At 60.0% G+C, this 57,671-nt stretch carries 49 protein-coding genes, 1 other RNA gene, 1 pseudogene and 1 riboswitch (1 of these 52 only partly in view); of the genes and pseudogenes, 15 read left to right on the forward strand and 36 right to left on the reverse strand.

Going from position 1 to position 57,671, the window contains the following annotated elements:
• Window positions 1–25: 25 nt before the first annotated feature.
• From ftsA to rsmI, 16 genes are all read right to left on the reverse strand, one after another.
• Window positions 26–1,285, reverse strand: a complete 1,260-nt coding sequence (ftsA, locus tag PspCFBP13508_RS07770) for a cell division protein FtsA (RefSeq protein WP_016773282.1) — start codon at window positions 1,283–1,285, stop codon at window positions 26–28.
• A 15-nt stretch (window positions 1,286–1,300) separates the two neighbouring features.
• Window positions 1,301–2,167 (reverse strand): cell division protein FtsQ/DivIB, encoded by an 867-nt coding sequence (locus PspCFBP13508_RS07775; protein WP_073473459.1) that lies wholly within the window; start codon window positions 2,165–2,167, stop codon window positions 1,301–1,303.
• A 4-nt stretch (window positions 2,168–2,171) separates the two neighbouring features.
• Window positions 2,172–3,146, reverse strand: a complete 975-nt coding sequence (locus tag PspCFBP13508_RS07780) for a D-alanine--D-alanine ligase (protein ID WP_133338343.1) — start codon at window positions 3,144–3,146, stop codon at window positions 2,172–2,174.
• A complete protein-coding gene (murC, locus tag PspCFBP13508_RS07785) occupies window positions 3,143–4,603 on the reverse strand; it encodes a UDP-N-acetylmuramate--L-alanine ligase (RefSeq protein ID WP_039761387.1) in 1,461 nt (486 codons plus the stop codon). The genes PspCFBP13508_RS07780 and murC overlap by 4 nt, the downstream gene beginning before the upstream one ends.
• Entirely contained in the window at window positions 4,596–5,666 is a 1,071-nt protein-coding gene (murG, locus tag PspCFBP13508_RS07790) for an undecaprenyldiphospho-muramoylpentapeptide beta-N-acetylglucosaminyltransferase (RefSeq protein WP_016773277.1), read from the reverse strand. The genes murC and murG overlap by 8 nt, the downstream gene beginning before the upstream one ends.
• Window positions 5,656–6,867, reverse strand: coding sequence for a putative lipid II flippase FtsW (gene ftsW, locus PspCFBP13508_RS07795; protein ID WP_172667897.1), 1,212 nt, complete (start codon window positions 6,865–6,867; stop codon window positions 5,656–5,658). The genes murG and ftsW overlap by 11 nt, the downstream gene beginning before the upstream one ends.
• A gap of 2 nt (window positions 6,868–6,869) precedes the next feature.
• Window positions 6,870–8,216, reverse strand: a complete 1,347-nt coding sequence (gene murD, locus PspCFBP13508_RS07800) for a UDP-N-acetylmuramoyl-L-alanine--D-glutamate ligase (protein WP_137214131.1) — start codon at window positions 8,214–8,216, stop codon at window positions 6,870–6,872.
• A gap of 5 nt (window positions 8,217–8,221) precedes the next feature.
• Window positions 8,222–9,304, reverse strand: a complete 1,083-nt coding sequence (gene mraY, locus PspCFBP13508_RS07805; protein ID WP_016773275.1) for a phospho-N-acetylmuramoyl-pentapeptide-transferase — start codon at window positions 9,302–9,304, stop codon at window positions 8,222–8,224.
• A complete protein-coding gene (gene murF / locus PspCFBP13508_RS07810; protein WP_024014246.1) occupies window positions 9,304–10,671 on the reverse strand; it encodes a UDP-N-acetylmuramoyl-tripeptide--D-alanyl-D-alanine ligase in 1,368 nt (455 codons plus the stop codon). The genes mraY and murF overlap by 1 nt, the downstream gene beginning before the upstream one ends.
• On the reverse strand, window positions 10,664–12,127 hold the full coding sequence (locus PspCFBP13508_RS07815; RefSeq protein ID WP_137214132.1) for a UDP-N-acetylmuramoyl-L-alanyl-D-glutamate--2,6-diaminopimelate ligase: 1,464 nt from the start codon (window positions 12,125–12,127) through the stop codon (window positions 10,664–10,666). Before PspCFBP13508_RS07815 ends, murF begins: the two co-directional genes overlap by 8 nt.
• Entirely contained in the window at window positions 12,127–13,866 is a 1,740-nt protein-coding gene (locus PspCFBP13508_RS07820; protein ID WP_178084479.1) for a penicillin-binding protein 2, read from the reverse strand. Before PspCFBP13508_RS07820 ends, PspCFBP13508_RS07815 begins: the two co-directional genes overlap by 1 nt.
• The gene (ftsL, locus tag PspCFBP13508_RS07825) at window positions 13,866–14,159 is read right to left on the reverse strand and encodes a cell division protein FtsL (protein WP_016773269.1); all 294 of its coding nucleotides are present in this window, start codon (window positions 14,157–14,159) and stop codon (window positions 13,866–13,868) included. The genes PspCFBP13508_RS07820 and ftsL overlap by 1 nt, the downstream gene beginning before the upstream one ends.
• Window positions 14,156–15,097 carry a 16S rRNA (cytosine(1402)-N(4))-methyltransferase RsmH gene (gene rsmH, locus PspCFBP13508_RS07830; RefSeq protein WP_137214189.1) on the reverse strand — a complete coding sequence of 314 codons (942 nt, stop codon included), beginning with the start codon at window positions 15,095–15,097 and terminating at the stop codon, window positions 14,156–14,158. Before rsmH ends, ftsL begins: the two co-directional genes overlap by 4 nt.
• 2 nt (window positions 15,098–15,099) lie before the next feature.
• Window positions 15,100–15,555, reverse strand: coding sequence for a division/cell wall cluster transcriptional repressor MraZ (gene mraZ / locus PspCFBP13508_RS07835; RefSeq protein WP_007917012.1), 456 nt, complete (start codon window positions 15,553–15,555; stop codon window positions 15,100–15,102).
• A 402-nt stretch (window positions 15,556–15,957) separates the two neighbouring features.
• An RNA gene (gene rnpB / locus PspCFBP13508_RS07840) (RNase P RNA component class A) lies at window positions 15,958–16,311 on the reverse strand.
• A 73-nt stretch (window positions 16,312–16,384) separates the two neighbouring features.
• Window positions 16,385–17,290 (reverse strand): 16S rRNA (cytidine(1402)-2'-O)-methyltransferase, encoded by a 906-nt coding sequence (gene rsmI / locus PspCFBP13508_RS07845; protein WP_161984073.1) that lies wholly within the window; start codon window positions 17,288–17,290, stop codon window positions 16,385–16,387.
• A 177-nt stretch (window positions 17,291–17,467) separates the two neighbouring features.
• Here rsmI and PspCFBP13508_RS07850 point away from each other — a divergent pair, with 177 nt between their 5' ends.
• From PspCFBP13508_RS07850 to PspCFBP13508_RS07865, 4 genes are all read left to right on the forward strand, one after another.
• Window positions 17,468–19,279, forward strand: a complete 1,812-nt coding sequence (locus PspCFBP13508_RS07850; RefSeq protein ID WP_130909687.1) for a penicillin-binding protein activator — start codon at window positions 17,468–17,470, stop codon at window positions 19,277–19,279.
• Complete coding sequence (locus tag PspCFBP13508_RS07855) at window positions 19,279–19,641, forward strand: YraN family protein (RefSeq protein WP_016773265.1); 363 nt, start codon at window positions 19,279–19,281, stop codon at window positions 19,639–19,641. Before PspCFBP13508_RS07850 ends, PspCFBP13508_RS07855 begins: the two co-directional genes overlap by 1 nt.
• Window positions 19,642–19,742: 101 nt before the next feature.
• Window positions 19,743–20,336 (forward strand): phosphoheptose isomerase, encoded by a 594-nt coding sequence (locus tag PspCFBP13508_RS07860; protein WP_008082788.1) that lies wholly within the window; start codon window positions 19,743–19,745, stop codon window positions 20,334–20,336.
• Window positions 20,333–20,911, forward strand: a complete 579-nt coding sequence (locus PspCFBP13508_RS07865) for a BON domain-containing protein (RefSeq protein WP_024014250.1) — start codon at window positions 20,333–20,335, stop codon at window positions 20,909–20,911. Before PspCFBP13508_RS07860 ends, PspCFBP13508_RS07865 begins: the two co-directional genes overlap by 4 nt.
• A gap of 159 nt (window positions 20,912–21,070) precedes the next feature.
• On the opposite strand, the gene PspCFBP13508_RS07870 is transcribed toward PspCFBP13508_RS07865, so the two are convergent.
• From PspCFBP13508_RS07870 to rplM, 7 genes are all read right to left on the reverse strand, one after another.
• Window positions 21,071–21,484: a ClpXP protease specificity-enhancing factor gene (locus PspCFBP13508_RS07870; protein ID WP_016773263.1), complete on the reverse strand. Its 414-nt coding sequence runs from the start codon at window positions 21,482–21,484 to the stop codon at window positions 21,071–21,073.
• A 16-nt stretch (window positions 21,485–21,500) separates the two neighbouring features.
• Window positions 21,501–22,118, reverse strand: a complete 618-nt coding sequence (locus PspCFBP13508_RS07875) for a glutathione S-transferase N-terminal domain-containing protein (protein WP_007961620.1) — start codon at window positions 22,116–22,118, stop codon at window positions 21,501–21,503.
• Between the two features lie 146 nt (window positions 22,119–22,264).
• The gene (locus tag PspCFBP13508_RS07880) at window positions 22,265–23,047 is read right to left on the reverse strand and encodes a cytochrome c1 (protein ID WP_024014251.1); all 783 of its coding nucleotides are present in this window, start codon (window positions 23,045–23,047) and stop codon (window positions 22,265–22,267) included.
• Window positions 23,047–24,258 (reverse strand): cytochrome bc complex cytochrome b subunit, encoded by a 1,212-nt coding sequence (locus tag PspCFBP13508_RS07885; RefSeq protein WP_024014252.1) that lies wholly within the window; start codon window positions 24,256–24,258, stop codon window positions 23,047–23,049. The genes PspCFBP13508_RS07880 and PspCFBP13508_RS07885 overlap by 1 nt, the downstream gene beginning before the upstream one ends.
• Window positions 24,258–24,851, reverse strand: coding sequence for a ubiquinol-cytochrome c reductase iron-sulfur subunit (gene petA / locus PspCFBP13508_RS07890; RefSeq protein ID WP_007917031.1), 594 nt, complete (start codon window positions 24,849–24,851; stop codon window positions 24,258–24,260). Before petA ends, PspCFBP13508_RS07885 begins: the two co-directional genes overlap by 1 nt.
• Window positions 24,852–25,124: 273 nt before the next feature.
• The gene (gene rpsI / locus PspCFBP13508_RS07895) at window positions 25,125–25,517 is read right to left on the reverse strand and encodes a 30S ribosomal protein S9 (RefSeq protein WP_003228056.1); all 393 of its coding nucleotides are present in this window, start codon (window positions 25,515–25,517) and stop codon (window positions 25,125–25,127) included.
• A gap of 14 nt (window positions 25,518–25,531) precedes the next feature.
• On the reverse strand, window positions 25,532–25,960 hold the full coding sequence (rplM, locus tag PspCFBP13508_RS07900; protein ID WP_007917032.1) for a 50S ribosomal protein L13: 429 nt from the start codon (window positions 25,958–25,960) through the stop codon (window positions 25,532–25,534).
• A gap of 244 nt (window positions 25,961–26,204) precedes the next feature.
• Here rplM and PspCFBP13508_RS07905 point away from each other — a divergent pair, with 244 nt between their 5' ends.
• Window positions 26,205–27,245: an NADP(H)-dependent aldo-keto reductase gene (locus PspCFBP13508_RS07905; protein ID WP_024014253.1), complete on the forward strand. Its 1,041-nt coding sequence runs from the start codon at window positions 26,205–26,207 to the stop codon at window positions 27,243–27,245.
• A 156-nt stretch (window positions 27,246–27,401) separates the two neighbouring features.
• On the opposite strand, the gene PspCFBP13508_RS07910 is transcribed toward PspCFBP13508_RS07905, so the two are convergent.
• Window positions 27,402–28,538, reverse strand: coding sequence for an acyl-CoA dehydrogenase family protein (locus PspCFBP13508_RS07910; RefSeq protein ID WP_073473472.1), 1,137 nt, complete (start codon window positions 28,536–28,538; stop codon window positions 27,402–27,404).
• Window positions 28,539–28,788: 250 nt separating this feature from the next.
• Between PspCFBP13508_RS07910 and PspCFBP13508_RS07915 the strand changes: the two genes are divergently transcribed.
• The 5 genes from PspCFBP13508_RS07915 (at window position 28,789) to PspCFBP13508_RS07935 (ending at window position 35,155) form a co-directional block, all read left to right on the forward strand.
• Window positions 28,789–29,685 (forward strand): GlxA family transcriptional regulator, encoded by an 897-nt coding sequence (locus PspCFBP13508_RS07915; RefSeq protein WP_178084480.1) that lies wholly within the window; start codon window positions 28,789–28,791, stop codon window positions 29,683–29,685.
• Between the two features lie 183 nt (window positions 29,686–29,868).
• A complete protein-coding gene (locus PspCFBP13508_RS07920) occupies window positions 29,869–31,818 on the forward strand; it encodes an FAD-dependent oxidoreductase (protein ID WP_137214135.1) in 1,950 nt (649 codons plus the stop codon).
• A gap of 176 nt (window positions 31,819–31,994) precedes the next feature.
• A complete protein-coding gene (locus PspCFBP13508_RS07925; protein ID WP_130910253.1) occupies window positions 31,995–32,882 on the forward strand; it encodes a nitrilase family protein in 888 nt (295 codons plus the stop codon).
• A gap of 62 nt (window positions 32,883–32,944) precedes the next feature.
• Window positions 32,945–34,102, forward strand: coding sequence for a hypothetical protein (locus tag PspCFBP13508_RS07930; protein WP_241669499.1), 1,158 nt, complete (start codon window positions 32,945–32,947; stop codon window positions 34,100–34,102).
• 66 nt (window positions 34,103–34,168) lie between these two features.
• Window positions 34,169–35,155 (forward strand): asparaginase, encoded by a 987-nt coding sequence (locus PspCFBP13508_RS07935; RefSeq protein WP_137214137.1) that lies wholly within the window; start codon window positions 34,169–34,171, stop codon window positions 35,153–35,155.
• Between the two features lie 45 nt (window positions 35,156–35,200).
• On the opposite strand, the gene zapE is transcribed toward PspCFBP13508_RS07935, so the two are convergent.
• The 3 genes from zapE to PspCFBP13508_RS07950 form a co-directional block, all read right to left on the reverse strand.
• On the reverse strand, window positions 35,201–36,295 hold the full coding sequence (gene zapE, locus PspCFBP13508_RS07940) for a cell division protein ZapE (RefSeq protein ID WP_016773254.1): 1,095 nt from the start codon (window positions 36,293–36,295) through the stop codon (window positions 35,201–35,203).
• A gap of 90 nt (window positions 36,296–36,385) precedes the next feature.
• Entirely contained in the window at window positions 36,386–37,741 is a 1,356-nt protein-coding gene (locus PspCFBP13508_RS07945; protein WP_137214138.1) for a tryptophan--tRNA ligase, read from the reverse strand.
• A 24-nt stretch (window positions 37,742–37,765) separates the two neighbouring features.
• Window positions 37,766–38,395 (reverse strand): alpha/beta fold hydrolase, encoded by a 630-nt coding sequence (locus PspCFBP13508_RS07950; protein WP_130911281.1) that lies wholly within the window; start codon window positions 38,393–38,395, stop codon window positions 37,766–37,768.
• Window positions 38,396–38,539: 144 nt separating this feature from the next.
• Between PspCFBP13508_RS07950 and PspCFBP13508_RS07955 the strand changes: the two genes are divergently transcribed.
• Window positions 38,540–38,974 (forward strand): DUF1043 family protein, encoded by a 435-nt coding sequence (locus tag PspCFBP13508_RS07955; protein ID WP_016773251.1) that lies wholly within the window; start codon window positions 38,540–38,542, stop codon window positions 38,972–38,974.
• A 226-nt stretch (window positions 38,975–39,200) separates the two neighbouring features.
• Here PspCFBP13508_RS07955 and PspCFBP13508_RS07960 read toward each other — a convergent pair whose 3' ends face one another.
• From PspCFBP13508_RS07960 to PspCFBP13508_RS07995, 8 genes and pseudogenes are all read right to left on the reverse strand, one after another.
• Window positions 39,201–39,935 carry an OmpA family protein gene (locus tag PspCFBP13508_RS07960; RefSeq protein ID WP_016773250.1) on the reverse strand — a complete coding sequence of 245 codons (735 nt, stop codon included), beginning with the start codon at window positions 39,933–39,935 and terminating at the stop codon, window positions 39,201–39,203.
• Between the two features lie 120 nt (window positions 39,936–40,055).
• Window positions 40,056–40,689 (reverse strand): annotated as a pseudogene (locus tag PspCFBP13508_RS07965) (MBL fold metallo-hydrolase).
• Window positions 40,690–40,743: 54 nt separating this feature from the next.
• On the reverse strand, window positions 40,744–42,384 hold the full coding sequence (locus tag PspCFBP13508_RS07970) for a hypothetical protein (RefSeq protein ID WP_137214139.1): 1,641 nt from the start codon (window positions 42,382–42,384) through the stop codon (window positions 40,744–40,746).
• Window positions 42,385–42,525: 141 nt separating this feature from the next.
• A complete protein-coding gene (locus PspCFBP13508_RS07975) occupies window positions 42,526–45,261 on the reverse strand; it encodes a LuxR C-terminal-related transcriptional regulator (RefSeq protein WP_137214140.1) in 2,736 nt (911 codons plus the stop codon).
• Window positions 45,262–45,604: 343 nt separating this feature from the next.
• Window positions 45,605–46,969, reverse strand: a complete 1,365-nt coding sequence (locus PspCFBP13508_RS07980; protein WP_130912308.1) for a DUF1329 domain-containing protein — start codon at window positions 46,967–46,969, stop codon at window positions 45,605–45,607.
• Between the two features lie 27 nt (window positions 46,970–46,996).
• Window positions 46,997–48,886: a DUF1302 domain-containing protein gene (locus tag PspCFBP13508_RS07985; protein WP_137214141.1), complete on the reverse strand. Its 1,890-nt coding sequence runs from the start codon at window positions 48,884–48,886 to the stop codon at window positions 46,997–46,999.
• Between the two features lie 337 nt (window positions 48,887–49,223).
• The gene (locus PspCFBP13508_RS07990; RefSeq protein ID WP_137214142.1) at window positions 49,224–50,906 is read right to left on the reverse strand and encodes a fatty acid--CoA ligase; all 1,683 of its coding nucleotides are present in this window, start codon (window positions 50,904–50,906) and stop codon (window positions 49,224–49,226) included.
• 266 nt (window positions 50,907–51,172) lie between these two features.
• Window positions 51,173–51,802: a LysE family transporter gene (locus tag PspCFBP13508_RS07995; RefSeq protein WP_137214143.1), complete on the reverse strand. Its 630-nt coding sequence runs from the start codon at window positions 51,800–51,802 to the stop codon at window positions 51,173–51,175.
• A 241-nt stretch (window positions 51,803–52,043) separates the two neighbouring features.
• Here PspCFBP13508_RS07995 and PspCFBP13508_RS08005 point away from each other — a divergent pair, with 241 nt between their 5' ends.
• The 3 genes from PspCFBP13508_RS08005 (at window position 52,044) to PspCFBP13508_RS08015 (ending at window position 54,877) form a co-directional block, all read left to right on the forward strand.
• Window positions 52,044–53,009: a 2-hydroxyacid dehydrogenase gene (locus tag PspCFBP13508_RS08005; protein ID WP_137214144.1), complete on the forward strand. Its 966-nt coding sequence runs from the start codon at window positions 52,044–52,046 to the stop codon at window positions 53,007–53,009.
• A 32-nt stretch (window positions 53,010–53,041) separates the two neighbouring features.
• Window positions 53,042–54,040, forward strand: a complete 999-nt coding sequence (locus tag PspCFBP13508_RS08010; RefSeq protein WP_016773244.1) for a class I SAM-dependent methyltransferase — start codon at window positions 53,042–53,044, stop codon at window positions 54,038–54,040.
• Between the two features lie 40 nt (window positions 54,041–54,080).
• A riboswitch (yybP-ykoY riboswitch) is annotated at window positions 54,081–54,203 on the forward strand.
• Window positions 54,204–54,292: 89 nt separating this feature from the next.
• Window positions 54,293–54,877: a TMEM165/GDT1 family protein gene (locus PspCFBP13508_RS08015; RefSeq protein WP_133338294.1), complete on the forward strand. Its 585-nt coding sequence runs from the start codon at window positions 54,293–54,295 to the stop codon at window positions 54,875–54,877.
• A gap of 74 nt (window positions 54,878–54,951) precedes the next feature.
• Here PspCFBP13508_RS08015 and PspCFBP13508_RS08020 read toward each other — a convergent pair whose 3' ends face one another.
• A complete protein-coding gene (locus tag PspCFBP13508_RS08020; protein ID WP_122507852.1) occupies window positions 54,952–55,767 on the reverse strand; it encodes a M48 family metallopeptidase in 816 nt (271 codons plus the stop codon).
• 250 nt (window positions 55,768–56,017) lie between these two features.
• Here PspCFBP13508_RS08020 and PspCFBP13508_RS08025 point away from each other — a divergent pair, with 250 nt between their 5' ends.
• Window positions 56,018–57,671: the 5' portion of a methyl-accepting chemotaxis protein gene (locus tag PspCFBP13508_RS08025; protein ID WP_137214145.1), read on the forward strand. 488 nt of this gene lie beyond the right edge of the window; only the first 1,654 of its 2,142 coding nucleotides appear in the window; its start codon is at window positions 56,018–56,020; the stop codon falls past the right edge of the window.

Genomic DNA, 57,671 nt, shown 5'->3' on the forward strand with positions numbered 1-57,671 from the left:
TGAAGCTTGTCGCTCCAGGCTGCTTTTAAAAATTGCCCTGAACCCACTTTTTCAGTCGGTCCAGCAGCGGCGCCTGAGGCTCTTCGCTGCTGTAGCTGTCGCGGCTGCCGATGCCGGAGAACGAAACTCCATCGGACTGCTTCTGCAGGCCGTACATCAACAAACCGACGCCAGTGGAATAAATCGGGTTGCGCACCACGTCATCCAGACCTTTCACGCCATGCGGCACACCAAGGCGCACCGGCATGTGGAAGATCTCTTCGGCCAGTTCAGTGGCGCCTTCCATTTTCGACGTACCGCCGGTGAGCACGATGCCCGCCGGAATCAGGTCTTCGTAGCCGCTGCGACGCAGCTCGGCCTGGATCAGGGTGAACAGTTCGTCGTAACGCGGCTCGACCACTTCGGCCAGGGCCTGACGCGACAGCTCACGCGGTGGACGGTCGCCAACGCTCGGCACCTTGATGGTTTCACCGGCACCGGCCAGTTTGGCCAGGGCGCAGGCGTAACGGATCTTGATCTCTTCGGCGTACTGGGTCGGAGTGCGCAACGCCATGGCGATGTCGTTGGTCACTTGATCACCGGCAATCGGGATCACCGCGGTGTGACGGATCGCGCCTTCGGTGAAGATCGCGATGTCGGTGGTGCCGCCACCAATGTCGACCAGGCACACGCCCAGTTCTTTTTCGTCGTCGGTCAGCACCGAGTAGGCCGAGGCCAGTTGCTCGAGGATGATGTCGTCGATTTCCAGACCGCAGCGACGCACGCATTTTTCAATGTTCTGTGCAGCGTTGACCGCGCAGGTGACCACGTGAACCTTGGCTTCCAGACGCACGCCGGACATGCCCAGCGGCTCGCGCACGCCTTCCTGGTTATCGATCACGTAATCCTGCGGCAGGGTGTGCAGCACGCGCTGGTCAGCCGGGATCGCCACGGCCTGGGCGGCGTCGAGTACACGCTCAAGGTCCGCCGAGCTGACTTCGCGATCACGGATCGCGACGATGCCGTGGGAGTTCAGGCTGCGGATGTGATTGCCGGCCACGCCGACGAACGCCGAGTGAATGCGGCAGCCGGCCATCAGTTGGGCTTCTTCGATCGCGCGCTGGATCGACTGCACGGTGGATTCGATGTTGACCACCACGCCCTTCTTCAGGCCGCGGGACGGATGCGTGCCGATCCCGACGATTTCCAGCTGGCCGTCGTCCGCGACCTCGCCTACCAGCGCCACCACTTTGGAGGTGCCGATATCCAGACCGACGATCATTTTGCCGCTTTGCACGTTTGCCATGGGTCCTGCCTCTTCTTAATTCTTTGCGACAGCGGGTTGGGCTGTCGTCGGCGCTACGGGTTCCCGCCAGCCAACAGCGAGGCCGTTGGCGTAGCGCAGATCGATGCGCGCAATGTTCGTAATCTGCTCTTTCAGCGTCTTGTCATAGATGGCGATGAAGCGGCGCATCTTTTCCACCAGGTTGCCGCGTCCCAGCAGCAACTCGATGCCGGGGCCGGAACTGCCGGCACCGGTGGTCAGGAACCAGCTGCCGCGTTCACGCAATTCCAGGCGTGCAATCGAAAAACCCAGCGGCCGCAGCATCTGGCTCAGCACCTGATACTGCTGCATCACCTGCTGCTGAGCCCGTTGTGGGCCGAACAGCTGCGGCAGGTGTTCGTAGTTCGCCAGTTCCTTGGGCGTGAACGCCTGGCCCTGGTTGTTGAGCAACGACTCGTCGCCCCAACGCGCCACCGGCAATTGCTCTTCGAGGCGGATCACTACCTGATCCGGCCACACCCGACGCACTTCGGCGTGGGCGATCCAGGGCATCTGCTCGAGCTCGGTACGCATACCGGCGAGGTCGATGGTGAAGAAGCTCGACGCCACGAACGGCGCGATCCGCTGCTGCACCGCCTGCTGGCTGATGTAGCTCAAGTCGCCCTGCACCGCGATCTTGCTGATCGGCCGGTCGGCGTACGGCAGCAAACGCTGCGCGCCTTCGTAGGTACCAAAGCCCAGCGCCACCAGCAGCACCGGCCAGAACAGGCTTTTCAGAAAGCCGAAATTGGCTTTCGGCAGGCGCGCGGACATCGGCTCTTTCGCCACCATTCGGCTGGCACCCCGCGGCACCGGCTTGCGGCCGGGTGCGGGTGGCTGATGTCTGAGATGAGCGCCTTGCATGGTCTTAACCTCGCGCCTCTGTTGCGCCTGCGTTTTCAACGCTGGCGGCCAGAATGGCCAGAACCAGTTGCTGGAAATCCAGACCGGCAGCCCGCGCCGCCATCGGCACCAGGCTGTGATCGGTCATGCCCGGTGCGGTATTGACTTCGAGGAACCAGAACTGCCCGTCGGCGTCCTGCATTACGTCCGCCCGGCCCCAACCGGCGATACCCAGCGCCTCACAGGCCTTGGCCGTGAGTTCCATGAGTTCCTGTTCCTTGGCCGCGTCGAGCCCGCACGGAATGCGGTATTGGGTATCGTTGGCGATGTACTTGGCGTCGTAGTCGTAGAACGTGTGCGGTGTACCCAGGGCGATAGGAGGCAACACCTGGTCACGCAGGGTGGCGATGGTGAACTCCGGACCTTGAATCCATTGCTCGACCAACACTTGCGAATCGTAGGTACTGGCCGCTTTCCATGCGTCGATCAACTCGGACGCAGAATTCACTTTGGCCATCCCGATACTTGAACCTTCATGCGCCGGTTTGACGATCAAAGGCAAGCCCAGTTCCGTCGCCGCCGAAATACAATCGGCTTCGCTGCACAGCACGGCGTGACGCGGCGTCGGAATCCCGAGGCTGTGCCAGACCTGTTTGGTACGCAGCTTGTCCATCGCCAGTGCCGAGGCGAGGATGCCGCTGCCGGTGTACGGAATGCCGGCGCATTCGAGCAGGCCCTGCATGCTGCCGTCTTCACCGCCGCGACCGTGGAGAATGATGAACGCGCGGTCGATCTTTTCGCTGAGCAGACGCTGCAGGAAGTCTTCGCCCACATCGATGCCGAACGCGTCGACGCCAGCGCTTTGCAGCGCTTCGAGCACGGCGTTGCCGGATTTCAGCGAAACCTCACGCTCGGCACTCAGGCCGCCGAAGAGCACGGCGACGCGGCCGAAGTCTTTCGGCGCGATGGTGGAGAACAGCTTGGCGTAGGCAGCAGTCATTTCAACTTCCCCTCGACCGGCGCCGCCACGGCGCCGGCGAACAATTCACTTTTCAACAGCTTCGGCGCGAGACCGCCGATATCACCCGCGCCCTGGCACAGCAGAATGTCGCCGGCGCGCAGCAGCGGCTTGACCAGCGGTGCCAGGTCAACGCCACGCTCGATGTAGATCGGGTCGAGCTGACCGCGCTGACGGATGCTGTTGCACAGCTTGCGGCTGTCGGCGCCCGGGATCGGCTCTTCGCCGGCCGGATAGACTTCCATCAGCAGCAGCACGTTGGCGTCGGCCAGGACATTGACGAAGTCGTCGTACAGATCACGGGTGCGGCTGTAGCGATGCGGCTGGTAGACCATCACCAGACGACGCTCCGGCCAGCCACCGCGCACGGCTTTGATCACCGCAGCGACCTCGGTCGGGTGGTGACCGTAGTCGTCGACCAGCATCACGTTGCCGCCGTCTACCGGCAGTTCGCCGTAGACCTGGAAGCGTCGACCGACGCCCTGGAAGCCCGACAGGCCCTGAACGATGGCTTCATCGCTGACGCCTTCATCGGTGGCGATGCAGATGGTCGCCAGCGAGTTGAGCACGTTGTGGTTGCCGGGCATGTTCACCGACACGTCCAGCGGCTCGCGATCCGGGCGCAGCACGGTAAAGAAGGTCTGCATGCCCTGCTGGCGCACATTGATGGCGCGTACGTCGGCGTCTTCGCTGAAGCCGTAGGTCACGGTCGGACGTTTCACCAGCGGCAGGATTTCGCGCACCACCGGATCGTCCAGGCACATCACCGCCAGACCGTAGAACGGCAGGTTGTGCAGGAATTCGACGAAGGTTTTCTTCAGTTTGTTGAAGTCACCGTCGTAGGTCGCCATGTGGTCGGCGTCGATGTTGGTGACCACGGCCACCAGCGGCTGCAGATGCAGGAAGCTCGCATCGCTTTCGTCGGCTTCGGCGATCAGGTAACGGCTGGTGCCGAGCTGGGCATTGGTGCCCGCTGCGTTCAGACGACCACCAATCACGAATGTCGGGTCCAGACCACCGGCCGCGAACACCGAAGCGATCAGGCTGGTGGTGGTGGTTTTGCCATGGGTACCGGCGACGGCGATGCCGTGGCGATAGCGCATCAGCTCGGCGAGCATTTCTGCGCGCGGCACTACCGGAATACGACGCTCAAGGGCAGTCGCCACTTCCGGGTTGGAGGTGTTCACCGCGCTCGACACCACCAGCACATCGGCAGTAGCGGCGTTCTCGGCACGGTGACCGATGAAGATCTGCGCGCCAAACGATTCCAGGCGCTCGGTGACCGGCGACGCTTTCAGGTCGGAACCGGAGACTTGATAGCCCAGGTTCAACAATACTTCAGCGATGCCGCACATGCCCACGCCGCCGATGCCGACGAAGTGGATGCGACGGATGCGGCGCATTTCCGGTTGTGGCATGGCTTTCTGATTCTCAACCATGGGCCACCTCCAGACAGGTATCGACCACGCTACGGGTGGCATCGGGTTTGGCCAGTCGGCGGGCCGCTTGGGCCATTGCTTCGAGTCGTTGCGGTTGCATCAAGACCTCTGTCAGGCGCGCGGCAAGATCCGCGGCACCAGTCGTTCTTTGCGGCATCAGGAAGGCAGCGCCTTCGCGGGCCAAATAATCGGCGTTGCGGGTCTGGTGATCGTCGATCGCGTGGGGCAAAGGCACCAGCATCGAGGGCAGACCGGCGGCCGCCAGCTCACTGATGGTCAACGCGCCAGCGCGGCACACCACCAGGTCAGCCCAGCCATAGGCCTGGGCCATGTCTTTGATGAACGGCTGCACCTGCGCTTCCACACCCACGGCGCGGTAACGCTCGGCAGTCACTTCATCGTGATTTTTGCCGGCCTGATGAAACACTTCCGGGCGCAGGTCGGCAGCGACTTGGGCCAGGGCTTCAGGCAGCAACTTGTTCAACGGTTCTGCGCCCAGGCTGCCGCCAAGGATCAGCAAACGCGCTTTGCGTCCGGCCAGCGCCGGTCGCGATGTGTCGAGGAACAGCTCGCTGCGCACCGGATTACCGGTGGTACGGCGGCTGTCCGACAGAGTAAAGGTGTCGGGGAACGCTTCACACACTCGGGCGGCGAACGGCACCAGCAACCGATTGGCGGTGCCGGCGACAGCGTTCTGCTCGTGAACGATCACCGGCACGCCGGCCAGTTTCGCGGCAAGACCACCAGGACCAGTCACATAACCGCCGAAGCCGACCACGCACACAGGCTTCAGGCGGCGCATGATCGCCCGCGCCTGCCACACCGATTTCAGCAGCATCAGCGGCGCCTTGAGCAGCGACAGCTTGCCCTTGCCGCGCAGACCGCTGGCGTTGATCCGGTGCAGTTCAAGCCCAGCCGCCGGAACCAGTTCGTTTTCGATCCCGCGTGGCGTGCCGAGCCAGTGCACGGTATAGCCGCGCGCCTGAAACTCGCGGGCACAGGCCAGCGCCGGGAACACGTGGCCGCCGGTACCGCCGGCCATGATCAATACATTAGCGCCCATGAGTCGGCTCCTCGGCGAAGTCGCTCTCCTGGAATTCCATCTCTTCGCTGCCCAGGTGGGTTCGACTCTCCCACTCGATGCGCAGCAACAGGCCGAGACAGGCGCAGCAGATCACCAGCGAGCTGCCGCCGTAACTGAGGAACGGCAAGGTCAGACCTTTGGTCGGCAGCAGGCCGACGTTCACACCGATGTTGATCAGGAACTGACCAATCCACAGGAACGACAAACCGTAAGCCACGTAAGCGGCAAAGAACTGCTTGGCCTTCTCCGCCCACAGGCCGATGTACATGCCGCGAATACATACGAACACGAACAGCGCGACGGTGCACAGCGAACCGACCGCACCGAGTTCTTCGGCGAGTACCGAGAACACGAAGTCGGTGTGCGCTTCCGGCAGGTAGAACTGTTTCTGCACGCTGTTGCCCAGGCCAACGCCCAGCCACTCGCCGCGACCGAAAGCGATCAAGGCCTGCGACAACTGATAACCGGCGCCGAACTGGTCGGCCCACGGGTCGGCGAAGTTGGTCAGACGCGCCATTCGATAGGGCTGCATCTGGATCAGCAGAACCACCGCGCCAACCGCCAGCACCACCATCAGCGAGAAACGGAACAGTCCGACCCCGCCAAGAAACAGCATCGCCGCCGCGGCGCCCATCATTACCACGGTGGCACCGAAGTCCGGCTCCATCAGCAACAGACCGGCCATCGGCAGCAGGACGATGAACGGCTTGAAAAAGCCCATCCAGCTCTCGCGCACTTCTTTCTGCCGGCGCACCAGATAACCGGCGAGGTAGATCACCACGAACACCTTGGCGATTTCCGACGGCTGCACGTTGAAGAAGCTGAAACCGATCCAGCGCATCGAACCGTTCACTTCGCGGCCGATGCCGGGGATGATCACCATCACCAACAGGCCGAACGCACCGATCAGCATCATCCAGCCGAGGCGCTGCCAAGTGGCGATCGGGATCATCATGGTGACGATGCACGCGCCCAGGCCCAGCACCACATAGATAAGGTGGCGAATCATGTAATACAGCGGACTGCCCGACTGCGCCGCCGCCACTTCGGTGGACGCCGAGGCGATCATGATCAGGCCGAGACCGAGCAGCGCCAGGCAACCGGCGAGCATCGGGAAGTCGAGGTCGATGCCACGCCCGGTGATCAGCGGCGACGGGTACGGCTTGATGATGTTTCTCAGGTTCATGCCAGTTCCTCCACAGCGCGGACGAACTGGTGACCACGGTCTTCGTAATTCTTGAACATGTCGAAACTGGCGCAGGCCGGAGACAGCAGCACCACGTCACCCGGCTGGGCAGCGGCGCGGCATTGCTCAACGGCGTCAACCAGCGAGGTCGCGCGAATCAGCGGCACGGCATCACCGATGGCTGCGCCGATCTTGTCGGAGTCGCGGCCCATCAGCACCACAGCGCGGCAGTTCGCCGCCACCGGATCGCGCAAATCATTGAATTCGGCGCCCTTGCCGTCACCGCCGGCGATCAGAATGACCTTGCCGTCGATGTCCGTACCGAGGCCTTCGATCGCGGCCAGAGCGGCGCCAACGTTGGTGGCTTTGGAATCGTTGTAATAGGCCACGCCGTCGAGATCGCGCACCCACTGGCAACGATGCTCGAGGCCGGCAAACGTGCGCAACGCCGCGAGCATGGCGTCGAACGGCAGGCCCACCGCGTGACCCAGTGCCAAGGCGGCGAGCGCGTTGGACTGGTTGTGTGCGCCGCGAATCTTCAGTTCACGCACCGGCATCAGGTTCTGGAATTCGAAGGCGAGGTACTTCTCGCCGTCTTCTTCGCGAATGCCGAACGCTTTGAAATCCGGTTTGCTCAGGCCAAAGGTCCAGCATGGCTGGCCTTCGCCGATCAATGGACGGCTCAGGGCGTCCTGACGGTTGACCACAAACTGCTTCGCGCCCCGGAAGATCCGGTGCTTGGCCAGGTGATAGGCCGGCAGACCGCTGTAGCGATCCATGTGGTCTTCGCTGATGTTCAGTACGGTGGCGACTTCGGCGTTGAGCTGGTCGGTGGTTTCCAGCTGGAAACTCGACAACTCCATGACGTACAGCTCGACGTCATCGCTGAGCAGATCCAGCGCCGGCGTGCCTAGGTTGCCGCCAACGGCGACGCGCTTGCCGGCCGCAGCCGCCATCTCGCCGACCAACGTGGTGACGGTGCTTTTCGCGTTGGAACCGGTGATCGCGACGATCGGCGCCCGCGCGTTACGCGCGAACAACTCGATGTCGCCGGACATTTTCACGCCACGGGCCGCAGCGGCTTGCAGGGCCGGAGTCGCCAGAGCCAGGCCGGGGCTCACGTAGAGCTCGTCGGCACGGCAGAGGAATTCGACGTCCAGCTCGCCACAACGCACTTCCACGTGCGGATAGTCACGCTTGAGCGTGGCCAGTTCCGGTGGATTTTCCCGCGTGTCGGCCACAGCAAACGACGTGCCCCGGTTCGCCAGGAAGCGAACCAGGGACATGCCGCTCTTGCCGAGGCCGACAACGATGCGGAAGTGGTCAGAAGCGATCAGAGACACTCGTTCTACCTCAGCTTCAGGGTGGCAAGGCCGACCAGGACCAGAATCACGGTAATGATCCAGAAACGGACGATCACGCGCGGCTCGGGCCAGCCCTTGAGTTCAAAGTGGTGGTGAATCGGCGCCATGCGGAACACACGGCGACCGGTGAGCTTAAAGGAGGCAACCTGAATGACCACTGACAGGGTTTCCATCACGAACACGCCGCCCATGATGAACAGGACGATTTCCTGACGGACGATAACCGCGATGGTGCCCAGTGCCGCGCCGAGTGCCAGGGCACCGACGTCGCCCATGAACACTTGCGCCGGATAGGTGTTGAACCAGAGGAAACCGAGGCCGGCACCGATCAGCGCACCGCAGAACACAATCAGCTCGCCCGCGCCCGGCACGTAAGGAATCAGCAGGTATTCGGCGAATTTCACGTTACCCGACAGGTAGCAGAAAATCCCCAGGCCGCCGCCGACCATCACGGTTGGCATGATCGCCAGGCCGTCGAGGCCGTCAGTCAGGTTGACCGCGTTGCTCGAACCGACAATCACAAAGTAGGTCAGCACGATGAAACCGGCGCCCAGCGGGATGCTGTAGTCCTTGAGCATCGGCAGGATCAGCGTGGTTTCCACCGGCGTCGCGGCAGTCATATAAAGGAAGATCGCTGCGCCGAGGCCGAACACCGACTGCCAGAAGTATTTCCAGCGGCTCGGCAGGCCACGGGAGTTTTTCTCGATGACTTTGCGGTAATCGTCGACCCAGCCGATGGCGCCGAACAGCAGGGTCACCAGCAGCACCACCCAGACGTAGCGGTTGCTCAGGTCAGCCCAGAGCAGCGTGCTGACGCCGATCGACGACAGGATCAACGCGCCACCCATGGTCGGCGTACCGGATTTGGACAGGTGCGATTGCGGGCCGTCGTTACGTACCGATTGGCCGATCTGACGGTTCTGCAGAGTACGGATCATCCACGGGCCATAGCACAGCGACAAGACCAGCGCGGTCAGCACACCGAGAATCCCGCGCAGGGTCAGGTACTGGAAGACCGCGAAGCCTTTGTAGAACTGTTGCAGATACTCCGCTAGCAGCAGCAGCATTAATGTTTCTCCAGACTGGACCCGCACAGAGCCGCAACGATGTTTTCCATCGCTGCGCTGCGCGAACCCTTGATCAAAATGGTGGTGTTTGTGTCCTGCTCGGCGGCGAGGGCCTGGATCAGCTCGGCCTGGGTGCCGAAGTGCTGCGCCTGCTCACCGAAAGCGTTTACCGCGTGGACCATGTTCGGCCCGACCGCGTAAAGCGCGGAAACCTTGCCTCGGGCGTACTCGCCCACGTCGCGGTGCCCCTGCTCCGCCCAGTCGCCCAACTCGCCGATATCCCCGAGCACCAGGACGGTGCGGCCGGAAAAGCCGGCGAGTATATCAACGGCCGCGCACATCGAGGTGGGGTTTGCGTTGTAGGTGTCGTCGATCACGCGCATGCCGTTTTTCGCCAGTTGCGCGACAGTGCGACCCTTGACCGGTTGCACCGCGCCGAGGCCGGTGGCGATGCCGAACAGCGACACGCCCAAGGCATGGGCAGCAGCAGCGGCAGCCAGGGCATTGGCGACGTTATGGGTACCGAGCAGGTTCAGTTGCACGCGCTCACTGCCTTCAGGCGTGTGCAGATTGAACGCCGGGCAACCACGGGCATCAGTGGCCAGATCGCTGGCATGGAAATTCGCCTCGCTGTTGCTCAGGGCGAAGGTCAGCACCTGACGACCGGCAGCGCGGGTCTTCCAGATACCGAAAGCCTTGTCATCGAGGTTGAGCACGGCGATGCCATCGGCGGCCAGACCCTCGATGATTTCGCCTTTGGCTTCGACGATTTTTTCCGGACCGCCGAACTCACCGACGTGAGCGGTGCCGGCGTTGTTCAGGATCGCTACGTGCGGCTTGGTCAGCCCGACGGTGTAGGCGATTTCACCGAGACGCGAGGCGCCCAGTTCGATCACGGCCGAGGTGTGCTCCGGCGCCAGTTCGATCAGGGTCAGCGGGACGCCGAGGTCGTTGTTCAGGTTGCCACGGGTCGCCAGCACCGGACCGCGCGTGCGCAGGATGCTCGCGAGCATTTCCTTGACCGTGGTCTTGCCACTGGAACCGGTCACCGCCGCCACTGGCTGGGTGAACGCAGCACGGTTCAACGCGCCGAGTTGGCCCAGCGCCTGACGGGTGTCCTTGACCAGCAATTGCGGCAACGCGCTGTCGGCGACTTCGCGCTCGACCAGTGCCGCCACGGCGCCTTTACCGGCAACGTCGTTCAGATAATCATGACCGTCGAAACGCGGGCCGGTCAGGGCGATGAACAACTGGCCGGGCTGAATGGCGCGGCTGTCGATGCTGACGCCGTCGAAACTCGCGTCAGCGCCGATCAAACGGGCTTCGAGTGCGTTGGTCAGTTCGCTGAGTGTCAGGGCCTTAAGCATGGGCCACCTCCCACGCGGTCAGGGCGCGATCGGCCTCGACCAGATCGGAAAACGCATGGCGCACGCCGTTGATTTCCTGATAGTCCTCATGACCTTTGCCGGCCAGCACAATGACGTCATCAGCGGTTGCGCCAGCAATCAATTGCGCAATGGCCTGGCCGCGACCGGCGACGAAAGTGACTTTATCCACAGCGCTGAAACCGGCGCGGATGTCGTCGAAAATCACCGCAGGATCTTCGGTGCGCGGGTTGTCGTCGGTCACCAGCACTTGGTCGGCCAGACGCTCGACCACTTCGGCCATCAACGGACGTTTGCCGCGATCGCGATCACCGCCGCAGCCGAACAGGCACAGCAATTGGCCTTTGACGTGCGGGCGCAGTGCGGTAAGAACTTTTTCCAGCGCATCGGGCGTGTGGGCGTAATCGACCACCACCAGCGGTTGCGTACCACCACCCAGACGCTGCATGCGTCCGGCCGGGCCTTCGAGCTTGGGCAGCACTTTGAGAATTTCGTCGAGGGCGTAATCCAGACCGAGCAAGGCGCCGACTGCGGCCAGCACGTTGCTCAGGTTGAAACGGCCGAGCAGCGTACTGCGCAGGTGATGTTCGCCCTGCGGCGTGACCAGCGTGGCGCGCACGCCGTGGTCGTCGAACTGCGCTTCGCGGCAGAACAGGTACGCGCTGCTGTCGAGCAGGCTGTAGGTGATCAAGCGCGAATCGCGTTTTTCCGCCGCCAGTTGCCGACCGAAATCGTCGTCGAGGTTGACCACGCGGCACTTCAAATCATTCCAGGCAAACAGCTTGGCCTTGGCCTCGGCGTAGGCCTGCATGGTGCCGTGGTAATCCAGGTGATCGCGGGACAGGTTGGTCATCACCGCCACGTCGAACGCCAGCGCGGTGACCCGGCCCTGATCCAGACCGTGGGACGACACTTCCATGGCCACGGCTTTCGCGCCGGCCTTTTTCAGATCACCCAGGGTCGCTTGCACCGCAATCGGATTCGGCGTGGTGTGCAGGCCACTTTCCAGCGCGCCGTAGAAACCGGAACCCAGCGTGCCGACGATGCCGCAATGCTGGCCGAGCAGATCCAGCGCCTGCGCGACCAGTTGGGTCACGCTGGTCTTGCCATTGGTGCCGGTGACACCGATCAGATTCAGGTGATGACTCGGCTCACCGTAAAAACGCCCGGCGATGTCCGACAGCTGCGCCGCCAGACCCTTGACCGGAATCAGCGGCACGTCAGTGATCGGCAGCACGGTGGCGCCTTCGACTTCATAAGCCACGGCAGCCGCGCCGCGTTGCAAGGCATCGGCGATGTGCGCACGGCCATCGAAGCGGCCACCGGGCACGGCGAGAAACAGATCGCCGGCGCGCACGTTGCGGCTGTCCAGCGCCAGTTCACGGATCAACAGATCATGGCCGGCGTGGGGAAATATCTTGTTCAGACTTAATGACATCAGCCGCGCCCTCCATTGGCTTTCAGCGGAACGACCGGGGTGGCGTTGGCCTGTTGGGTGGTCGGCAGGTTGTCCGGGGTCACGTTCATCAGGCGCAGGGTGCCGGACATCACACGGCTGAACACCGGCGCGGACACCAGACCACCGAAGTACCCGGCCTTGGTCGGTTCATCGATCACCACAACAATCGCGTAACGCGGATCGCTCATCGGGCCGAAACCGGCGAACAGCGAACGGTAGGAGTTTTCTGCGTAGCCCTTGGTGCCAACCGAAGTCTTGCGCGCCGTACCCGACTTGCCGCCGACGTGATAAGCCGGCACTTGCGCACGGAACACGCCGCGCGGTGCTTCGATCACTTGCTGCAACATGCCCTGCATGGTTTTCGCCACGGCTTCCGGCAGCACTTGCGTGGTCTGCGGCATCTTGTCGGTTTTGATCAGGGTCAGCGGCGCGAGGCGACCGTTGTTGGCCAGTGCCGAGAACGCATGCACCAACTGGATCGCGGTCACGGAAATACCGTAGCCGTAAGACAAGGTTGCAGTTTCAGCCTTGCGCCATTCGCGATAGTTCGGCAGATTGCCGACACGTTCGCCGGGGAAGCCCAAACCGGTGTCCTGACCGAGGCCGACTTTCTGCGCGAGGCGGAAAATGGTTTCGCCGCCAATATCGAAGGCGACTTTACTCATGCCGACGTTACTGGAATTGATCAGGATGCCGGTCAGGTCGAGCACCGGCCCTTCGGTCTTCGACACGTCTTTGATGGTGTATTTGCCGATCTGCAACGAGCCCGGATACACCTCGACGGTGTCACTCGGTTTCCAGCGGCCGGTTTCGATCGCCGCGCTCATGGAAATGGCTTTCATGGTCGAACCCGGCTCGAACACGTCGATCATGGCGCGGTTGCGCATCATCGCCGGTTGCAGGTTGCGACGGTTGTTCGGGTTGTAGGTCGGCTGGTTGACCATGGCCAGAATCTCGCCGGTCTTCACATCCATGATCACCAGACTGCCGGCCTTGGCGCCGTTCTCGATGATCGCGTTGCGCAGTTCGCGGTTGGCCAGGTATTGCAGACGCAGATCAATCGACAACGCCAAGGGCTTGCCGGCCTTGGCGTTTTTGGTGACCTGAACATCCTTGATCAGCCGGCCACGGCGATCCTTGATGACTTGTCGTTTGCCCGGCACCCCGGCCAGCCATTCGTCATAGGCCAGCTCGACGCCTTCGCGACCGTGATCGTCGATGTCGGTAAAGCCGACCATGTGCGCGGTGACTTCCCCGGCCGGATAGAAACGACGGAATTCTTCGATGCCATAAACGCCCGGCACTTTCAGATCGAGCACAGCCTGGCCCTGCTCGGGGGTCAGCCCGCGCACCAGATAGATGAATTCTTTGTTGGCCTGGGCTTCGAGGCGTTCGCTCAGGGCTTTCGGGTCCTGACCCAACGCGGCAGCGAGTGCCGGCCACTTCTCTTTGGCCGACTGCATTTCCTTGGCGTTGGCCCACAGCGTGGTCACCGGCGTACTGACGGCCAGAGGCTCGCCATTGCGGTCGGTGATCAGGCCACGGTGCGCCGGAATCGGAATGTGCCGCAGGCTGCGCGCATCGCCCTGGCCCTTGAGGAAGTCACGGTCGACCACTTGCAGGTCGATGATGCGCCAGCAGATCGCCGCGACCATCAGGCCGAGCAGCGCCACCATCAGGCGGAAGCGCCACGGGAACAGTGCGCCTTCGAGTTTCATCATGGCGCCACCATCTTCACGTCAGCCGCGCCAGGGATGTGCATTTTCAGTTGTTCGGTGGCCAGCACTTCGATGCGACTGTGCGCGGTCCAGGTGCTCTGCTCGAGAATCAAGCGGCCCCACTCGGCCTGCGCCTTGTCGCGCACGCTGAGTTCGTTATAAAGAGTGTTGAGCAACTGCCGGTTCCAGTGCGCGCTGTACGACACGGCAATGGCCGAAAACAGCACGCCAATAAAGAGCAGCAGCATCAGAAAGCTGCCGCCGGGCAGTGGTTTGGCGAAAAGCTTGCTCACCGCAACTTCTCCGCGACACGCATGACGGCGCTACGGGAACGTGGGTTGACTTTGAGTTCGGCGTCGGAGGCCGTCTGCGCTTTGCCGTGGATTTTGATTTTCGGTTCGAAGGCGACGTGGCGAACCGGCAGGTTGCGCGGCAGGTTGTCGGCTTCGCCTTTCACCAGCTTGCGCATGAACAGTTTGACGATGCGGTCTTCCAGCGAGTGGAAGCTGATGACCACCAGACGGCCGCCAACTTCCAGCGCTTCCAGCGCGGCGTCGAGACCGGCTTCCAGATCGCCGAGTTCGTTATTGACGTGAATGCGCAAACCCTGGAACGCGCGGGTAGCCGGGTTCTTGCCCTTTTCCCACGCCGGGTTGGCGACTTTCAGCACTTCGGCCAGATCGGCGGTGCGCTCGAACGGTTTGATGTCACGACGCTCGGCGACGGCGCGGGCCATGCGCCCGGAGAAACGTTCTTCGCCGTATTCCTTGAACACCCGGGCGATTTCTTCCACCGGCGCGGTGTTGACGAATTCGGCAGCGCTGATGCCGCGGGACGGGTCCATGCGCATGTCCAGCGGACCGTCATTGAGGAAACTGAAGCCGCGCTCAGCGTCGTCAAGCTGCGGCGACGACACGCCGAGGTCGAGCAGAATGCCGCTGACCTTGCCGGTCAGGCCTTGCTCGGCAACCACCGAACCGAGCTCGGCAAAGCTGCGCTGCACAACGACAAAGCGGCCGTCTTCGGCCGCTAGCGTTTGCCCGGTGGCAATCGCTTGAGGATCCTTGTCGAATCCGATGAGTCGACCGTCCGGCCCGAGCTGGCTGAGGATCAACCGACTGTGCCCGCCGCGCCCGAACGTGCCATCCAGATAGCAGCCATCAGGACGTACGGCGAGAGCCTCGACGGCTTCGTCAAGCAGTACGGTGATGTGGTTAAAGCCGCTATCAATAGTCACAGGATCAAATCACGCAGTTCATCAGGCATCGCGCCCGGTTGTTGAATAGCAGCAAGGTCAGCGGCAGATACCGCGTTCCATGCATCCTCGTCCCACAATTGGAACTTGTTCAGCTGGCCGACCAGCATCGCGCGCTTATCGAGCTTGGCGTATTCGCGCAAACGCGGCGGAACCAGGAAACGACCACTGCCATCGAGTTCGAGGTCGACGGCATTACCAATCAATAAACGTTGCAGGCGACGGTTCTCTTCGCGAAGCGAAGGGAGTGCGCGCAACTTGGTTTCAATAATTTCCCACTCATCGAGCGGATAGACACACAGGCATGGATCAACGGCATCAATGGTCACGATCAATTGGCCGGAACTGCGCGAATCGAGCTCGTCACGGTACCGGCTCGGCATGGCGAGACGGCCCTTTGCATCGAGACTGATAGCGTTAGCTCCGCGAAACACGTCAGCGTTTCTCCAATTTTTATCGTTTTGAGCTCAAAAAACCCACTTCATGCCACTTTCCGCCACTTGCGCACACTATAGGAATGCGCCCACCACACCGTCAAGGCGCGGATTAAAGGAAAAGCCTTACAGAACGGAGATTTAGCGACGTAAAAGGAGGCTCAACGAGAATCTGACGTGAAGTTTCGACCAATAACTTGATGCAGCACTGACAGCTGCGCTCGAAAGTTAAAGTAGTTTGTTAAGAGTAAGATTTTTTCGGTATTACAAAGGCGCTTCGGCTGTTGATTGAAGCAGGGTGGGAAAAGGCTATTACCGCGTTTGCCGCTGCCGGAGTTTCAGACCAGGCCGGCTGATATTACACAGCCGCGTCTTTTTTGTTTCAAGCAGGGAAAGAAAAAGGTGGAGAGTCGATCTGTAAGCCGGGTTCTGTCTTGAACAGTCATTCGTCTACGATGGCCATCACTGGACATCTTTAGCAACCTACCCGGTCCCAGCGCGGGCCACGCCTTGGGACCCTATTTGGTCTTGCTCCAAGTGGGGTTTACCTAGCCACGAACTGTTGCCAGACGTGCGGTGCGCTCTTACCGCACCTTTTCACCCTTACCGGCGCTTGCGCGCTTAGGCGGTTATTTTCTGTGGCACTTTCCGTAGGCTCACGCCTCCCAGGCATTACCTGGCACTTCGCCCTATGGAGCCCGGACTTTCCTCCCCCCCCTAATTTTCATAGAGGGCAGCGACTGTCCGATCGACTCTCCGCCGCGAAGGTTAACGGCAGAGCGCCGGAAGAACAAGCGCTAAAACCCTCAAGAACGCCATGGGCGACGGCTTACACGCCTTTCTGTTTATCCAGCGCTACCTGATACAAGACGTTTTTGCGCTCGCCGGTGATTTGCGCTGCCAGTGCGGCGGCGCGCTTGAGCGGCATTTCCTCCAGAAGCAGATCGAGGATGCGCATGGCTTCGCTGCTGACCGCGTCCTCCGACTCCGGCGCGGTCCAGCCGGCCACCAGCACCACGCACTCGCCGCGCTGCTGATTACTGTCGGACTCGACGAACGCACGCAGCTCGCTGAGCGGCAGGCCTTTGAGGGTTTCGAAGGTCTTGGTGATTTCCCGCGCCAGCAGAGCCTGACGCTCGCCGCCAAACACCGCTTCCATATCCTGCAGGCATTCGAGAATGCGATGCGGCGCTTCATAGAAAATCAATGTGCGCGGCTCTTCTTTAACCGCTTCCAGACGCGCCTTGCGCCCGACCGACTTGGCCGGCAGGAAACCTTCGAAGATAAAACGGTCGGACGGCAATCCTGCCGCCGACAGCGCCGCAATCAACGCGCAGGCACCCGGCACCGGCACCACGTTGATGCCGACCGCACGGGCCTGACGCACCAGGTGATAACCCGGATCGGAGATCAGCGGCGTGCCGGCATCGGAGATCAGTGCGACGTTGTCGCCCGCCAGCAACCGGGTAATAAAGCGGCTACCCTCATCCCGTTCGTTGTGTTCGTGGCATGCGGCCAAAGGCGTGCCGATGCCGAAGTGCTGCATCAGGCGCGCCGAATGCCGCGTGTCTTCCGCTGCAATCAGGGCCACTTCACGGAGGATTTTCAAGGCCCGGGCGCTGATGTCGTCCAGGTTGCCGATGGGCGTCGCCACCACATAAAGCGAGCCAGCAGCGGAATTCAAAGGACCTGGAGCAGTCAAAGCGCACACCTCGTGATCGGTAAAAGCGGCCATTGTAGCGCGTCATGAGGCTTGCGATGCGCTCCGGCCGAGTGCGGTTTTTCGCCCGGTTGTGCGCTGCCGCAACATTTACTCCAGCTAAATTGACCGATTCACGCCAGTAACATCGCGCCCCGGCCAGTGCTTGGGTACAATTCCACGCTAATTTGATCGAGTATCAGGAACACTTACATGATCGCTTGCCTGCGGCTGCTCACTGCCCTCTGCCTCGCTGCCTTGTTGGCCGCGTGTGCCAGCTCCCCTTCCTCCAGCCTTGGCGAACTTCCACGGACTCCGGACGCCAGCATCGAGCAACTGCTCGAACAGGCTGCGCAGGCTAAAACCCCGGAACAAGCCGCCCTGCTGCGCCTGAGCGCGGCGGACCAGGCCTACCGCCAAGGCAATGCCGGCCAGTCCGCGCAGATCCTGCAACAAGTGCCGGTTGAGCAACTCAAGCCAGGCCAGCAGATTTTTGCCAACACGCTGTCCGCAGAGCTGGCCATGACGCGCAATCAGCCGAAAGCTGCGCTGACTGCCCTGAGCCATCCAAGCTTCCAGAAGCTCAGCGAAATGCCGGAAGAGCAGCAAGTGCGCACCGGCACTGTTCACGCCCGCGCCCTTGAAGCCGATGGCCAGACGCTGGCCGCTGCCCGCGAGCGCGTGTTCATCGCACCGATGCTGGAAGGCGAAGCGGCGAGCAAGAACCACGAAGCGATCTGGACCCTGATCGCGTCGCTGCCAACCGATCAATTGCAACCGAACAACACCGACGATCTCGGCGGCTGGATGGCGCTAGCGCAAGCGGTGAAAACCGCAGGCACGCTGGAGCAGCAGCAAGCCGCAATCGACAACTGGCGTGCGCAGAATCCAAAGCACCCGGCGGCGGTCAACCTGCCGCTGCCGCTGACCAAACTCAAGGAACTGGCCAGCCAGCCACTGAGCAAAATCGCCCTGCTGCTGCCCCAGGACGGCCAATTGGCGTCGGTCGGCAAAGCGCTGCGTGAAGGTTTCATGGCCGCGCATTATCAGGCGCAACAGGCCGGCCAGAACCCACCTGCCATCGAGTTCTACGACAGCTCGAAGCTGACTTCGATGGACGAGTTCTATCGCAAGGCCCAGGCTGACGGCGTGCAACTGGTAGTCGGCCCGCTGGAAAAACCACTGGTCAAGCAACTGAGCACTCGCCCGCAACTGCCAATCACCACCCTTGCGCTGAACTACAGCGAAGGCGAGCAAGGCCCGGCGCAACTGTTCCAGTTCGGCCTCGCTGCTGAAGATGAAGCTCGCGAAGTTTCCCGACGCGCCCGCGCCGATGGCCTGCATCGCGCCGCGATCATGGTGCCGAAGGGCGAATGGGGCGATCGCGTTCTGCGTGCCTTCAGCCAGGACTGGCAAGCCAATGGCGGCAGCATCGTTGCCACCGAACGTGTCGATCAGCCGGTGCAACTGGCCCAGCAGATCGCCGACATGTTCCAGCTGCGTCAGAGCGAAGCTCGCGCCAAGAGCCTGCAGAATGTTGCCGGCACCAATGTCGCCGCGCAGCCTTCGCGTCGTCAGGACATCGAATTCATCTTCCTGGCCGCCACGCCGCAACAGGCCCAGCAGATCAAGCCGACCCTGAACTTCCAGTACGCCGGCGACGTTCCCGTCTACGCGACCTCCCATGTGTACAGCGCCAGCGGCGACGTCAATCAGTACAACGACATGAACGGCATTCGCTTCTGCGAAACCCCATGGCTGCTGGAAACCAGCGATCCGCTGCGCCAGCAAGTAGCTGCGCAATGGCCGCAAGCCAATGGCAGCCTCGGTCGCCTGTACGCCATGGGCGCCGACGCCTATCGCCTCGCCCCGCGCCTGGGCCAGCTCAAGGCCCTGCCGGACAGCCGCATCGAAGGTCAGTCGGGCAGCCTCGGCATGACCCAGACCCAACGCGTAGTGCGCCAGTTGCCATGGGCACAGTTCGTCAGCGGTCAGGTGCAGCGCCTGCCGGACACACCGCGCTGATGCCCGACAGGTCACGCTCGCAAAGCGGCAAGGATGCCGAGCGCCAGGCGCTCGAACATCTGCAACAACAAGGGCTGCGCCTGCTGGCGCAGAACTGGTTATGCAAACGCGGCGAGCTTGATCTGGTCATGCTTGATGGCGATACAGTAGTATTCGTTGAAGTTCGCTACAGAAAAAACACTCAATGGGGTGGCGCGCTCGCCAGTATCGACGAGCGCAAGCAGCAGAAACTGATCTTTGCAGCACAGTATTTTCTTCAGCGCGAGTCGCGTTGGGCCAATTCCCCCTGCCGCTTCGATGTGGTGGCGATCGACAGCCACCCGAATCAGCTGAACTGGTTGCAGAATGCTTTCGACAGTTGATCGCCTGCACCCTGCCCCGTTTTCGTCCGACACATTTTGCTCTTTGCTTTGCGGGCTGCACATTCACGTGCCGAACAGCCGCGCCACTTAAGGTCACACAGATGGACATGCAATCCCGAATTCGCCAGCTTTTCCAGGCCAGTATCGACACCAAGCAACAGGCGATGGACGTACTTGCACCGCACATCGAGCAAGCCAGCCAGATCATGGTCAACGCCCTGCTCAACGAAGGCAAAATGCTCTCGTGCGGCAACGGTGGTTCGGCCGGCGACGCCCAGCATTTTTCTTCGGAGCTGCTCAACCGCTTCGAGCGCGAGCGTCCGAGCCTGCCGGCGATTGCGCTGACTACCGACACTTCGACGATCACCTCGATCGCCAACGATTACAGCTACAACGAAGTGTTCTCCAAGCAGATCCGCGCGCTCGGCCAGCCGGGCGATGTGTTGCTGGCGATTTCGACCAGCGGCAACTCGGCGAACATTATTCAAGCGATCCAGGCCGCACATGATCGCGAAATGATTGTCGTAGCTTTGACCGGACGCGATGGCGGCGGCATGGCGTCGCTGCTGTTGCCCGAGGACGTCGAGATTCGCGTACCGGCCAACGTCACTGCACGTATTCAGGAAGTCCACTTGCTGGCGATCCATTGCCTTTGCGATCTGATCGACAGCCAACTGTTCGGGAGTGAAGAATGACCCCTAATCGCCTTGGCCTTCTGGCCTTGACCCTGTGCCTCGGCATCAGCGGCTGCACCTCGGTGGTGAATGCCAGCCGTGAAGCGCCGATCGAAGACGACCGTGGCACGCGCACCTTCGGCAGCAAGATCGACGACTCGCTGATCGAGACCAAAGCGGGCGTGAACATCGCCAAGGCCGACCCGGCCCTGGACAACGATTCGCACATCGTCATCACCAGCTTCAACGGCGTGGTCCTGCTCGCCGGCCAAACGCCACGTGAAGACCTCAAGGCCAAAGCCGAACAGGCCGCCGCCAACGTCCAGCGCGTGAAGAAAGTGCACAACGAACTGCAAGTGCTGCAACCGTCCTCCCTGCTCGCGCGCCAGAACGACGCGTGGCTGACCACCAAGATCAAGACCCAGATGCTCACCGACGCCAGCATTCCTGGCTCGCGCATCAAAGTCGTCACCGAGAACGGCATCGTCTACCTGCTGGGCCTGCTGACCAAACAGGAAGCCACTCAGGCAACCAATCTGGTTCAGGGTGTGTCCGGTGTGCAGAAGATCGTGAAGCTGTTCGAATACATCGACTGACGCAAGCGCAGGAGCGTGTAGGAGCTGACGAGTGCAACGAGGCTGCGATCTCTTGATCTTGCTTCTAAAGATCAACAGATCAAAAGATCGCAGCCTCCGGCAGCCCCTACACCGCCAACGCAGGCACAAAAAAGGCGATCCATCCGGATCGCCTTTTTTTTATTTCACAACCTTCAAACTTGGCCGGCCACTCGGGCGTGGCGGCTCGCTGCCCGGTGGCGGCGAGTCGTCATCCGGATCGATGTCTTCCTCGTCGTCCATCGGCAACTCGAGGTCAAACACCATGCCCTGGCCGTTCTCCCGCGCATAAATGCCCAGGATCGCGCTGATCGGCACGTAGAGACTGTGCGGAACACCGCCGAAGCGGCCTTCGAACGTCACCACGTCGTTATCCATGTGCAGATGACGCACGGCACTCGGCGAGATGTTCAGGACGATCTGGCCGTCACTGGCAAAACCCTGTGGCACCTGCACCGCCGGGTACTCGGAGTTAACCAGCATGTGCGGGGTGCAATCGTTATCCACAATCCACTCGTAGAGCGCGCGGACCAGATAAGGTCGACTGGAGTTCATAGCGGCTCCTTAAGCCTTAGCGCATATCGCGTTCGACACCAGACAGACTCGCCTGGAAAGCCTCACGCGCAAACTGACGCTCCATATAATCAAGCAGCGGCTTGGCCGGCCGCGGCAGTTCAATACCCAGAATCGGCAAACGCCAGAGTATGGGTAATAGGCAGCAATCCACCAGACTTTGTTCCTCACTGAGGAAGAACGGCTTGTCGGCGAACAGCGGCGAAACGCCGGTCAGGCTTTCGCGCAGTTCCTTGCGCGCCACGACCCGTGCAGCCTCTTTGCTCTTGGGATCCAGAATCAGATCCACCAGCCCGCACCAGTCACGCTGAATCCTGTGGATCAGCAGACGGCTGTTGGCCCGCGCCACCGGATAAACCGGCATCAGCGGCGGGTGCGGGTAACGCTCATCCAGATACTCCATCACCACGGTCGACTCCCACAACGCCAGGTCACGATCGACCAGCGTCGGCAGACTGCCGTAAGGGTTCACCTCAATCAGTTTAGGCGGCTGGCGGCCCGCTTCCACGTAAATGATTTCGGCGCTGACACCCTTCTCTGCAAGCACGATGCGCACTCGGTGGGAATAGTGGTCGGCGGGGTCGGAGTAACAGGCCAACCGATTGGTCACGCCCATGGCGATCCTCCTCGCTTGTTGAATTTGTCGGAACCGGAAAAACGCGCGCGCCCAGAGGGCACCTCCCGCAGGGTCTGACTGAGCAGATCCTGCTTTAGCGGAGGCGCCCTTGGGCGCGCGCGATTAACAGCAATGCTTGAAGCGTATCAGTGCACGTCTTTCCAGTATTCACGCTTGAGCAGGTAGGCGAACACAAAGAAGAACGCCAGGTACAGCAAGACGTAAGTACCGATGCGCTGATGTTGCAGCTTAACCGGGTTAGCCGAGTAAGCCAGGAAGGTTACCAGATTCTTGACCTTCTCATCGAACTGCTCTTCGTTCAGAGCACCGGACTTCGGCACGATGGTCAACTGATCGCACGCTTCATGGGTCAGCGGCGTGCCGGTCAGCGGATCGTATTGCTTCTTGCCGTCCTCGACGATCTGCACCTGTTTGCAGCCGACGACCTGACGACCTTGCAGGCCGACCAGCACGTTAGGCATGCCGACGTTCGGGAAGACCTTGTTGTTCACGCCCCATGGACGCGCCGGATCTTCGTAGAACGACTTCAGGTAACCGTAGAGCCAGTCGGTGCCGCGTACTCGCGCTACCAGAGTCAGGTCCGGCGGCGCTGCGCCGAACCAGGTCTTGGCGTCGGCCGGCTGCATGCCGATGTTCATGTGGTCGCCAATCTTGGCACCGGTGAACACCAGCTTCTCCAGCATCAACTCGTGCGGGATGCCGAGGTCATCGGCGACGCGCTCGTAACGCTGGAACTTGGCACTGTGGCAACCCATGCAATAGTTGGCAAAGGTCCGCGCACCATCCTGCAGAGCGGCTTTGTCGGAGACGTCGATATCGACACTTTCCAGTTCCGGACCATGACCCTCGGCAGCAAAAACCAAGGAAGGCAGCGCAGCAAAAATCAGAGCAAGAAATAACTTTTTCATCAGCCAGTCACCCTTTCCGGAACCGGTTTGGTCTTCTCGAGCCGGGTGTAGAACGGCATCAGAATGAAGTAGGCGAAATACAGGAAGGTGCAGACCTGCGACAGCAACGTGCGCCCCGGCGTCGGCGCCAGAACGCCAAGGATGCCAAGAATCACGAAGGAGATGCAGAACACCACCAGCCAGATTTTGCTCAGCCAGCCCTTGTAGCGCATCGATCTCACCGGACTGCGATCCAGCCAAGGCAGCACGAACAGCACCGCAATCGCCGCACCCATGGCGATAACGCCCAGGAGTTTGTCCGGCACCGCACGCAGGATTGCGTAGAACGGAGTGAAGTACCAGACCGGAGCAATATGCTCAGGCGTCTTGAACGGGTTGGCCGGCTCGAAGTTTGGTTTTTCGAGGAAGTAGCCGCCCATTTCCGGGAAGAAGAACACAATGAAGCAGAAGATGAACAGGAACACCACAACGCCGACAATGTCCTTCACCGTGTAGTACGGGTGGAACGCAATGCCGTCCAGCGGGATGCCGTTTTCGTCTTTGTGCTTCTTGATATCGACGCCGTCAGGGTTGTTCGAACCGACTTCGTGCAGCGCCAGAATGTGCAAGACCACCAGACCGAGAATCACGATCGGCAGCGCGACCACGTGCAAGGCGAAGAAGCGGTTCAGGGTGATTCCGGAGATCAGGTAGTCACCACGAATCCACTGGGTCAGGTCATCGCCGATCAGCGGAATCGCACCGAACAGCGAGATGATCACCTGGGCTCCCCAGTAGGACATCTGGCCCCACGGTAGCAGGTAACCCATGAACGCTTCGGCCATCAGTGCCAGGTAAATCAGCATGCCGAACACCCAGACCAGCTCGCGCGGTTTTTGGTACGAACCGTAGAGCAGGCCGCGGAACATGTGCAGATAGACGACGATGAAAAACGCCGAAGCGCCGGTCGAGTGCAGCAGACGCAGGATCGAGCCGTACTCGACGTCGCGCATGATGTATTCAACGGAAGCAAAGGCCTCTTCTGCCGACGGCGTGTAACTCATCGTCAGCCAGACGCCGGTGACGATCTGGTTGACCAGCACCAGCAGTGCCAGCGAGCCGAAGAAATAGAAGAAGTTGAAGTTTTTTGGTGCGTAATATTTGCTGAGATGGTCTTCCCACATTTTGGTCGCGGGAAAGCGCGCATCAACCCAATCCATGAACTTGCTCATCACGCTTTCTCCGTATCGACGCCAATGACAATCAGGTCATCGGTCTCATAGGAATGCGGGGGAACTGGCAGGTTCAAAGGCGCAGGTTGCGACTTGTAGACGCGGCCAGCCAGATCGTAGTGGGAACCGTGGCACGGGCAGAAATAGCCGCCTACCCAGTCCTTGCCCAGATCCGCAGGTGCCACTTCGGGACGGAAGGTCGGTGAACAACCCAGGTGGGTACAGATCCCGATCAGCAGGAGAATTTCCGGCTTGATCGAGCGTACTTCCGGGTCGACATAAGTGGGTTGCGTGGAGTTTTTGGAGGTCGGATCGGAGAGCTGACCCTCGATCTTCTTGAGATTCCCCAGGATTTCCTCGGTACGGCGGACAATGAACACCGGCTGGCCGCGCCATTCAGCAATCATTTGCTGGCCTGGCTCGATTTTGCTGACATTCACTTTCACCGGTGCACCGGCGGCCTTCGCCTTGGCACTGGGAAACCATGACCCCACGAACGGGACCGCAGCCCCCACCGCTCCTGCAGCACCCACTACGGATGTGGCTGCCACCAGGAAGCGACGCCGGCCTGCATTCACGCCGTCATTGCTCATTCAGTCCTCTCCCATCAGCTTTTTTGGCCTGTTAAATCAGGCGTCTACTAAATAAATCAAATGTTACTTATAAAAATTTTGCCCGAATGGTAATGAAAACCCCCAATTCTGACAAGGTTAATTCCCCGGGGCTCAGCCCCTTAAGCCTTGGAGTATAGGGGGTCTACGGCTGTGGCAAGTTGTCACAACGCAATTCTTTGATAAATCGCAGGCATAAAAAAACGCCCGCTTCCGTGAGGAGGCGGGCGTTCTTTTTTGAACGTGGAAGCGGAATTAACGCTTCGAGTACTGCGGACGCTTACGCGCTTTACGCAGACCAACTTTCTTACGTTCAACTTCACGGGCGTCGCGGGTAACGAAGCCAGCTTTGCGCAGAGCGCTACGCAGGGTTTCGTCGTAGTCCATCAGTGCGCGAGTGATGCCGTGGCGGATTGCGCCAGCCTGACCACTTACACCACCGCCGATCACGGTGACGTAGATGTCGAACTTCTCGACAGTCTCGGTCAGCTCCAGCGGCTGACGAACTACCATGCGGGCAGTTTCGCGGCCGAAGAAGTTATCCAGCGAACGGTTGTTGATGGAGATGTTACCAGTACCCGGACGCAGGAAAACGCGTGCGGTTGCGGTCTTGCGACGGCCAGTGCCGTAATTTTGAGTCGCCGACATAATGTACTATTCCGTTAAAACTTCAGTTCTTGGGGCTGCTGAGCAGTATGAGGGTGAGCAGCGCCCGCATAGACTTTCAGCTTACGGTACATGTCGCGACCCAGTGGGTTTTTAGGCAGCATGCCTTTAACCGCGGTCTCGATCACGCGCTCAGGGGCCTTGGCGATCAACTTTTCAAAGTTGATCGACTTGATGCCGCCCGGGAAACCGGAGTGGGAGTAGTACATTTTGTCAGTGGTTTTAGCGCCGGTAACACGGATCTGCTCGGCGTTGATGACGACGATGTAGTCGCCGGTGTCAACGTGAGGAGTGTACTCAGGCTTGTGCTTGCCACGCAGACGGCTCGCGATTTCGGTGGCCAGACGACCCAGGGTCTGACCAGCAGCGTCGACGACAAACCAGTCGCGCTTTACTGTTTCCGGTTTAGCAGTAAAAGTTTTCATTCTTTATAGCCTCAGGGGCCGCCTGTAAATAAGACGGCGGATCTTACTGAATAGTGCGTACTTTGACAAGTCAAAGGCAGCCGGATACAGACGCTTTCGGGGGCTCGGGTCGGCGCGTCCGTTCAACGGCAAGATTCTTCGGCGGCGGCGCATCACTTCCACTGCAGAAAGAGGTCGGCAATTATGCAGATTGCGAAAATTTTTTCAACCTGCTTTTATGATTGTTTTGCCCAAGGAGCACCCGATGGACTATCGCCAGCTAGGCCGTACCGACCTGAACGTGAGTGCAATCTGCCTCGGCACCATGACTTGGGGCGAGCAAAACACTGAGGCTGAAGCCTTCGCCCAGATCGAGCGGGCGAAAGAAGCGGGGATCAATTTCCTCGACACCGCCGAAATGTACCCGGTGCCGCCCAAAGCCGAAACCTATGCCACCACCGAGCGCTACATCGGCAATTACTTCAAGAGTCGCGGTGACCGTTCCGACTGGATCCTCGCCAGCAAGATCGCCGGCCCCGGCAACACCATCGACTACATCCGCGACAAGAACCTGCGCCACAACCGCCAGCACATCACCGAAGCACTGGACGGCAGCCTCAAGCGCCTGCAGACCGATTACATCGATCTGTATCAATTGCACTGGCCGGAACGCAGCACCAACTTTTTCGGGCAGCTGGGCTACAAGCACAAGATCGAAGCCAACCTGACGCCGCTGGAAGACACCCTCGAAGCCCTCGACGAGCAGGTTAAGGCCGGCAAGATCCGCCACATTGGTCTGTCCAACGAAACGCCGTGGGGCACCATGCGCTTTCTGGCTCTGGCCGAAGCGCGTGGCTGGCCGCGTGCGGTATCGATCCAGAACCCGTACAACCTGCTCAACCGCAGCTTTGAAGTCGGCCTGGCCGAGATCGCCATCCGCGAACAGTGCGGCCTGCTCGCCTATTCGCCGCTGGCGTTCGGCTTCCTCTCCGGCAAGTACGAAGGCGGCGCCCGTCCACCGAAAGGCCGCCTTAGCCTCTACAGCCGCTTCAGCCGCTATTTCAACCCGCAATCGGAGGCGGCGTGCAGCCGTTACGTAGCCCTGGCCCGTGAACACGGTCTGGACCCGGCACAAATGGCCCTGGCCTTCGTGACCCAGCAACCGTTCGTCACCAGCAACATCATTGGCGCGACGACGCTTGAGCAACTGGACAGCAACATTGCCAGTTTTGATCTGAAACTGTCCGATGAAGTGCTGGCCGGGATCGAGGCGATTCACAAGGATCACCCGAACCCCGCGCCATAACTGACCGCCAAAAGCTTCGCGAGCAGGCTCGCTCCCACAGGTACGGTGATCCCCTGGGGGAGCGAGCCTGCTCGCGAAGAGGCCAGTCGGATTACCTCAACAGCGGAACGCGGAGCGTCCCCGGCGGCATTCCTTTGCTGCGCGTGGGAACGATCATCACAGCGACCGCGCAATAATCTCCTTCATGATTTCATTGGTGCCGGCATAAATCCGCTGCACCCGCGCATCCGCCCACGCCCGGGCCACCGGGTATTCCCACATGAAGCCGTAGCCACCATGCAGTTGCACGCACTCGTCGAGCACCTTGCATTGCAGATCGGTGCCCCAGTATTTGGCCATCGCAGCGGTCGGCACATCGAGTTTGCCCTGCAGATGCAGCTCCAGGCAGCGATCGACGAAGACCCGGCCGATCTGGATCTCGGTGGCCATTTCGGCCAGTTTGAAGCGGGTGTTCTGGAAATCGGCGATCGACTTGCCGAACGCCTTGCGATCACGGGTGTAATCCAGCGTCCATTGCAACGCTGCTTCAGCCGAGGCCAGACCGCCAATCGCCACGGTCAGGCGCTCCTGCGGCAACTCCTGCATCAGATAGGCAAACCCGGCACCCGCCTGGCCGAGAAGGTTTTCCTTCGGCACGCGCACGTCCTGGAAGAACAGTTCCGAGGTGTCCTGCGCCTTCATGCCGACCTTCTCCAGGCGCTTGCCCTTTTCGAAGCCCGGCGTATTCGCCTCCACCAGAAACAGACTGGTGCCCTTGGCCCCAGCCTTGGGGTCGGTCTTGGCCACCACTATCACCAGGTCAGCCAGAAAGCCGTTGGTGATAAAGGTCTTCGAACCGTTGATCACATATTCGTCACCGTCGAGCACCGCCGTGGTTTTCACCCCTTGCAGGTCGGAACCGGCGCCAGGCTCGGTCATGGCAATCGCCGTGACCATTTCGCCCGAGACCAGTTTCGGCAGGTATTTGTGTTTCAGCGCCTCGCTGCCGTAATGCAGGATGTAGGGCGCGACGATGTCCGAGTGCAGCGAAAAGCCGATGCCGGTCAGGCCCAGACGCCCGACTTCTTCGATCACTACGGTGCTGTAGAGGAAATCCGCGCCCAGGCCGCCGTACTCTTCCGGCAGATGCGAACAGAGCATCCCCGCCTCTCCCGCCTTGTTCCACAGTGCGCGATCAATGTGCCCCTGCTTCTCCCACTGCGCGTGATACGGCACGGCCTCTTTTTCGAGGAAAGTTCGCACGCTGTCGCGGAACAATTCGTGCTCGGAACTGAACAGGGTTCTGGGGATCATGCGGCACCTTTCTATGTTGTTGGAGGGATTCGGCTCTCAGAGACTAAGCCCGACTTCTGCTACGGGACACTGGACACATCCGACAAAAAATAAGACGATCCAGCCGTCTGGTGACCACTTTCCCTTATAAAAACAAAACAAAAGTTGAATTATGTCTAAGCACGTCTCCCCGCCCTTGCGGCGCGTCAGCATCCTGGCCATCGACCGGGTTTTCGCTTACACCCTCATGCAGGCCAAGGATTTTTTCCATGTGGCCAGCCTGCGTTACGGCAAACAACTGGGCCACGGTCTGACACCGGCGTTCGAAACTCGCCTGGTCAGCCCGGATGGCAAACCGGTAAAAAGCTTCAGCGACGTGGTCATGCCGGTCGACGGCGGCCTGGAAAACGCCGACGTGATCATCCTTCCGGCGTTCTGGGACGATTTCGACACGCTGTGCAGCCGTTACCCGCAAATCATGCCGTGGCTGCGCGAACAGCATGCACGCGGCGCGGTGTTATGCGGCGAAGCCACCGGAGTGTTCTGGCTCGCCGAAGCCGGGCTGCTCAACGGCAAGGAAGCGACTACCTACTGGCGCTTCTTCAACGCCTTCGCCGAGCGTTTCCCCAAGGTCTATCTGAATCAGGACAAGCACCTGACCGACGCCGACAATCTCTATTGCGCCGGCGGCACGACCTCGGCCTGCGATCTCTACATCTATCTGATCGAACGCTTCTGCGGCGCGAACGTGGCGCAAGCCGTGGCCCGTGACATCCTTTACGAAGTGCAGCGCAGCTACTCACCGGGACGTATCGGTTTCGGCGGGCAGAAGCTACATCAGGACGTGATCATCCTGCAGATCCAGCAGTGGCTCGAAGAACATTTTGCCGACAAGTTCCGCTTCGAAGACGTCGCCCGCGAGCACGGCATGAGCATCCGCAACTTCATGCGCCGCTTCCAGACCGCCACCGGCGACAAACCGCTGCACTACTTGCAGCGCCTGCGCATCGAGACAGCCAAGGGCCTGCTCTCGGGCACACGCAAGAGCATCAAGACCATCAGTTACGAGGTCGGTTACGACGATGCAAGCTTCTTCGCGCGACTGTTCCGCCAGCACACTGAACTGTCGCCTAACCAGTACCGGCAGCAGTTTCAGCAGGCTGCGTAACCCTCCGCCAGACTGACGTCCCTGTGGGTGTAGTCCTTCCACGGGGACCGGCTTGTAAGTTGTGATTCGTCCGACACAAATGAACGAAAACAGAACAACGTCTGGCTGTGTTTTACGACTGTTCAGACGCGGCTGCGCCGAGCAGACTACTTCCCAAGCACATCGCATCAGGGAAGATCAACAGTGACCATCGGCTCCAGCTACAACTATCCCTCGCAGGCTCCCGGCCTTGAAAAACGCAAAAAACGTTCGCCACAGGACAAATGGAAAGCCCGTTTCCCCAATCCACCGGACCTGTGTTTTGACTACCGCGCGTTACTGGAGCAGCCAGGCGGAATCGCCCGAGCGACTGATTCCAGCCATCGAATCTGCATCATCGGCGCAGGCATCACAGGCCTGACGGCAGCAAGAGAATTGCTGCGCTGCGGCTTCACCCAGATCACTCTGATCGAACAGTCCTCGCGAATCGGCGGCAGGCACCTGACCGTTCCCGGCAGCCCCCAATCCAAGGCCAGCCATACCCCATTCGAAATGGGCGCAATGCGCATGCCTTTGTTCAATCGCGAAGGAGAATCGCCGAAGGACGGTCGCTCGCTGATGGCCTACTACGCGACGATTTTCGACCTGGCACTGTCAGACTTTGCCAATCCCGGCAGCCAATGGGTCAAATCCACTGGCATTTATCTGCGCGAGGGCAGCCTGTCAAAGCAGACTTCGCCGCAAATGCTCATCTGGAAAAACGCCGACGGTCAGACCCGCCCTCCTGGCGAGGACCTGCAAGCGGTATATGCAAAATGGAGAGGATTCGCCGACCGCATGACCCGACACGTTTGCGACAGTTATGCGAGCGAGGAATGGGAGTCAGTGTGGGCAGCTATTGTCTGCAGGTATCACGCCGTTTCCTTCCGTGATCTGGTGAGTATGCCGGCGTTACAACAGTGGGAAAAAGAAGCCCCGGGGGATTTTGGCGGGATGGGAATGTCGCCAGAGGAATCGGCAATTTTTTATGCCATCGGCATTGGCGACGGCAGCTGGGGCGCATTTTATGACGTCTGTGCGCTGTACCCGCTGCGCACTGCCATATTCGGGTTCAGCAGTCACTTGCAACTGGTGCTGGGTCGGGTAGATGAAAAAGGCGATCCCCTGCCTGACTCACCGCATATCCGCAGCAATGCGGTTTTCGATTCAACCGGGCTGCAGTTCGAAGGCCCGCGCTACCTCGGTCTCGCGGCGCTGAGTGAAAGCCTTATGTTCATCAAACCTGATGAAACAGCGATGTCTTTCCACGAGCACAGCCTGCAATACCGCGAAGGTTTGCTGACTGATAGCTCCGTCACTCGGCTGAAAAAGCTCGACAGCGGTAAAACCCGTGTCTACTACAACTGGAAGCAAAGTCGCTCCCAGCAGACTCAGGAACATTTCAGCGATTATGACTCCGTGATCATGACGCTGCCTTCGTGGTTGATCGAAACACGAATCAGGCTTGAAAACTTCACGGTACAAATGCTGCCGTTCGAAACGATCAATGCGTACAAGACTGCGCATTGGGAAACCAGCTGCAAAGTGTTCGCGCCGCTGAAGAAATCCTTCCTGTCCGGCAATACCGCCATCCCCCAAGCGATCGTCACGGACAGTTTTATCCACGATGTTTATACCTACCGCTATAACGATCACTACAGCTATGACTGCATTCTTCTCAGTTATACCTGGGAGGATGACGCTACCAAACTCTGCTGTTTCAGCGACAAGGAGCTGGTCGCCAAATGTGCCGAAGAACTTGATCGAATCCTGATGAACTGCAGCAATATCGGGCAGCGCATCTCGCCCTTCATTGGCCTGAATCAGGCCGTCGTACAGCGCTGGATCACCGACAAGAACTCGCTTGGGTGCGCCAAACTTTACCGCCCCGGCGCCTACTACGACGCTGTAAGCCTGATGAAATACAACCGCGACTATTCCAGTGTTTCCGGGCTGTATCTTTCTGGCGAGTCGTTTTCAGTGGATGCCGGCTGGACCGAGCCCTGCTTTCGCGGCGCTATCGATGCGGTGATTCATATTTGCGAAAAAACCTCGGCGCAGTTCAATGGCGGCTTCCAGATAACCGACTATCCACACTACCAGGCCGGACCATGAAGCTTTCAGTCATGCAATTCGGCATCCTGAGCGTGCACCGTCGATATGCGTTTAATCGTCCTAGGAGGCGTACTACAACCTAACCGGAAAGCGCCGACTTACCTTCCACTGCTGACTCGACTCTTATGTTCCCCGCCACCCGATGGCGTGAAAACAACAATAAGGGATCATGAAAAATGAGCGAGTCAACAAGCCCTGTTCGTATTGCGGTTGTGCAATGTGATCCGCAGGTCGGTACGCAAAATCGTGCAGCGAATCTGAGCAACAGCCTGGAGTTGTCACTGCAGGCGGTCAATGGTGGTGCCAACCTCATCGTTTTGCCCGAGCTGACAAACACTGGTTATTTCTTTCGCACTCGACAGGATGCGTTCGATCACGCCGAATCGGTTCCGGATGGGCCGAGCGTGAGCCGATGGGAGGATTTTGCCCGCCAGCATCAGGTGTATCTGGTGGCAGGGCTGACCGAGCGCGAAGGGGCACGGTTGTACAACACAGCCGTGTTGTTGGGACCTGACGGTTTCATCGGCAAATATCGCAAGGCGCACCTGTGGAATCTGGAGAAGCTCTGGTTCACTGCAGGCGATAGCGGTTTCCCGGTGTTCGAAACGCCGATCGGTCGCATCGGTCTGCTGATCTGCTGGGACATCTGGTTTCCCGAAGTCCCGAGAATCCTCAGCCAGCAGGGCGCGGACATTATCTGCAGCCTGAACAATTGGGTCTGGACGCCACCGCCACTGTTCGACGAGGCCGGCAAATGCATGGCCTCGTACCTGACCATGACCGCAGCGCATGTCAACAATGTGTTTATCGCGGCGGCGAGCAGAATCGGCGAAGAGCGCGGTGCTCGCTACCTTGGATGCTCTTTGATTGCCGGCACCAACGGCTGGCCGATTGGCCGGGTTGCATCCGCCGATCAGCAGGAGATTCTCTACGCCGATATCGATTTGACCAGCTCGCGCAGTGCGCCGATCTGGAATGACCTGAACGACCTGCACCGTGATCGGCGGTGTGATGTCTACGATCGAATGCTCGGTTACACCCAGCATCCGTGCCTGCCGCGTTAACCGGAGGCCGGGCTATGGACATTCACGCAAAGCAACGCAAAACAATCGTGGCCAGAACCGCGATGGATAGCACCATTATCGGCCTGATTCTGGGTGCGACGGTTTTGATTGGCTGGCTATCGCTCACCCATCATTCGTTGTGGTCGGCGCGCTGGCCGGACTACAGCCATATGGTTTCGAGCTTTCCCGACGCTGCTGCCTGGCTGCGCTGGGTGCTCGGGGATATCAGCGAGGTAGCATTCTATAAACATGAGTTTGCCTCGATCGGCCTGCTGGCTGGTGCATATCTGGGCTATTGGGCGAATCGAACGGGAAAAGCCTGGCAAGGCTTCACCATCTGTTACGGCAGCGGGCTCTGGCCGTGGCTGGTCACAAGCTCATTGCTGGGCCTGGTGCTGAGCAATCTGCTATGGGGCTGGACTGTCACCGCCACCAGTTGGCAGCCAACCTTTGCGGCATTCGTGTCGTTGCCTGCGGCCATGGTGCTCATGTTCGGTGCCGGCTGGAAAGTTGCCATTAACGGCGCAATCATGGGCGCACTGTGCGTGACACCGCTGTGCCTGCTGATGGTCAATTACGTATGTAACCCACTCGGTCTGCCCGTGGTGATTGGCAATGTTTCGGGCATGGCCATCGCCAGCATCGGCGCCTTCGTGCTTTGTCGCTACGTGCCAAGCCTGGTGAAATCAGCGCAGCCCGATCCGGCTGCCGAGGAATTCAGCGTCACCGTGTCCGGCAGGGCGCCGGATTATGGCGTGGTATGGAGCATGCGCCGGGTCTTGGCGGATTTCTCCGAAGCACCTTTCTTCGGCAATGAGTGGGCGAGCCTGGGACTGATTGTCGGCGCGTTGCTCGCATTTACACTCAACCCAATGAGCCCGGTCTACGGCACCGGTCTGCTGCCGCAACTGCTGGCCGGTCAGGCGTTGACGTCGGCACTGGGCGTGGTGATCTGGCGCAAGCAGTGGATGGCGCGTGGCTGGTACCCGACCTACGTACCGCTGGTGTCCGTGGTTCCGGCTGCGATCCTCACCTACGGCGGCGAATGGCAAGTGATCATTTCCAGTGCGCTGCTCGGCGCCCTGATCGCTCCGCCATTGGCCTGCGCGCTCGCGCAGAGGCTGCCAGGCTTTATGCATGGCTTTATCGGCAATGTGTTGTCGATGGCCCTCAGTACGCTTTTGATCCTGCCAATCGTTGGATGGCTCGCCAGCCACTGACTTTATCCCTGCCCCGGCTGGCTTCTGGATCGTCTCCAGAACAGCCGGTTATTCGCGAGGTATCACATGGAACTGCCAAAACTGGCCATTGCCGCTCTCGGCGGCACTGTCAGCATGCAATCGACGCAAGACGGCCAAGGCGTCGTTCCGGCGGTGTCCGGCGAAGCGTTGCTGAACACCGTGCCGGAGTTGAATGTGCTCGCACGAGCAACCGTCGAGACTTTCGGTCTGTTACCCAGCGCTTCGCTGGATTTCGCCTACCTCTTGAACGTATTGGCCTGGGCTAACGCGCAGATCAGTCAAGGCGTGGCCGCAGTCATCATCATCCAGGGCACAGACACTCTGGAGGAATCCGCTGTTTTCTTCGATTACCTGTGGGCGCACGACGAGCCACTGGTGCTGACTGGTGCCATGCGCTCTGCCATGCAAGCGGGCGCTGACGGCCCGGCAAACCTGTTGGATGCCGGTCGCGTTGCATTGGCGGCATGCAGTCATAGGCGCGGAGCACAGGTGGTTATCAACGGCGAGATTCACCGCGCCAATAGCGTGCGCAAGGTCGATTCAATGGCCATGCACGCCTTCGCCTCGCCCTTGACCGGCCCTGCCGGCTTGTTAGTCGAAGGCGCACCGCGCTACTTCCATCCCCCGATTGCGCGCCATGTTTTGCCGATGCCGCAAAACACCCGCCAGAATATTGCTTTGCTGGAAGCTTCGCTCGGTGCAGACAGTCTGCTGTTAGAGAAAGTTGTGGAGCTGGGTTACGCCGGCCTGGTGATCGCTGGCTTCGGCGCCGGTCATGTCTCAGCGAACTGGGCCAACGTCATCGAAGGGATTGCCCGGCATATTCCGGTGATCATCGCCACCCGCACCGGTTGTGGCGCGACGGCGCAAGCGACCTATGGCTTCGTCGGCAGTGAAATCGATATGACGCGCAAAGGTGCCCTGATGGCTGGGTTCCTATGCCCGCGCAAAGCGAGAATTCTGCTGTGGCTTCTGGTTGGCTGCCAACAGCAATCAACGTTGGAAACCTGCCTCGCTGAACTGGCCCCATAAAAAAAGGCCTGCAATCGCAGGCCCTTTTCCTTGCCGAAACTCCGCTTAAGGCTTGTGCGCCCGCGACAGGAATTCGTGGGATTGCATCTCCAGCAGTCGGCTCAGCGTGCGCTGAAACTCGAAGGTCAGGCGTCCGCCGGTGTACAGATCCTTCAACTCGACTTCGGCAGAAATGATCAGCTTGACGTTGCGATCGTAGAACTCGTCGACCATGTTGATGAAGCGGCGGGCGATGTCGTCGGTGGTGACGCTCATCTGCTCGACGCCGCTGAGCAGCACGGCGTGGAAGATCTTGCCCAGTTCGATGTAGTCGTTCTGGCTGCGCGGGCCGTCGCACAGTTCACGGAAGTCGAACCAGGCCACGTCGTCGCAGGTGCGCAGAGCGCGGATTTCGCGGTTCTCGATGATCAGCACATCGTTTTCCACCGCCGCCGTGCACTCCGGTGTCAGTGCCTTGAAGCTCTTGCGCAGGCTTTCGTGCGCGGCTTCATCGAGCGGATAGTGGAACAGCTCGGCTTGCTCGAGGTGACGCAGACGATAATCGACGCCGCTGTCGACGTTGACGATCTCGGTGTTCTGCTTGATCAGCGCGATGGCCGGGAGGAAACGTGCACGTTGCAGGCCATCCTTGTACAGACCGTCCGGAACGATGTTGGACGTCGCGACCAGGGTCACGCCGTTCTTGAACAACTCTTCCATCAGCGTGCCGAGGATCATCGCGTCGGTGATGTCGGAGACAAAGAATTCATCGAAGCAGATCACCCGCGACTCGGCCGCGAAGCGCTTGGCGATGATGGTCAGCGGGTTCTTCTCGCCGCCCAGGGTCTTCATTTCTTCGTGCACGCGCTTCATGAAGCGGTGGAAGTGCGTGCGGGTCTTTTCCTTGAACGGCAGCGCTTCGAAGAAGGTGTCGACCAGGTATGTCTTGCCGCGACCGACGCCGCCCCAGAAATACAGGCCCTTGACCGGCGCCTGATCCTTTTTGCCAAACAGCTTGCCGAGCAGACCCGGCTTGTTCTGGTCAGCGGCGATCAAGTCGTCGTATAGACGCTGCAAGTGACGCACGGCAGTTTCCTGCGCGGCGTCATGGAAGAAGTCCGGGCGTTTCAGATCAGCTTGATATCGTTCTAGGGGCGTCATAATTCGTTAGCAAGGCAACAAAAACGGGCCGTCACTGTAGCGACGGCCTGTGGGAATGGCAATCGGCCCTTGGTCGGGTCGTGCCGCCGATCAGTCCTGAGCCGGGGTCAGCGCGACGCGCAACGCCTCGATGGCGGCGTCCCGCGCACCGATGTCGGCAAACGCCGGGCTGTCGCCCACGCACTCACCGGCCAGCCAGACGCTGAAGCTCAATTCTTCAGTACGCACGTCCAGCGGCTCGCCGGACTGCAACTGTTTGGTCGCCTGGCCGGCAGTTTTGCCGTCGGCGAAGTTGCGCGACAACAGCAGTTGCTCGCCATCGGCTGCCAGCAGACGGAAACGGAAACTGCCGTCGTCCTCGCGGAAGCTGACGAAACGCGCGGCCTTCGCGGCTTTTTTCTTGGTAGTCGCGGCGACCTGAACCTGATTGACGAAAGAACGCAGGCCGACAGCTTCGCGCAATTCGTTGAGAAATGGCGTCGCAACCGCACGAGCCTTCTTCGCACCGATCTGCAGAATGTCTTCCAGATCCGCAGGACGCTCGATCAACTGGTGATACTTCTCGCGCGCCTCGCCCAGCTCGTTGTCGAGCAACTGGAACAGGCGATTCTTCGCTTCACCCCAGCCCAGACCACCGAGCAGTTCGCTGCGGAATTCGTCGGCCTGCGCCCGTGTGGCGAAGGCCTGGAACAGGGTGAACAGGTGCGAGTTGTCCGGATCTTTCGCTTCGCCCGGGGCCTTGGAGTCGGTGACGATCCGCGAGATCGCGTCCTTCATTTCCTTGGCGCTGGAGAACAGCGGAATGGTGTTGTCGTAGCTCTTCGACATCTTGCGACCGTCGAGGCCCGGCAAGGTGGCCACGCTTTCTTCGATCAGCGCTTCGGGCATGGTGAAAAACTCTTTGCCCTGACCGAACAGATGGTTGAAACGCTGGCCGATATCGCGGGCCATTTCCACATGCTGAATCTGATCGCGACCGACCGGCACCTTGTGCGCGTTGAACATCAGAATGTCCGCCGCCATCAGCACCGGATAGCTGTACAGGCCCATGGTGATGCCGGCATCCGGGTCTTCACCGGTTTCAACGTTCTTGTCCACCGAGGCCTTGTAGGCGTGCGCACGGTTGAGCAGGCCCTTGGCGGCGACGCAGGTCAGCAGCCAGGTCAGCTCGGGGATTTCCGGGATGTCGGACTGGCGGTAGAAGGTCACGCGGTCAACATCGAGGCCGCCGGCCAGCCAGGTCGCGGCGATTTCCAGACGCGAGCGCTGGATGCGCACCGGGTCATCGCATTTGATCAAGGCGTGGTAGTCGGCCAGGAAATAGAACGAATCGGCCTGGCTGTCGCGGCTGGCGAGGATTGCCGGGCGGATGGCGCCAGCGTAGTTGCCCAGATGCGGCGTGCCGGTGGTGGTGATGCCGGTGAGAATGCGGGTACGGTTGGTCATGGGTAATCGCTTGTCAGACTGCAATCAATTCGAGAGACGCGGCAGCAGCAGATCCTTGAGATCGGTCAGCTTGCCGTGAAAAAAGTGTCCGCATTCTGCCACTTTCAGCAGCTCATGGGGGCGCTGGAGTTGTTCCGACCATTGGTAGACCAGTTGCGGATCGATGACTTCATCGGTTTCCGGCTGGATCACGGTCAACCCGCCGTGCTGCGGCAGTTGATCCTGCTCGCCCAGACGCATCACCGCCGGGGCAACCATGAACAGGTGGGCAAGCTGGACGCCTTGGGCTTCGAGACGGCCGCCGAGACTTGCTGCAACAAATCCGCCGAAGGAGAAACCGAACAGGGTCAGCGGCAGATTCGGGTGTTTTTCCCGCAGCCATGTGGCGGCGGCCTGGGCGTCGTCGACTTCACCGGTGCCCATGTCATGCGTGCCCTGGCTGGCGCCGACGCCGCGATAGTTGAAACGCAAGGTGATCAGGCCTGCGTCACGCGCGGTGCGCTGCAGGGTCGAGACGACCTTGTTGAGCATGGTGCCGCCCTGTACCGGGTTCGGATGGCAGATCAGCGCGATGCCGCGTGGCTGCTCGTTATCCAGGTAAAGGCTTTCCAATTGACCCACCGGGCCGTCAATCACTACAGGGGTTTCACGCATCAGCAAGGGAGGAACTCCGTGACCTCGAATCGGGTCGACTCGTCTAGCAAATTGTCTGTGCCAATCTATTGCGAGTGAATCGCGGTATACAGCGCAGGTTCGAGCCGTTAACGTAAAGCAAAGCCGTTTATAGAGGAAGGACTCGTGGAACACTCGCTCTTAGTTTGGTTGTTACCGACTCTTGCCCTGGTTGTGGGTGTCGCCATTGGATTCCTGATCGCGCGCGTTGCGCCGAACGCCGCACCGAGCCGCACGCAGCGTCAACTGGATGATATCCAGGAGCGTTTCGACAGTTACCAGAACGAAGTGGTCACCCACTTCAACAGCACCGCGATGCTGGTCAAGAAGCTCACTCAGAGCTATCAGGAAGTGCAGGATCATCTCGCCGAGGGCGCCAATCGCCTGGCCCTGGACGAGCAGACCCGCCAGCGCCTGATCGCCGCCCTGCACGCCGACGCAGCGCAGGCACCACGTGAACGCCTGACGCCACCGCGCGATCAGGAGCCACCGCGTGATTACGCACCGAAGAGCCCGAATTCGCCGGGCATGCTTGATGAGCATTATGGTCTGAAGAAGTAATCGGGTTTCGCTGCGAACAAAAAGCCCCCGGACAGTGATGTGTCCGGGGGCTTTTTTGTATCTGCAATCTTCGCTGCGCTTGCCGGCCTCTTCGCGAGCAGGCTCGCTCCCACAAGGGGAATGCATTTCAAATGTGGGAGCGAGCCTGCTCGCGAAAGGGCCGCTACAGGCGACACAAAAAAATGCCCGATCACAAGACCGGGCATTTCTTCATCCAGGCAATCGCTTACGGATACTGCTGCACCGTACCCGGCTGTTGTTGCTGACCACCATACTGCTGACCCGGAATTGCTTTCAGGTTGACCTCGACCCGGCGATTCTGCGCGCGGCCGTTGACGTCACCGTTACTGGCAATCGGGTTATCCGGGCCGGCGCCACGGGCCGACAGGTTGGCACCGCTGACGCCTTGCGAGGTCAGGTAGGTCGCGACGCTCTGCGCACGACGCTGGGACAGGTCCATGTTGTGCTGGCGGCTGCCGGTGCTGTCGGTGTAGCCGACGATTTCGATCTGGTTCTGGTTGAACTCTTTCAGCGAGTTGGCCAGGTTGTTCAGCGGTTGATAGAAGCTGGAAGCGATGTTCGCCGAATCGGTGGCGAATGTGATGTTGCCCGGCATGATCAGCTTGATCTGATCGCCCTGACGCTGCACTTCAACGCCAGTGTTGGCCATGCTCGCGCGCAGTTTCTTTTCCTGCTGGTCGGCGTAGTAGCCGTAGCCTGCTGCGGAAGCACCGACGACAGCAGCGCCGATCAAGGCGCCCTTGCCACGGTTGTCGTGACCGATGGCGGCACCGGCAAGTGCACCGGCCAGCGCACCGAGGCCACCGTATTTGGCGGTTTTGCTCATGCCTTGCGAGCCACCGTCGGCCTGACCCTGATTGTCATACGGATTAGGCGAGGCGCAGCCGGACAGCACGGCCACGGCAGTAGCGACAATAATCAAACGACGCGTGGTGAACATGGAGAGCTCCTGGTTTTTTGCATTCTGTGGTGCAGCGGCCACTGATCAATCAATGGACCTGCGCGGGCGTTGGATCATGACAATGCCTAAAAATTCCGCCCGCTGCCCGTGACAAAAAATTCAGGCACGTACAAACGGGTTCTCGCGCATCTCATCACCCAGACGCGTGTCCGGACCGTGCCCGGTGACAACCGTCGCGTCCTCGTCCAGCGTATACAGCCGCTGCTTGATCGAACGCACGATGGTCGCCTGATCGCCGCCCCACAAATCCGTGCGCCCAACCCCGCGACGAAACAGCGTGTCGCCGGCTATCAACAGCTTAGCCTCGGAAAACCAAAAGCTCATGGAACCGGGGGTATGACCCGGCGTGTGCAAAGCCACGCCGCAACCGCAGGCCAGCTCTTCGTCATCGCTCAACCAGCGATCCGGCGATGGCACCGGGGTGTAAGGCACGCCGAACATCTGGCATTGCATCTCCAGATTGTCCCAGAGGAACTGGTCTTCCTTGTGCAGATGCAAAGGCGCCGGTCTTCACCTTCATTTGGCCGGAAGCCAGGAAGTGATCGAGATGGGCGTGGGTGTGGATGATGCTGACGACTTTCAGGCCATGGGCATCGAGACGCGCCATGATCAGGTCGGGGTTGCCGCCCGGGTCGACGACGATGGCTTTCTTGGTGATCGGGTCGCCGATGATCGTGCAGTTGCACTGGAGCGGGCCGACGGGGAAGGTTTCGCGGATGAGGGAAACATTCATTAAACAGTCCTTCAAGAAAGATCACCATTTTTCATATTCTAATGTCCCACCTAGCTAAAGACCCAGGCCTTGGCACTCTATCGTTTTATCTGCTACAGAGAACGTTACACTCACGTGATCACTTTCAAACAACGAGTTCACACCGCCCATAACACCCGCCGGAACATTATGCATAAAATGCTGAATCACCTTATCGGGTTCTTCAATTGGCAGGACGCTTGCTGCATTCCATTGCTCAGGAGTAGTCTGGCTATGCCCATGTATAACCTGTCCTTTTTTTAATAAATTTCTAAGAGTATTCCATTCATATGAAACAACGCCTGACGGCCAAACACAAAAATCAAAGTTTGTAACATTGTGTATAAGCAAAAATGATGAGTTATCTGAATTGCACGACAAGCCTGCCTCGCCAAGCCAATCGTTCAATGATCCACATTCCAGCGCTTGCCGGGCACCGTCCAATTGCATCAGACCCTTTGATAGTTTATTAGTCCGAACATAATCTAAATCGCCAGCGAGATAAGCCTTCCCCCCCGCACGCAAATACTTCACTTGCACAAAGAAAAAATGCTTGCGGGACAAGTCTTCAATAATCATATCCACATCAAGATCGAATGCATCACCCGCTTTCATATCCCATGACAACCCGGGATGAACTACGTAACAACCAGAAAGTTCCTCACAATCGAAATATCTGGCGATGTAATGCTTTTCAAAAAACATCCCCAACAACTCATTCAGGCGGGCATCGGACAGCTTACTGGCAACGTCATGAAAAATACTACGCAATTGCACTGTAACTGTCGGGTTATCTATACGAACGCCATTATTACCAAAAATAAAAACTCGATCCGGCAGCGCTCTATCTTTCAGAAAATCTTTCAACCAATCGATATCCGCCTTGCATAAAGAGATCTTATCCAAGTACTCAAATGGCATTTCAATCATTTCATTTTTAATCTGACACCACATAATAAGGGCTGTTAAGTCACATAGCTTATTTATCCACTTTACTGATTCCAGCCTGGCGAGCCTACCGGGCAATTCCCCGGCTGGTATTGCAAAAATCTTGTCCCGCAGATTTTGTCCGAGCAAAGAAATGACCTTTCCAAACTCGGGACTATTCTGGAAACCTTTTACGACTGGATCAAATAACGCGAGACTGGATATCGCACTGGTTTGCTCCAGATAATTGGCGAACCACTTCCTGTGCAACTGAGCGACCACCTCCTGATCAGCGGCTATCACTCGTACGCTGTCCGATGTGAACGTTACATGCGCCACACCCGTTAAAACCAAGAATAAAACTTCACTTAACAAATAAAAAGAGAGAACTTTAGAAAGTCCTTGGGCATTAAAATCCTCACCGCAACACTGAAAAACCTCAAACGATTCCAACATCCTGTCGAGTTGGAGGTTTACCGAATCACAAGCTCGAACCGCCAATGCGCAAGAGATTTCTTTTGTCGCTGCCCCGCCTTTAATTTCATGAAGAAATGGCAACACAGCGGATGCAACATCATGCACATTAGCTTTCCTGGTTTGCTCCAAAGCGTTGACGACACCACTGACCTTAGGATATATCGACATCTTCTCCTGATCAAACAGCAATGCCAGTTGAAATACTTGCGGATTGGCAATCACATATTCCGGCTTAAACGTCCGCTCTACATAACTGACCGCATTAAATGACAAGGGAGTATTCAGAAGATCCCTAATAGCCAGGAGCGCTCCTCGCTCAAGTCCATACCACCGCATACACAATCTCGACTATCAATAAACAAAAGACTTCACCAGCCAATTATAGCGAAACAGTTTCCGCTGGTAGAACCCGTGTTAGTGCAAAACCCCTAGCTCCTTTGCCCGAGCGACGGCCTGCGTACGCCGCTCAACCCCGAGCTTGCTATTGATATGGCTGGCGTGGGTTTTCACCGTGTGCAGGGAAATGAACAACTGCTCGCTGATTTCCTGATTGGAACAGCCTTGAGCGATCAGGCGCAGCACGGCCAATTCCCGGCTGCTGAGTTGTTCGGTCGTTGAATTTTCTACGCTCGGTCGCGGCGCGGCTGTTGGGAAATGCGTGAGCAATTGCTGGCTGACCGCGTTGCAGGAGAGTGCCTGCAATTGCCCGCGCATCCAGTCGGCATGGCTTTTCAGCAGCGCATCGAAGGGCTGGAAGACGCCGCCGGCAGCGGCTTCCAGAGCTTGGCTCAACGTTTTGCGGGCTTCCGGTTCGCGCCCATTCGACAGCAACAGCGTCACCTTCTGCGTCAACGCCATCACGCTTAGCAACTGCCGCCCGGTCCGCTGGCCGTTTTCATGCAACACGTTCAAGCGCCCTTCGGCCAGCATCGGTTGGCCCTGAATTACATCGAGCAGCGCCTGTTGCAGCTCCACATGCAGCGGCAGCTGCGGATGAAACTCCGGCGGTGCAGCGGCGTGTTCGCCGGTGTAGGTCTGGCCCAGGCGCGCAAGCCACGCCTCGGCGAGATCGATGCGGCCCTGGGCCAGCCACAGCTCGCATTTGACCAGGGTGATCATCGCCAGGTAGTAGATCGGCGGCACGTCCCAGATGTGCATCAGGCGTTCGGCTTCGGCGAGTTCGGCGAAGGCCTTGGCGAACTCGCCGCTGGCGCCGTCGAGGCGGGCAATCACGCAGTGGCCGATCAGCACGCTGATGTCGCGACAGGCCCGCGCCTCGCCAATGCCGGCCAGCAGGCGTACGCGTGCGGCTTGCGGCTGCAAACGCATCGCCAGCAGGAAACCTTCGTACAACGTCAGCCGCGCGCGCACGGCGTACAGGCGTTGCGGCGACAGACCGCGCAAGCGCTCCAGGCCCTGATGCACTTCATTCAGCGCGCGCTGAATCTCGCCCCGCGATTGCAGAACCCGCGCCCTGTCGTAATGCGCCAACGCTTCAAATAACGGATTGCCGACCCGCTGCGCCAGCTCAAGCGATTCGCGGTTCAGGCCACGGGCGCGCCACAGATCACCGTCGGCGATCGCCAGATTGGACAAGGTCGACAGGCACATCAGGCGCTGGCCGTAACGCTTGGCCGGCAGGCTCTCCAGCGCTTCGCTGCAATAGCGCAGGGTCAGTTCGCGATGGCCGCGCCCGCGAGCGATGATCCCGCTAAGCGCCAGCCATTGCGCCAGCATGGATTTCTGCGCCGTGGCCGAAGGCGCCGGCAGGAAGCGGCTCAAATGGCTGGCCAGCTCTTCAGCGGCGTCGAGCTGACAGGCCAGCCCCAGCGCCCAGCTGTAGAGCACGATCAGCCGTGGCGTGCTGATCAGCAGGCTGTCGGGCAAGTCCATTTTCCAGCGCAGCAGCATGCCGACGTTCTGCTCGGCGAGCAGCTGTTCTTCGGACAGGTTCTGTACGAGATTTGCCGCGACATCGAGATGCCCGGCACGCAACGCCTGCTCCACCGCTTCGTCGAGCAAACCCTGTGCGTTGAACCAGCGGCAGGCGCGCAAATGCAGGGTGGCGTTGGGCACCATCGCCTGGGCGATTGGCCGGCTGCGCAACAAGTCAGAAAACAAATGGTGATAGCGATACCAGTGACCGTGCTCGTCCAGCGGCACCAGAAATACCTGGTGGGCGAGCAGAAAGCGCAGGATCTCGGCGCTGTCATGGGCTTCGCGGACCGCGTCGCACAGCTCGCTGCAAAAGCGTTCCTGCGGTGCGGTTTCGTAGAGGAAGGATTGCACTTCGGTTGGCAAGCAATCGATGACTTCTTCGAGCAGATAATCGCGTATCAGCCCTTCACCGCCATTCAGCGCTTGCGGAAGCGCGGCATCGTTGCCCGCCTCGGCCACCGCCAGCAGCCAGAAGCGCAGACCGGCGACCCAGCCTTCGCTGCGCTGGATCAGGCTTTCCAGTGCTTCGCCGCGCAGTGAGCTGCTGTGGCGGTCGAGCAAAGTCAGGGCTTCGTCGTGGGTCAGGCGCAAGTCCTGTTCGTGCAGCTCAAGCAACTGCCGCGACAGGCGCAGACGCGCCAGATGCCAGTCCGGGCGCTGACGACTGGTGACCATCACCAGCAAGCCATCGGGCAGATGATTGAGGAAGAATTGCAGGCACCGGTCCAGCACCGGCCCCTGGGCGAGGTGGTAGTCATCGAGTACCAGCAGCAACGGTGCGGCTGGATCGAGGTGCAGCGCCAGCTCATCGAGCAGACCGTCGAGCCACTCTTCGAACGCGAATGGTTGATGGCGCTGACGCATTTTCAACAGGCCGAGGGCACCAGCGCCCAACGCAGGAAAATAGTCTTGCAGACCTTCGAGCAAGCGCTCGAGAAAACGTCCGGGATCGCTGTCACGCGGACTCAAGCCCAGCCAGAGACTTTGCCAATGCGCCGGCAGGCTCTGACAGAACTCCACCGCCAGCGAGCTCTTGCCGAACCCGGCCGGGGCGCTGACCAACAGTAACCGACCATCGAGCCCGGCCTGCAGACGCTGGCAAAGGCGCGGCCGCAGGACATAGCCGTCAGGCAGCGGTGGGCGAAAAAAACGCCCGTCCAGTGCTGCGACGGTGATGCTTGCGGGACCCGGAAGTGGGGACAGATCAGTCATGGCCGGCTCTTGTTCGAAGGCGATTGGCGGCGTTGCAGATGTCCGCAGCCTAGCCTTAAACGAAGAGGTAATGAAGGTCACTGCTACAAATGGCTACAAAAAGGCTACACAGCGCCGCCAAAATCCGGCATCACCGACCAATCGCGACCACGATGAATCCGTGTAGGAGCTGCCGAAGGCTGCGATCTCTTGACTTTGCTTTTTCCAGAATCAAAAACAGGATCAAAAGATCGCAGCCTTCGGCAGCTCCTACATGAGCGGTGCGGCGTAAACCGCACGCAAAAAAACGCCCCGAACCGGTCGGGGCGTTTTCACGAGGGTGCGGCCTCGGGTTTACGCAGGTTTAGCGAACACCATCCTGACGCAGAGCGGCCGGGGTGAAGTCGCTGGTGGTGGCGGTGAAGCCGAAGTCATACGCCTGCTTCTCTTCGTTCTTCATGCCCAGTGCCAGATAACGGCCGGACTGCAGGTCGTAGAGGGTTTCGAGGGCGTACCACGGCACTTGCTTGTCGTAGTAGTTCTCGGCATGTGCCTCGGCTACACGCCACAGTTGGCCACGACCGTCGTAGTGGTCGATGACCGCTGCCTGCCAGGTGTCCTCGTCGATGTAGAAGTCACGCTTGGCGTAGATGTGGCGCTGGCCTTCCTTCAGGGTCGCGACCACGTGCCAGACGCGGCGCAGCTCGTAGCGAGCCAGGTCCTGGTTGATGTGACCGGCCTTGATGATGTCCGAGTACTTCAGTTTCGGATCGTCGAGCTTGTAGCTGTCGGAGGCGATGTACATCTCTTTCTTGCCTTCGAGCTTCCAGTCGTAACGATCCGGCGCACCGTTGTACATGTCGAGGTTGTCCGAGGTACGCAGGCCGTCGGCGGCAGTACCCGGGCCGTCATACGACACTTGCGGTGCACGGCGCACACGACGCTGCCCGGCGTTGTAGACCCACGCCGAACGCGGCTCCTTGACCTGATCGAGCGTCTCGTGCACCAGCAGTACGCCACCGGCCAGACGCGCCGGCGCGGTCACTTTCTGCTTGAAGTAGAACAGGATGTTGCCCGGGTTCGCCGGATCGTAGTCCTTCATCTTGTCGCGGAACACGAACTGATCCTGGAAGTACACCAGGCTGTACGAGCCGTTCGGTTGCGGCGTGGCCTGGGTCACCAGACGGGTCACGCTGCCGCCGCGATAGCGGGTGATGTGGTTCCAGATCACTTCCACGCCGGTTTTCGGGATCGGGAACGGCACGGCGGTATCGAAGTTTTCCAGACCGTTGCCGCCGGACACCAGGTTGGTGCTGGTGGCGTTCTTCTTGATCGCAGCGAATACGTCATCCGGCACGGTGGCACCGCGATGGGACGGATAGACCGGCATCTTGAAGGTTTCCGGGTAGCGCTTGAACATCGCGTACTGGCCCGGGGCAAGCTTGTCCTTGTACTTGTCGACATCCTTGGCAGTGATGGTGAACAGCGGCTGCTCACTGGCGTAAGGGTTGGACAGGAAGCCTTTGCTGTCGACACTGCCGGCGTTTTTTGGCATTGGTTTCCAGGCCGGGATCGAGCCGTCGGCATTGCCAGCCATTTCCGCGCCCATCGGCGTCAGGCTCTTGCCCAGTTTATCCGCTTCGGCAGCAGGCACCGCCGCCATGACACTGGTCGCCAGCAGCGACAGGCCCAGAACACCGGCGTGGAACAGACTCTTTGTTATTTTCATAAATTCGTTCGTCCTGAAATGCAGTGCTTAGAAGTTCACGCCGAAGCTGAGCGCCACGAAGTCGCGGTCGTCCACGGTGGTGTACTTGCCGTCGAAGAAATTGGTGTAGGCCAGGCTCGCGGTGTAGGTGTTCTGGTATTCGGCATCGACACCCAGGCTGACCGCTTTGCGACCTTCCTCGAAGTTGCCGCCAGGGCCTGGCGAGTAACCGCTGACGTCGTGGGACCAGGCCACGTTCGGCTTGAGGTTCACACCGGCAAACACGTCGTTGTATTCCCAGATCGCCCGACCACGGTAGCCCCACGACATCGACGTGGTGAAACCGTCGTTTTCGCAATTGCGGCTGCGGTTGTTCTGCGGCGAACCGGGACCGGCGCCGTTGATGGTGCTGTTGTTGAGGATGTTGGCGCAGGTATCGACTGTGCCAGTGGCCGGCAACTCACCCGGACCGTAGACCGGGTCACGGCCATAACGCTTGTCGGAGCGGCTTTCCAGGCCACCGACGTAGGTCGCGCCGACTTCACCGACGAGGGTCAGACGACTGGCACCCATGACCTGATCGAAGAAGTGCGTGAACGTCGTCTGGATCTGGGTGATTTCCTTGCGCTCATAGCCATGCAGATCCTGACCCGGCACGCCAGTGAGCAGCGAAGCGTTGGTCAGCGCGCCGCCCAGTGGACGCACGCCGGCAAACAGGATGTCGGTGGAGTTCAGTTGTACCGGCGCGTTCGGACGGTAGCTGATCTCACCGCTCCACGCCGTACCGGTAGGCAGGGTGGTGGAGAAGCTCAGACCGTAGAGACGAATGTCTTCCGGGTATTCGATGAAGTAATTGGAGTTGCCCGCAACCAGCAGCGGTGCGAGTGCGGCAAACGGCCCCGGCAACCCGGCAGCGGTGTTGTAGACCGATTGCGGGGCACCGGTGGCGCTGAAGATCGGCGCACGGCTGTGGTAGTTCATGAAGTAGGCGCCGAACTCGGTGTCGAGTGGCTCGAACATGTATTTGAGGGATGCGCCCCACTGACCGCTGTCGCGCGCGTCACGGTCCGGGCCACGGCGCACCAGCACGCCTTCTTCGTCGACGTTGACACCGTTGGCGGCCAACGGCCCCAAAGCGACGGCCGGAATCTGCGAACGCTTGTTCAGTACGCGCAGATTGCTGTCGCAACCGTCGGCAACGATGTCCGGCTGGGAGAAGAAGGTGCCGCAGTTATCGACGACGGTCTGGTCCCACTCCAGTTGGTAGAACGCTTCGGCGGAGAGGTTATCGGTGAGGCTCTGCGACACATAGAACATGTTGACCGGAATCAGGCCTTCCTTGATCTCGGCGCCAGGACGACGGAATGCGGAAACGTCGATCGGGTTGATCGAGTTGATACCGCCGCCGATGAAGGTACTTTCACCCCAGCTCACTACCTGCTTGCCCAGACGCACGGAACCCGGCTGATCGGCAATCGCGTAGTTGTGGTAGACGAAGGCGTCGAGGATCTGCCCGCCGGAGGACTTGGCGCCCTCTTTGCGGTTGCTGTCGCTGATGTCCTTGAATTCGCGGCTCTCGTCCTTCAGTTCGAAGTCGTACCAGTATTTGCCACGGACGAACACGCCGGTGTCGCCGTATTTCAATTCAAGGTCATGGATACCCTTGAAGATCTTCGAAAAGGTTTCGCCGCTCTTGAAGTTGGCGTGCCCGTCATCGGAAGTCTGCGACAGGCCGCGGCCGCCGTTGTTGACGCCGATGAGGTTCTTGTTCGGGCTCTGAGTAGACCAACTGGCACCGATCGACAGGGACGAGTCGAACTGGCCTTCGATTTCACCGACGTTGAAACTGACGCCGAATGCAGGCCCGGCGAGCGAGGAGGCAAGACTGACCGCCAGAGGCAGTTTCGCCCGGCGCCAGAACTGGTTTGCTGAGGTCATCGACGCTACTCCATGTGCATTATTGTTATGGCAGTGAGTACTTTTAAAAACGCTGTGGAGGACCGGGCGCCAGGGCTGTCCGAAATCGCTCCAGAGTTGCTCGCCCCGTTCAGTGCGTGTGCTCCGTTTCTAAAAAGTCCTTGAGCGGACTATATCCAGCGGGTGGTAGTGCTTGATCCCTCTAAAGTGTGATTTGCAGCCGCCAACCACTCTGGAACAGTCCTTTCGCCAGTCCGACACAAGTCGGCACGGCAAGGATGGCTGATTTTTTCGATTTCACAAGCCAAGCGCTTGCTTGGTGGGTCTGGCGCGCCGGTTTCGGCGCGCCAGCAGGCACTTAAAGTGTCGAGAGGAAGGTGCTGTTGTTGGCCTGCCATTCGGTGATGTCGAGGCGGATGCGCTTCTTGTCGAGCTTGCCGACACTGGTCTTGGGAATTTCGGTAACAAGGGCGATCTGACTGGGGATCGCCCACTTGCTCAGGTGCCCCAGCTCGACAAACGGTTTGAGGTGTTCCTTCAGTTCCCGTGCGCCGATCACCTGCCCTTCGCGGACCACCAGCAAGGCAAACGGGCGCTCGCCCCACTGCGGATCGGCAATGCCCACCACTGCTACTTCGCGTACCGCCGCATGCCGGCTGATGAGGTCTTCAAGGTCGAGGGAGGAGATCCACTCGCCGCCGGTCTTGATCACGTCCTTGATGCGATCACGAATATCGATCACGCCCATGCTGTCGAGCGTGGCGACGTCACCGGTGTGCAACCAGCCACCGGCCCACAGCTCGGAGCCCTTCTGCGGTTCGTTGAAATAGCCTTCGGTCAGCCACGGCGCGCGCAGCACCAGTTCGCCCTGGGTTTCGCCGTCGGCCGGAAGGAAATTGCCCTCGCCGTCGACAATCGCCGCTTCGACCAACGGTCCCGGCACGCCGGCCTTGATCCGGTAAGTGGTGCGCTCGTCTTCGCTGCCGGCCATCAGTTCGTCGTTGAGGTGCGCACAGGACACCAGCGGCCCGGTTTCCGACATGCCGTACGCGGCCGTCAGCTGAATGCCACGGGCCTTGGCGTTTTCATACAGGCTGCGGTTGAGCGCGCTGCCGCCGATGACGATTTTCCAGCCGCCAAAATCCGCACCTTGCGCGGCTTTGGCGTTGAGCAGCATCTGCAGGATGGTCGGCACGCAATGGGAAAAGGTGACCTTCTCCTTGCGCCACAACTCCACCAGATACTCCGGATCGTAACGGCCCGGGTAGACCTGCTTGAGCCCGAGCATGGTCGCCACGTACGGCAAACCCCAGGCGTGGACGTGGAACATCGGCGTGATCGGCATGTACACATCGTTGGTGCCGAGCAGGCGTACGCTGTCGATCGAACCCATGATCGTCGCCACGCCGATGGTGTGCAGCACCAATTGCCGGTGAGTGAAATACACGCCTTTCGGATTGCCCGTGGTGCCGGTGGTGTAGAACGTGGTGGCCACCGAGTTTTCGTCGAAGTCCTGGAAATCGTACTGCGCACTCGCAGCGGCCAGCAGTTGCTCGTATTCGCCGACGAGGTTCGGCAGCTCTGCGGTTTTCTCCGGAAGATCGGTCAGCAGCAGGGTTTTCTCGACCGTGGTCAGTTGCGGCGCAATCGCCTGATACAGCCCGACGAACTCGCTGTTGACCAGGACGAAGCGGTCCTCGGCGTGGTTCATCGTGTAGAGGATCTGCTCCGGCGACAGACGCACATTGATGGTGTGAATCACCGCGCCGATCATCGGAATGGCGAACATGCATTCCAGGTAACGGTGACTGTCCCAGTCCATCACCGCCACGGTGTCACCAGCCTTGACGCCGGCAGCCGTCAGCACATTGGCCAGCCGCGCAACCCGCTCGATCAGGGTCGGATAGCTGTAGCGCAACTGGTCGCGGTAGATGATTTCGCGGGTTTTCTCGTAACGGGCGCCGGACATCAGCAGCCGTTTGATCAGCAATGGATACTGGTAGGCCCCATCGGCCGGCGGAATGACCCGAGTCTGCAACATAAGAATCCCTTTTCTGACTGCACGGTGTTGGCGGAGAGATTCGTACTCTAGTGCGCCTGCATGACAGTCAAATCAGCCAAAGGAATGATTTGCAGAGCTGTACAAATGCTAGCTTTGCGCCAGCATCCCAGACATCGAGAAAATGGATATGGCACCTGTAGGAGCTGCCGAAGGCTGCGATCTTTTGATCTTGATCCTGAAACAAGATCAAAAGATCGCAGCCTCGTTGCACTCGTCAGCTCCTGCGAGGGAAAAATGCCGACCGGTCAGTGCATCTCGGTGAACGCGATTTTCACGCCGAGAGCAATCAGTACCGCGCCCATGGTGCGGTCGAACCAGTGGCCCATGCGGGCGAAGCCGGCGCGCACCCGTTGCTGGCTGAACAGCATCGCCACCAGGCAGAACCAGATCGCCGTCGCCACCGCCAGGTACACCCCGTAACCGGCCTGCACGGCCAGCGGTGTGTGCGGGTTGATCACCACGGTGAACAGCGAGAGGAAAAACAGCGTGGCTTTCGGGTTCAGACCGTTGGTGACGAAGCCCGAGGTAAACGCGCCCCGCGCGGTGCGTACGCCGGTTTCCCGGTGCAAGTCATCGTTGACGGTTTTCGCCGGTTGCGCGCGCAAGGCCTTGAAGCCGATGTAAAGCAGATACGCGGCGGCGGCCCACTTCAGCGCGTTGAACAGCACGATCGACTGCGACACGATCAGACCGATGCCGAGCAACGAATAGCCGACATGCAGGAAAATCGCCGAGCCCACGCCCAGCGCGGTCCAGGTGCCGGCGCGGCGGCCATGGGTCACGCTTTCGCGCACCACCACGGCAAAGTCCGGGCCGGGGCTGGCGACGGCCAGAAGATGGATCAGGGCAACGGTCAAGAACTCGGTCCAGTACATGGGCGCTCCTCAGGATTCGAATGTTCACACTGGGCTCATTGCCGAATGCTTTCCCTGTGAGAGCGAGCCTGCTCGCGAAAGCGCTGGGTCAGCCAACAGAGATGTTGAATGGGCCAGAGCTTTCGCGAGCAGGCTCGCTCCCACAGGTGGTTCAGGGCATTTCGGTGTCGAGTAACCAATTGTTTCATCTGGTAGGCTCGGCAGAGTACGCCCTCCGCTCACAGCACAAAAGGTACAGTTGATGACGAACACGCGCCGCGCGGTATTCCTTGATCACCCTTCGCTGGATCTCGGCGATCTGGACCTCGGTCCGTTGCGCGAATGCTTCAGCGACTTGCAGCTGTTCGCCCAGACTCTGCCGGAACAGGTCAGCGAACGCCTGCACGGCGCCAGTGTGGCGATCACCAACAAAGTCGTGATCGACGCGGCCGCGATGGCTGCCAACCCGCAACTGAAACTGATCCTGATCAGCGCCACCGGCACCAACAATGTCGACCTCACTGCCGCCCGCGCTCACGACATCACCGTGTGCAATTGCCAGGCTTACGGCACGCCGTCGGTGGCGCAACACACGATCATGCTGTTGCTCAACCTCGCCACGCGCCTGGCCGACTATCAGCAAGCAGTGGGCGCAGGCCGCTGGCAACAGGCGAAACAGTTCTGTCTGCTCGACTACCCGATCGTCGAACTGCAAGGCAAAACCCTCGGCCTGCTCGGCCATGGCGAACTCGGTGGCGCCGTGGCGCGGTTGGCCGAAGCGTTTGGCATGCGCGTGTTGCTTGGGCAGATTCCCGGGCGCCCGGCTCGGCCGGATCGCCTGCCGCTGGAAGAACTGCTGCCGCAGATCGACGCCCTGACCCTGCACTGCCCGCTCAACGAGCACACCCGGAACTTCATCGGCGCCGGCGAGCTGGCCGCGATGAAGCCCGGCGCATTCGTGGTCAATACCGCTCGTGGCGGCTTGATCGACGAGCAAGCGCTGGCCGACGCTTTGCGTAGCGGCCACCTCGGCGGTGCGGCGACCGATGTGTTGAGTGTCGAGCCACCGACCCAGGGCAATCCGCTGCTCGCCGCCGATATCCCGCGCCTGATCGTCACCCCGCATAACGCTTGGGGCAGTCGCGAGGCGCGCCAGCGTATCGTCGGGCAATTGAGCGAAAACGCCCAGGCGTTCTTCAGCGGTGAGGCGCTGCGGGTCGTCAGTTGATAAACTGCGGCACTTTTTTTCAAGGAGCAGTTATGGATCCGCGCAGTGAAGTACTGCTTCGTCAGGCCGAGTTATTCCAGGGTTCGCTGCTGTTGGCCGGCCTGCCTGCCGACGACTTGCTCGGGCGTCTGCCGAATGCGTTCGGCTGGTGCTGGCACGCTGGCGACCAAGCCGCACTGGACGCACGTTTCGAAGGCCGCAGCCAGTTCGGCGTGAACGTGCCCGAGCGTGAGTTCGACAGCGCTGTGGTGTTCCTGCCCAAGTCCAAGGACCTCACCGACTACATCCTCAACGCCGTGGCGTCGCGTCTGGCCGGGCGTGAGGTGTTTCTGGTCGGGGAAAAACGCAGCGGCATCGAAGGCGCATCCAAACAGCTCAACCCGTTCGGCAAGCCGCGCAAACTCGACAGCGCCCGCCACTGCCAGCTCTGGCAAGTCACCGTGGCCAATGCACCTGAAGCGAAACCGCTGGAAAGCCTGGCGCAGACGTACGAACTGCCGCTGGCCGAAGGGCCGTTGAAAGTCATCAGCCTGCCGGGCGTGTTCAGCCACGGTCGCCTGGATCGCGGCAGTGCCCTGCTGCTGGAGCATCTGGACAAACTGCCGAGCGGCCATCTGCTTGATTTCGGTTGCGGCGCCGGCGTGCTCGGGGCTGCGGTGAAACGTCGCTATCCGCACAATCAGGTGACGTTGCTGGATGTCGACGCGTTCGCCGCCGCCAGTAGCCGTCTGACCTTGGCCGCCAATGGCCTGGAAGCCGAAGTGCTGACCGGCGACGGCATCGACGCCGCGCCGATGGGTTTGAGCGCGATTCTGAGCAATCCGCCATTCCATGTCGGCGTGCACACCGATTATTTTGCTACGGAGAACCTGCTGCGAAAAGCGGCGAAACATCTGAAAAACGGTGGCGAACTGCGCCTTGTGGCGAACAGCTTCCTCAAGTATCAGCCGCTGATCGAGGAGCACCTGGGCGTGTGTGCGATCAAGGCTGAAGGCAATGGTTTCCGGATCTACCGGGCCAAGCGCGGCTGAAAATTTGTTCTTGCCCAATCGTATTTGCCTAGGCAGAATCCGCTCCGTCCTAGGGGAGTAGTCTCCCACGAGCGCCAAGCTCGTCCGGCATACGTCAACATACTTGATCCTCAGATCATGGCGTATGCGACCCAAGCGTCCGCACCAGACGGATCGCAGGGTTTGACAAGACCTATGACACGCACACCTTACCCGGGGCGGGAAGGCTGTACGTGTCATAGCCGTGTCGACCCGCCCCTTAGGAAATCCCTGATGCTGGACTCGCTACTCGTTCCCACCGCTATCGTTGCCTTGGCCGAAATCGGCGACAAGACGCAACTGCTCGCGCTGATTCTCGCCGCTCGCTTCCGCAAACCCTGGCCGATCATCGCCGGGATTGTCGCCGCGACCCTGGCCAACCACGCAGCAGCCGGTGCGGTAGGTGCCTGGGTCGGCAGTTTCTTCTCCGACGCCGTCCTGCACTGGATCCTCGCCGCCAGCTTCGCCGCCACGGCGCTGTGGACTCTGGTCCCGGACAAAATGGATGACGACGAAGCCAGCACGGCGCGCAAGTTCGGGCCGTTCCTGACCACGCTGATCGCGTTCTTCCTGGCGGAAATCGGCGACAAGACGCAGATCGCCACGGTGATGCTCGCCGCGCAATATCCGGAACTGTGGCTGGTGATTATCGGCACCACGGTGGGTATGCTGATTGCCAATGTGCCGGTGGTGCTGGCGGGTAACTTTGCCGCGGACAAGTTGCCGCTGACCCTGATCCGCCGCCTCGCGGCTTCGGCGTTCATGATTCTGGCGATTGTTGCGGTTTATAAAGCGATGCAGAGCAGCGGCTGGGTTTGAAGCAGCTGCAAGCTGCAAGCTGCAAGTAAAAAGCTGCAAGCCACGCACATCTGCTTTAGCTTGCAGCTTGCAGCTTATCGCTTGCTGCTGTTGTAGAGCGGCATCACCTTCGGAATCGCTGCCTGCAACGCAGCAATGCGGCTGCTCGATGCCGGGTGGGTGCTCATGAATTCCGGTGGCGCGCCTTCGGAAGCCTTGCTCATCTTGTCCCACAGGGTGATCGCCGCGTTCGGGTTGTAACCGGCGCGGGCGGCCAGTTCCAGGCCGATCAGGTCGGCTTCGTTTTCGTTGGCGCGGCTGTTGGGCAAGGTCATGCCGTAGTTGGCCACGGTGTCGGCCAGCGCCAGGCTGTCCTGACCCAGACCGAACAAGGCACCGGCGCCCTGCTTCGCCATCTCCATACCGTAAGCCTTGGACATCGCTTCACGACCGTGCTCGCGCAGAGCGTGGGCGATTTCATGGCCCATGACCGCAGCGATTTCATCGTCGGTGAGTTTCAGACTGTCGATCAGCCCGGTGTAGAAGATGATCTTGCCGCCGGGACCGCAGTTGGCGTTGAGCTCATCGCTCTTGATCAGATTGACTTCCCATTGCCACTGCGCCGCGTCCGGGCGGAATGTTGGCGCCTGGGCGATCAAGCGGTTGGCGATGGTCTGCACGCGCTTGGCTTCAGGGCTGGTCTTGTCCAGCACACCTTTGCTCGACGCCTCGCCGACAGTCTTCTGATACGACTGCGCGTACATCTGATCGACCTCTTGCGAGGACAGCATGCTGAACATGTACTGCTTGCGCTCCACGCCCACGGCGCCGCCGCTGGTGGTGTTGACCGACTGACAACCGGCCAGCAACAGCGCTGCGCTCAAAGCACTTACCACTAATGTCTTGTTCATTCAAAAGCTCCCTGAAAACCTGAGGCGTATCCTAGGCGGCTAATTGTATCGGCGCCAGATACAACGGACGCATTGCGCGTACATTCACCTATGGCCGCAAGACCTCGTGGAAATTCCTCAAGCGCATTGAATCCGCCGCGCACCGATCCATCAGCGACATCGCGGGCCGATTCCGACCAACGTCTCTCATGGCCCTGCACACCCCGCCGATAAATCCCTCGCAGATTGTCCTCTTGCGTGCGGAGCTCCCATGAAGTTCAAGTCGATCCAGTTTTCCGTCGCCGCTCTGGCCGGCGCCATCGTTCTAAGCGTGGTCGCGGCGCTGGTGCTGTACGCGCTGTTCTCCGGCGCTCGCACTCAAGACATGGTGCAACAGCGCACCCAGGCGCAGTTCGAGCAAGTCATCGAACAGCGCCTGACCTCGCTCGCGCAGACCCAGGTCAGCCAGATCCAGCGCGAACTCGAAGCGCCGCTGTTGATTGCCGGCGGTCTGGTACGCGTGAACGCCCTGCTCGGCGCGACCGGCGCCGACGGCCAGCCGCGCCTGAGCGTCAGCCGCGAACAACTGATCAGCCTGATCAAGGAAAACGTCGAAAAGAACCCGAAGATTCTCGGCACCTACATCGGCTGGGAAAAAAACGCACTGGACCACAATGACGCGGCCTACATCGGCAGCTCTGTAGTTGGTATCGATCCGGCCAACGGCCGCTTTTTGCCGTGGTGGTTCCGCAATACCGACGGCAGCCTGGGCGTGGACAAACTGGCCGATGTCGACGATCAGAAAACCCTGTCCACCGGCATACGCGCCAGCGAGTACTACCTGTGCTCGAAAGAGACGAAGAAAGCCTGCGTGATCGACCCGGCACCGTACAAGGTCGGTGACAAGATCGTCATGCTCGCCTCGTTCATCGAACCGATCATGGTCAACGGCGCATTCCAGGGCATCGTCGGTGCCGACCTCTCGGTCAATTTCATTCAGGACATGCTGCTCGCCGCCAACCAGAAGCTTTACAGCGGCGCCGGTGAAATGGCGCTGGTCGGCGGCAACGGGAGGATCGTTGCCTACACCAAGGACTCGAGCAAATTCGGTGAAAAAGTCAGCGACATCCTCGACGCCGAACAGGCCAGCAATCTGGCCAACCTCAAGCGCGACGAGGTCACCTATTCGGTGAATCAGGCCAAGGGCCGCATCGAACTGTACCTGCCGTTCGGCATCGGCCAGACCGACGCACGCTGGACACTGATGCTGCAATTGCCGCTCAACGCGGTCATGGCCGATCTGCAAAACCTCCAGGCCGACCTTGATGCCCAACGCAAATCCGACACCTTCGGCATGGCCATGGTCGGCCTGATCATCGCTGGCATCGGCCTGCTGGTGATCTGGCTGGTGGGGCATGGCATCGCGCGGCCACTCAAGCAAATGGTCGCCATGCTCGATGACATCGCTCAGGGCGAAGGCGATCTGACCCGGCGTTTGAGCAGCGACCGCAGCGATGAACTGGGCTCGATTGCCAAAGGCTTCAACACCTTCCTCGCCAAGTTGCAGGCGATGATCACGCAAGTGGTGACCTCGGTGCAGAGCGTCAGCGATTCCTCGGAACACACCGCCGACATCGCCATTCGCACCAACATCGGCGTGCAGAAACAAATGGCCGAAATCGATCAGGTGGCGACTGCGGTGCAGGAAATGACCGCCACCGCCCAGGACGTGGCGCGCAACGCCACCCAGGCCGCACAAGCGGCAAGCCACGCCGACCAGGCCGCCAGCCAGGGCATGCAGATCGTCCGCGACACCTCGAATTCGATTGGCGTGCTGGCGGTGGAAATCGGCAAGGCTGTCGAGGTGGTGCAGACGCTGGCCAAGGACAGCGAAAACATTAATGCCATCCTCACCGCCATTCGCG

Origin of the sequence: Pseudomonas sp. CFBP13508, assembly GCF_005233515.1 — a bacterium.
Lineage (GTDB): Bacteria > Pseudomonadota > Gammaproteobacteria > Pseudomonadales > Pseudomonadaceae > Aquipseudomonas > Aquipseudomonas mercuritolerans.

Excerpts from the sequence above, each read along its gene's own strand:
- PspCFBP13508_RS07875 (WP_007961620.1), bottom strand. The coding sequence starts at position 22,118 with ATGGGCGTGACCAATCGGTTGGCCTGTTACTCCGACCCCGCCGACCAC.
- PspCFBP13508_RS07910 (WP_073473472.1), bottom strand. The coding sequence starts at position 28,538 with ATGATCCCCAGAACCCTGTTCAGTTCCGAGCACGAATTGTTCCGCGAC.
- PspCFBP13508_RS07990 (WP_137214142.1), bottom strand. The coding sequence starts at position 50,906 with ATGTTGCAGACTCGGGTCATTCCGCCGGCCGATGGGGCCTACCAGTAT.
- rpsI (WP_003228056.1), bottom strand. The coding sequence starts at position 25,517 with ATGTCGGCGACTCAAAATTACGGCACTGGCCGTCGCAAGACCGCAACC.
- mraY (WP_016773275.1), bottom strand. The coding sequence starts at position 9,304 with ATGCTGCTGCTGCTAGCGGAGTATCTGCAACAGTTCTACAAAGGCTTC.
- PspCFBP13508_RS07975 (WP_137214140.1), bottom strand. The coding sequence starts at position 45,261 with ATGACTGATCTGTCCCCACTTCCGGGTCCCGCAAGCATCACCGTCGCA.
- PspCFBP13508_RS07775 (WP_073473459.1), bottom strand. The coding sequence starts at position 2,167 with ATGCAAGGCGCTCATCTCAGACATCAGCCACCCGCACCCGGCCGCAAG.
- PspCFBP13508_RS07865 (WP_024014250.1), top strand. The coding sequence starts at position 20,333 with ATGACCCCTAATCGCCTTGGCCTTCTGGCCTTGACCCTGTGCCTCGGC.
- PspCFBP13508_RS07980 (WP_130912308.1), bottom strand. The coding sequence starts at position 46,969 with ATGAAAATAACAAAGAGTCTGTTCCACGCCGGTGTTCTGGGCCTGTCG.
- zapE (WP_016773254.1), bottom strand. The coding sequence starts at position 36,295 with ATGACGCCCCTAGAACGATATCAAGCTGATCTGAAACGCCCGGACTTC.
- PspCFBP13508_RS07945 (WP_137214138.1), bottom strand. The coding sequence starts at position 37,741 with ATGACCAACCGTACCCGCATTCTCACCGGCATCACCACCACCGGCACG.
- PspCFBP13508_RS07870 (WP_016773263.1), bottom strand. The coding sequence starts at position 21,484 with ATGAACTCCAGTCGACCTTATCTGGTCCGCGCGCTCTACGAGTGGATT.
- PspCFBP13508_RS07780 (WP_133338343.1), bottom strand. The coding sequence starts at position 3,146 with ATGACTGCTGCCTACGCCAAGCTGTTCTCCACCATCGCGCCGAAAGAC.
- PspCFBP13508_RS07995 (WP_137214143.1), bottom strand. The coding sequence starts at position 51,802 with ATGTACTGGACCGAGTTCTTGACCGTTGCCCTGATCCATCTTCTGGCC.
- PspCFBP13508_RS08010 (WP_016773244.1), top strand. The coding sequence starts at position 53,042 with ATGGATCCGCGCAGTGAAGTACTGCTTCGTCAGGCCGAGTTATTCCAG.
- PspCFBP13508_RS07930 (WP_241669499.1), top strand. The coding sequence starts at position 32,945 with ATGGATAGCACCATTATCGGCCTGATTCTGGGTGCGACGGTTTTGATT.
- ftsA (WP_016773282.1), bottom strand. The coding sequence starts at position 1,285 with ATGGCAAACGTGCAAAGCGGCAAAATGATCGTCGGTCTGGATATCGGC.
- PspCFBP13508_RS08005 (WP_137214144.1), top strand. The coding sequence starts at position 52,044 with ATGACGAACACGCGCCGCGCGGTATTCCTTGATCACCCTTCGCTGGAT.
- PspCFBP13508_RS07925 (WP_130910253.1), top strand. The coding sequence starts at position 31,995 with ATGAGCGAGTCAACAAGCCCTGTTCGTATTGCGGTTGTGCAATGTGAT.
- PspCFBP13508_RS07985 (WP_137214141.1), bottom strand. The coding sequence starts at position 48,886 with ATGACCTCAGCAAACCAGTTCTGGCGCCGGGCGAAACTGCCTCTGGCG.
- rsmI (WP_161984073.1), bottom strand. The coding sequence starts at position 17,290 with ATGGCCGCTTTTACCGATCACGAGGTGTGCGCTTTGACTGCTCCAGGT.
- PspCFBP13508_RS08020 (WP_122507852.1), bottom strand. The coding sequence starts at position 55,767 with ATGAACAAGACATTAGTGGTAAGTGCTTTGAGCGCAGCGCTGTTGCTG.
- PspCFBP13508_RS07950 (WP_130911281.1), bottom strand. The coding sequence starts at position 38,395 with ATGCGTGAAACCCCTGTAGTGATTGACGGCCCGGTGGGTCAATTGGAA.
- PspCFBP13508_RS07820 (WP_178084479.1), bottom strand. The coding sequence starts at position 13,866 with ATGAAACTCGAAGGCGCACTGTTCCCGTGGCGCTTCCGCCTGATGGTG.
- petA (WP_007917031.1), bottom strand. The coding sequence starts at position 24,851 with ATGAGCAATGACGGCGTGAATGCAGGCCGGCGTCGCTTCCTGGTGGCA.
- murC (WP_039761387.1), bottom strand. The coding sequence starts at position 4,603 with ATGGTTGAGAATCAGAAAGCCATGCCACAACCGGAAATGCGCCGCATC.
- PspCFBP13508_RS07815 (WP_137214132.1), bottom strand. The coding sequence starts at position 12,127 with ATGTCATTAAGTCTGAACAAGATATTTCCCCACGCCGGCCATGATCTG.
- rplM (WP_007917032.1), bottom strand. The coding sequence starts at position 25,960 with ATGAAAACTTTTACTGCTAAACCGGAAACAGTAAAGCGCGACTGGTTT.
- PspCFBP13508_RS07935 (WP_137214137.1), top strand. The coding sequence starts at position 34,169 with ATGGAACTGCCAAAACTGGCCATTGCCGCTCTCGGCGGCACTGTCAGC.
- PspCFBP13508_RS07905 (WP_024014253.1), top strand. The coding sequence starts at position 26,205 with ATGGACTATCGCCAGCTAGGCCGTACCGACCTGAACGTGAGTGCAATC.
- PspCFBP13508_RS07960 (WP_016773250.1), bottom strand. The coding sequence starts at position 39,935 with ATGTTCACCACGCGTCGTTTGATTATTGTCGCTACTGCCGTGGCCGTG.
- PspCFBP13508_RS07855 (WP_016773265.1), top strand. The coding sequence starts at position 19,279 with ATGCCCGACAGGTCACGCTCGCAAAGCGGCAAGGATGCCGAGCGCCAG.
- PspCFBP13508_RS07850 (WP_130909687.1), top strand. The coding sequence starts at position 17,468 with ATGATCGCTTGCCTGCGGCTGCTCACTGCCCTCTGCCTCGCTGCCTTG.
- PspCFBP13508_RS07860 (WP_008082788.1), top strand. The coding sequence starts at position 19,743 with ATGGACATGCAATCCCGAATTCGCCAGCTTTTCCAGGCCAGTATCGAC.
- PspCFBP13508_RS07880 (WP_024014251.1), bottom strand. The coding sequence starts at position 23,047 with ATGAAAAAGTTATTTCTTGCTCTGATTTTTGCTGCGCTGCCTTCCTTG.
- PspCFBP13508_RS08015 (WP_133338294.1), top strand. The coding sequence starts at position 54,293 with ATGCTGGACTCGCTACTCGTTCCCACCGCTATCGTTGCCTTGGCCGAA.
- murF (WP_024014246.1), bottom strand. The coding sequence starts at position 10,671 with ATGCTTAAGGCCCTGACACTCAGCGAACTGACCAACGCACTCGAAGCC.
- murG (WP_016773277.1), bottom strand. The coding sequence starts at position 5,666 with ATGGGCGCTAATGTATTGATCATGGCCGGCGGTACCGGCGGCCACGTG.
- PspCFBP13508_RS07885 (WP_024014252.1), bottom strand. The coding sequence starts at position 24,258 with ATGAGCAAGTTCATGGATTGGGTTGATGCGCGCTTTCCCGCGACCAAA.